Annotated in this window: 58 protein-coding genes (2 of these 58 cut by a window edge); 29 read left to right on the top strand and 29 right to left on the bottom strand. The window is 68.3% G+C overall.

Annotation, left to right across the window (positions count from 1 at the left end; genetic code table 11):
* Positions 1–1,166, top strand: the final stretch of a protein-coding gene (locus tag AC1DSC_RS27385) for a fimbria/pilus outer membrane usher protein (protein WP_436288169.1). 1,498 nt of this gene lie to the left of the window's left edge; the window shows 1,166 of its 2,664 coding nt (coding positions 1,499–2,664); the start codon falls outside the window, past its left edge; the stop codon is at positions 1,164–1,166.
* Positions 1,163–2,179 carry a fimbrial protein gene (locus AC1DSC_RS27380; RefSeq protein ID WP_436300946.1) on the top strand — a complete coding sequence of 339 codons (1,017 nt, stop codon included), beginning with the start codon at positions 1,163–1,165 and terminating at the stop codon, positions 2,177–2,179. Before AC1DSC_RS27385 ends, AC1DSC_RS27380 begins: the two co-directional genes overlap by 4 nt.
* 26 nt (positions 2,180–2,205) lie before the next feature.
* Here AC1DSC_RS27380 and AC1DSC_RS27375 read toward each other — a convergent pair whose 3' ends face one another.
* The 6 genes from AC1DSC_RS27375 to AC1DSC_RS27350 form a co-directional block, all read right to left on the bottom strand.
* Positions 2,206–2,529, bottom strand: coding sequence for a hypothetical protein (locus AC1DSC_RS27375; RefSeq protein ID WP_436288167.1), 324 nt, complete (start codon positions 2,527–2,529; stop codon positions 2,206–2,208).
* Between the two features lie 73 nt (positions 2,530–2,602).
* Positions 2,603–3,454 carry a DMT family transporter gene (locus tag AC1DSC_RS27370; protein WP_436288166.1) on the bottom strand — a complete coding sequence of 284 codons (852 nt, stop codon included), beginning with the start codon at positions 3,452–3,454 and terminating at the stop codon, positions 2,603–2,605.
* 71 nt (positions 3,455–3,525) lie between these two features.
* Positions 3,526–4,239: an AraC family transcriptional regulator gene (locus AC1DSC_RS27365; protein WP_436288165.1), complete on the bottom strand. Its 714-nt coding sequence runs from the start codon at positions 4,237–4,239 to the stop codon at positions 3,526–3,528.
* A 37-nt stretch (positions 4,240–4,276) separates the two neighbouring features.
* On the bottom strand, positions 4,277–5,413 hold the full coding sequence (locus AC1DSC_RS27360) for an SLC13 family permease (RefSeq protein ID WP_436288164.1): 1,137 nt from the start codon (positions 5,411–5,413) through the stop codon (positions 4,277–4,279).
* A complete protein-coding gene (locus AC1DSC_RS27355; RefSeq protein WP_436288312.1) occupies positions 5,394–6,926 on the bottom strand; it encodes a class I adenylate-forming enzyme family protein in 1,533 nt (510 codons plus the stop codon). The genes AC1DSC_RS27360 and AC1DSC_RS27355 overlap by 20 nt, the downstream gene beginning before the upstream one ends.
* Before the next feature lie 111 nt (positions 6,927–7,037).
* Positions 7,038–7,943 (bottom strand): LysR family transcriptional regulator, encoded by a 906-nt coding sequence (locus AC1DSC_RS27350; protein WP_436288163.1) that lies wholly within the window; start codon positions 7,941–7,943, stop codon positions 7,038–7,040.
* 112 nt (positions 7,944–8,055) lie between these two features.
* On the opposite strand from AC1DSC_RS27350, the gene AC1DSC_RS27345 reads away from it, so the two are divergent.
* Positions 8,056–9,612: an MFS transporter gene (locus AC1DSC_RS27345; protein ID WP_436288162.1), complete on the top strand. Its 1,557-nt coding sequence runs from the start codon at positions 8,056–8,058 to the stop codon at positions 9,610–9,612.
* A 20-nt stretch (positions 9,613–9,632) separates the two neighbouring features.
* On the opposite strand, the gene lipA is transcribed toward AC1DSC_RS27345, so the two are convergent.
* Genes lipA through AC1DSC_RS27325 form a run of 4 tightly spaced genes read right to left on the bottom strand, consistent with a single transcriptional unit; the run spans position 9,633 to position 12,528 of the window.
* Complete coding sequence (gene lipA, locus AC1DSC_RS27340; RefSeq protein WP_062364250.1) at positions 9,633–10,616, bottom strand: lipoyl synthase; 984 nt, start codon at positions 10,614–10,616, stop codon at positions 9,633–9,635.
* Between the two features lie 7 nt (positions 10,617–10,623).
* Positions 10,624–11,304: a lipoyl(octanoyl) transferase LipB gene (gene lipB / locus AC1DSC_RS27335; RefSeq protein WP_062364252.1), complete on the bottom strand. Its 681-nt coding sequence runs from the start codon at positions 11,302–11,304 to the stop codon at positions 10,624–10,626.
* A gap of 19 nt (positions 11,305–11,323) precedes the next feature.
* Complete coding sequence (locus AC1DSC_RS27330; protein ID WP_278874850.1) at positions 11,324–11,638, bottom strand: YbeD family protein; 315 nt, start codon at positions 11,636–11,638, stop codon at positions 11,324–11,326.
* On the bottom strand, positions 11,635–12,528 hold the full coding sequence (locus tag AC1DSC_RS27325) for a D-amino acid aminotransferase (protein WP_436288161.1): 894 nt from the start codon (positions 12,526–12,528) through the stop codon (positions 11,635–11,637). The genes AC1DSC_RS27330 and AC1DSC_RS27325 overlap by 4 nt, the downstream gene beginning before the upstream one ends.
* Before the next feature lie 157 nt (positions 12,529–12,685).
* Between AC1DSC_RS27325 and AC1DSC_RS27320 the strand changes: the two genes are divergently transcribed.
* From AC1DSC_RS27320 to AC1DSC_RS27225, 20 genes are all read left to right on the top strand, one after another.
* Positions 12,686–13,171 (top strand): ATP synthase subunit I, encoded by a 486-nt coding sequence (locus AC1DSC_RS27320; RefSeq protein WP_015867635.1) that lies wholly within the window; start codon positions 12,686–12,688, stop codon positions 13,169–13,171.
* A gap of 4 nt (positions 13,172–13,175) precedes the next feature.
* Positions 13,176–14,045, top strand: coding sequence for a F0F1 ATP synthase subunit A (atpB, locus tag AC1DSC_RS27315; RefSeq protein ID WP_015867634.1), 870 nt, complete (start codon positions 13,176–13,178; stop codon positions 14,043–14,045).
* A 61-nt stretch (positions 14,046–14,106) separates the two neighbouring features.
* Positions 14,107–14,370, top strand: coding sequence for a F0F1 ATP synthase subunit C (gene atpE / locus AC1DSC_RS27310; protein ID WP_007830191.1), 264 nt, complete (start codon positions 14,107–14,109; stop codon positions 14,368–14,370).
* Between the two features lie 77 nt (positions 14,371–14,447).
* The gene (locus AC1DSC_RS27305) at positions 14,448–14,918 is read left to right on the top strand and encodes a F0F1 ATP synthase subunit B (protein WP_007830193.1); all 471 of its coding nucleotides are present in this window, start codon (positions 14,448–14,450) and stop codon (positions 14,916–14,918) included.
* 8 nt (positions 14,919–14,926) lie between these two features.
* Positions 14,927–15,457, top strand: coding sequence for a F0F1 ATP synthase subunit delta (locus AC1DSC_RS27300; protein WP_436044954.1), 531 nt, complete (start codon positions 14,927–14,929; stop codon positions 15,455–15,457).
* Between the two features lie 48 nt (positions 15,458–15,505).
* Complete coding sequence (gene atpA, locus AC1DSC_RS27295) at positions 15,506–17,059, top strand: F0F1 ATP synthase subunit alpha (protein WP_015867632.1); 1,554 nt, start codon at positions 15,506–15,508, stop codon at positions 17,057–17,059.
* 21 nt (positions 17,060–17,080) lie between these two features.
* Positions 17,081–17,956: a F0F1 ATP synthase subunit gamma gene (atpG, locus tag AC1DSC_RS27290; RefSeq protein ID WP_018906553.1), complete on the top strand. Its 876-nt coding sequence runs from the start codon at positions 17,081–17,083 to the stop codon at positions 17,954–17,956.
* Positions 17,957–18,043: 87 nt separating this feature from the next.
* A complete protein-coding gene (locus AC1DSC_RS27285; RefSeq protein WP_436288160.1) occupies positions 18,044–18,424 on the top strand; it encodes a hypothetical protein in 381 nt (126 codons plus the stop codon).
* A 127-nt stretch (positions 18,425–18,551) separates the two neighbouring features.
* Positions 18,552–19,952 carry a F0F1 ATP synthase subunit beta gene (gene atpD / locus AC1DSC_RS27280; protein WP_015867629.1) on the top strand — a complete coding sequence of 467 codons (1,401 nt, stop codon included), beginning with the start codon at positions 18,552–18,554 and terminating at the stop codon, positions 19,950–19,952.
* Positions 19,953–19,964: 12 nt separating this feature from the next.
* Positions 19,965–20,384 carry a F0F1 ATP synthase subunit epsilon gene (locus AC1DSC_RS27275; protein ID WP_015867628.1) on the top strand — a complete coding sequence of 140 codons (420 nt, stop codon included), beginning with the start codon at positions 19,965–19,967 and terminating at the stop codon, positions 20,382–20,384.
* Positions 20,385–20,621: 237 nt separating this feature from the next.
* Positions 20,622–21,791, top strand: coding sequence for an ROK family protein (locus tag AC1DSC_RS27270; protein ID WP_436288311.1), 1,170 nt, complete (start codon positions 20,622–20,624; stop codon positions 21,789–21,791).
* Positions 21,788–23,326 carry a sugar ABC transporter ATP-binding protein gene (locus tag AC1DSC_RS27265; protein ID WP_436288159.1) on the top strand — a complete coding sequence of 513 codons (1,539 nt, stop codon included), beginning with the start codon at positions 21,788–21,790 and terminating at the stop codon, positions 23,324–23,326. The genes AC1DSC_RS27270 and AC1DSC_RS27265 overlap by 4 nt, the downstream gene beginning before the upstream one ends.
* A complete protein-coding gene (locus AC1DSC_RS27260) occupies positions 23,313–24,314 on the top strand; it encodes an ABC transporter permease (protein ID WP_015867625.1) in 1,002 nt (333 codons plus the stop codon). The genes AC1DSC_RS27265 and AC1DSC_RS27260 overlap by 14 nt, the downstream gene beginning before the upstream one ends.
* A 58-nt stretch (positions 24,315–24,372) precedes the next feature.
* Positions 24,373–25,338 carry a substrate-binding domain-containing protein gene (locus AC1DSC_RS27255; RefSeq protein WP_436288158.1) on the top strand — a complete coding sequence of 322 codons (966 nt, stop codon included), beginning with the start codon at positions 24,373–24,375 and terminating at the stop codon, positions 25,336–25,338.
* A 63-nt stretch (positions 25,339–25,401) separates the two neighbouring features.
* Entirely contained in the window at positions 25,402–26,565 is a 1,164-nt protein-coding gene (locus tag AC1DSC_RS27250) for a Gfo/Idh/MocA family protein (RefSeq protein ID WP_436288157.1), read from the top strand.
* A 49-nt stretch (positions 26,566–26,614) separates the two neighbouring features.
* Positions 26,615–27,322 carry a phosphatase PAP2 family protein gene (locus AC1DSC_RS27245; protein ID WP_436288156.1) on the top strand — a complete coding sequence of 236 codons (708 nt, stop codon included), beginning with the start codon at positions 26,615–26,617 and terminating at the stop codon, positions 27,320–27,322.
* Between the two features lie 80 nt (positions 27,323–27,402).
* Positions 27,403–27,927, top strand: a complete 525-nt coding sequence (locus tag AC1DSC_RS27240; RefSeq protein ID WP_436288155.1) for a DUF3617 domain-containing protein — start codon at positions 27,403–27,405, stop codon at positions 27,925–27,927.
* A 72-nt stretch (positions 27,928–27,999) separates the two neighbouring features.
* A complete protein-coding gene (locus tag AC1DSC_RS27235; RefSeq protein WP_436288154.1) occupies positions 28,000–29,130 on the top strand; it encodes a ligase-associated DNA damage response exonuclease in 1,131 nt (376 codons plus the stop codon).
* Entirely contained in the window at positions 29,127–30,782 is a 1,656-nt protein-coding gene (locus tag AC1DSC_RS27230; protein WP_436288153.1) for an ATP-dependent DNA ligase, read from the top strand. Before AC1DSC_RS27235 ends, AC1DSC_RS27230 begins: the two co-directional genes overlap by 4 nt.
* Positions 30,779–33,550 carry a ligase-associated DNA damage response DEXH box helicase gene (locus AC1DSC_RS27225; RefSeq protein WP_478131983.1) on the top strand — a complete coding sequence of 924 codons (2,772 nt, stop codon included), beginning with the start codon at positions 30,779–30,781 and terminating at the stop codon, positions 33,548–33,550. Before AC1DSC_RS27230 ends, AC1DSC_RS27225 begins: the two co-directional genes overlap by 4 nt.
* Positions 33,551–33,565: 15 nt before the next feature.
* On the opposite strand, the gene trxC is transcribed toward AC1DSC_RS27225, so the two are convergent.
* Positions 33,566–34,015 (bottom strand): thioredoxin TrxC, encoded by a 450-nt coding sequence (gene trxC / locus AC1DSC_RS27220; protein ID WP_015867617.1) that lies wholly within the window; start codon positions 34,013–34,015, stop codon positions 33,566–33,568.
* Positions 34,016–34,091: 76 nt separating this feature from the next.
* Here trxC and pdeM point away from each other — a divergent pair, with 76 nt between their 5' ends.
* Positions 34,092–34,775, top strand: coding sequence for a ligase-associated DNA damage response endonuclease PdeM (gene pdeM / locus AC1DSC_RS27215; protein WP_436288151.1), 684 nt, complete (start codon positions 34,092–34,094; stop codon positions 34,773–34,775).
* Positions 34,776–34,889: 114 nt separating this feature from the next.
* Here the strand turns inward: pdeM and AC1DSC_RS27210 are convergent, their stop codons facing one another.
* Genes AC1DSC_RS27210 through AC1DSC_RS27200 form a run of 3 tightly spaced genes read right to left on the bottom strand, consistent with a single transcriptional unit; the run spans position 34,890 to position 36,961 of the window.
* Positions 34,890–35,414: a TPM domain-containing protein gene (locus AC1DSC_RS27210; protein WP_436288150.1), complete on the bottom strand. Its 525-nt coding sequence runs from the start codon at positions 35,412–35,414 to the stop codon at positions 34,890–34,892.
* A 2-nt stretch (positions 35,415–35,416) separates the two neighbouring features.
* Entirely contained in the window at positions 35,417–36,355 is a 939-nt protein-coding gene (locus AC1DSC_RS27205) for a TPM domain-containing protein (RefSeq protein WP_436288149.1), read from the bottom strand.
* Positions 36,356–36,367: 12 nt separating this feature from the next.
* Positions 36,368–36,961 carry a LemA family protein gene (locus AC1DSC_RS27200; RefSeq protein ID WP_436288310.1) on the bottom strand — a complete coding sequence of 198 codons (594 nt, stop codon included), beginning with the start codon at positions 36,959–36,961 and terminating at the stop codon, positions 36,368–36,370.
* A gap of 56 nt (positions 36,962–37,017) precedes the next feature.
* On the opposite strand from AC1DSC_RS27200, the gene AC1DSC_RS27195 reads away from it, so the two are divergent.
* A complete protein-coding gene (locus AC1DSC_RS27195; RefSeq protein ID WP_436288148.1) occupies positions 37,018–37,779 on the top strand; it encodes a hypothetical protein in 762 nt (253 codons plus the stop codon).
* A 7-nt stretch (positions 37,780–37,786) separates the two neighbouring features.
* Here the strand turns inward: AC1DSC_RS27195 and AC1DSC_RS27190 are convergent, their stop codons facing one another.
* The 7 genes from AC1DSC_RS27190 to AC1DSC_RS27160 form a co-directional block, all read right to left on the bottom strand.
* Positions 37,787–38,461 carry a cysteine hydrolase family protein gene (locus tag AC1DSC_RS27190; RefSeq protein WP_436288147.1) on the bottom strand — a complete coding sequence of 225 codons (675 nt, stop codon included), beginning with the start codon at positions 38,459–38,461 and terminating at the stop codon, positions 37,787–37,789.
* Positions 38,458–39,390, bottom strand: a complete 933-nt coding sequence (locus AC1DSC_RS27185) for an ABC transporter permease (protein ID WP_436288146.1) — start codon at positions 39,388–39,390, stop codon at positions 38,458–38,460. Before AC1DSC_RS27185 ends, AC1DSC_RS27190 begins: the two co-directional genes overlap by 4 nt.
* The gene (locus AC1DSC_RS27180) at positions 39,387–40,538 is read right to left on the bottom strand and encodes an ABC transporter permease (protein ID WP_436288145.1); all 1,152 of its coding nucleotides are present in this window, start codon (positions 40,536–40,538) and stop codon (positions 39,387–39,389) included. Before AC1DSC_RS27180 ends, AC1DSC_RS27185 begins: the two co-directional genes overlap by 4 nt.
* Positions 40,531–42,063, bottom strand: coding sequence for an ABC transporter ATP-binding protein (locus AC1DSC_RS27175; protein ID WP_436288144.1), 1,533 nt, complete (start codon positions 42,061–42,063; stop codon positions 40,531–40,533). Before AC1DSC_RS27175 ends, AC1DSC_RS27180 begins: the two co-directional genes overlap by 8 nt.
* A 22-nt stretch (positions 42,064–42,085) precedes the next feature.
* Complete coding sequence (locus AC1DSC_RS27170) at positions 42,086–43,195, bottom strand: BMP family ABC transporter substrate-binding protein (RefSeq protein WP_436288143.1); 1,110 nt, start codon at positions 43,193–43,195, stop codon at positions 42,086–42,088.
* 67 nt (positions 43,196–43,262) lie between these two features.
* A complete protein-coding gene (locus AC1DSC_RS27165) occupies positions 43,263–43,649 on the bottom strand; it encodes a VOC family protein (RefSeq protein ID WP_436288142.1) in 387 nt (128 codons plus the stop codon).
* 337 nt (positions 43,650–43,986) lie between these two features.
* Positions 43,987–44,991, bottom strand: a complete 1,005-nt coding sequence (locus AC1DSC_RS27160) for an isopenicillin N synthase family dioxygenase (RefSeq protein WP_436288141.1) — start codon at positions 44,989–44,991, stop codon at positions 43,987–43,989.
* A 202-nt stretch (positions 44,992–45,193) separates the two neighbouring features.
* On the opposite strand from AC1DSC_RS27160, the gene rutR reads away from it, so the two are divergent.
* Positions 45,194–45,940, top strand: a complete 747-nt coding sequence (gene rutR, locus AC1DSC_RS27155) for an HTH-type transcriptional regulator RutR (RefSeq protein WP_436288140.1) — start codon at positions 45,194–45,196, stop codon at positions 45,938–45,940.
* Positions 45,941–46,088: 148 nt separating this feature from the next.
* On the opposite strand, the gene rutF is transcribed toward rutR, so the two are convergent.
* Genes rutF through rutA form a run of 6 tightly spaced genes read right to left on the bottom strand, consistent with a single transcriptional unit; the run spans position 46,089 to position 50,370 of the window.
* Positions 46,089–46,631 (bottom strand): NADH-dependent FMN reductase RutF, encoded by a 543-nt coding sequence (gene rutF, locus AC1DSC_RS27150; protein WP_436288139.1) that lies wholly within the window; start codon positions 46,629–46,631, stop codon positions 46,089–46,091.
* 29 nt (positions 46,632–46,660) lie between these two features.
* Positions 46,661–47,260 carry a malonic semialdehyde reductase gene (locus tag AC1DSC_RS27145; RefSeq protein WP_436288138.1) on the bottom strand — a complete coding sequence of 200 codons (600 nt, stop codon included), beginning with the start codon at positions 47,258–47,260 and terminating at the stop codon, positions 46,661–46,663.
* Complete coding sequence (gene rutD, locus AC1DSC_RS27140) at positions 47,257–48,057, bottom strand: pyrimidine utilization protein D (RefSeq protein WP_436288137.1); 801 nt, start codon at positions 48,055–48,057, stop codon at positions 47,257–47,259. The genes AC1DSC_RS27145 and rutD overlap by 4 nt, the downstream gene beginning before the upstream one ends.
* A 2-nt stretch (positions 48,058–48,059) precedes the next feature.
* Complete coding sequence (gene rutC, locus AC1DSC_RS27135; RefSeq protein WP_015867600.1) at positions 48,060–48,452, bottom strand: pyrimidine utilization protein C; 393 nt, start codon at positions 48,450–48,452, stop codon at positions 48,060–48,062.
* A 33-nt stretch (positions 48,453–48,485) separates the two neighbouring features.
* Positions 48,486–49,244: a pyrimidine utilization protein B gene (gene rutB / locus AC1DSC_RS27130; RefSeq protein ID WP_436288136.1), complete on the bottom strand. Its 759-nt coding sequence runs from the start codon at positions 49,242–49,244 to the stop codon at positions 48,486–48,488.
* A 13-nt stretch (positions 49,245–49,257) separates the two neighbouring features.
* Complete coding sequence (gene rutA, locus AC1DSC_RS27125) at positions 49,258–50,370, bottom strand: pyrimidine utilization protein A (RefSeq protein ID WP_478131982.1); 1,113 nt, start codon at positions 50,368–50,370, stop codon at positions 49,258–49,260.
* A gap of 218 nt (positions 50,371–50,588) precedes the next feature.
* Here rutA and AC1DSC_RS27120 point away from each other — a divergent pair, with 218 nt between their 5' ends.
* From AC1DSC_RS27120 to AC1DSC_RS27110, 3 genes are read left to right on the top strand one after another with little or no spacing between them, the layout of a single operon-like run.
* Positions 50,589–51,041 (top strand): YybH family protein, encoded by a 453-nt coding sequence (locus tag AC1DSC_RS27120; protein WP_015867597.1) that lies wholly within the window; start codon positions 50,589–50,591, stop codon positions 51,039–51,041.
* A gap of 52 nt (positions 51,042–51,093) precedes the next feature.
* Positions 51,094–52,104 (top strand): YheT family hydrolase, encoded by a 1,011-nt coding sequence (locus AC1DSC_RS27115; protein ID WP_436288309.1) that lies wholly within the window; start codon positions 51,094–51,096, stop codon positions 52,102–52,104.
* 4 nt (positions 52,105–52,108) lie between these two features.
* On the top strand, positions 52,109–52,660 hold the full coding sequence (locus AC1DSC_RS27110; protein ID WP_436288134.1) for a DUF2946 family protein: 552 nt from the start codon (positions 52,109–52,111) through the stop codon (positions 52,658–52,660).
* Between the two features lie 67 nt (positions 52,661–52,727).
* On the opposite strand, the gene AC1DSC_RS27105 is transcribed toward AC1DSC_RS27110, so the two are convergent.
* Both AC1DSC_RS27105 and AC1DSC_RS27100 read right to left on the bottom strand, forming a co-directional pair.
* Positions 52,728–53,336: a c-type cytochrome gene (locus AC1DSC_RS27105; protein WP_015867594.1), complete on the bottom strand. Its 609-nt coding sequence runs from the start codon at positions 53,334–53,336 to the stop codon at positions 52,728–52,730.
* 115 nt (positions 53,337–53,451) lie between these two features.
* A protein-coding gene (locus AC1DSC_RS27100; RefSeq protein WP_436288133.1) for an efflux transporter outer membrane subunit crosses the window boundary here: on the bottom strand, positions 53,452–54,175 show its 3' portion. 701 nt of this gene lie beyond the right edge of the window; 724 of the gene's 1,425 nt are visible here — the last part of the coding sequence; its start codon lies beyond the right edge, outside the window; it ends in the stop codon at positions 53,452–53,454.

The raw sequence follows: 54,175 nt of genomic DNA, 5'->3' as shown, positions 1-54,175 counted from the left end.
TCCGCGTGGCCGGCTACCGCTACTCGACCAGCGGCTACCGCACCTTCCAGGAGGCGGTGCAGATGCAGGACCTGCGGTCTTTCGAGTCGTTCCACAGCCGCCGCAACGAAGTGCGCTTCGAGCTTTCGCAGCAGATCGGCGACTGGGGCAGCGTGTTCGCGTCCGCACGCCAGCAGAGCTACTGGGGCACCAGCGCGAAGGACCGGCTGGTGCAGGTGGGCTACTCGGGCAACTACAAGCAGTTCGGCTACAGCGCCTTCTACAACCACACCACCAGCCTGAACCGCGCGCCGGTGCGCCAGGTGATGTTCACACTGAGCATTCCGCTCGGCGACACCCGCGCCAGCGCGCAGTACGCCCTCACCCGCGACAGCACCGGCCGCGTCAACCAGCAGGCCAGCGTCTACGGCTCGGCCTTCGACGACAGCCGCCTCAGCTACAACCTGACGGCCGGCGGCGCCAACCAAGGCGGCGGCAGCAGCGGCAGTGCGAGCGCGAGCTACCTGTCGCCCGTGGGCCGCTTCGATGCCGGCCACTCGCAGGGCCGCGGCTATGGCCAGAGCACCTTCGGCGTGTCGGGCGGCGTGCTGGTCCACGGCGGCGGTGTCACGCTGTCGCAGCCGCTCGGCGAGACCATCGGGCTGGTGCAGGCGCCCAAGGCGGGCGGCGTGGGCTTTGAATCGCAGCCCGGCGTGGCGACCGACTGGGCCGGCAACGCGGTCATCCCCAACCTCACGCCCTACCGCCTGAACCGCCTGGCCATCCGCACCGCCGACCTGGGCGACACGGTGGAAGTGAAGAACGCCGCCACCGAGGTGGTGCCCACGCGCGGCGCCGTGGTGGCCGCGAAGTTCGAGACCTCGGTGGGCTTCCGCCTGCTGATGGTGCTGAGCGACGCAAAGGGCCGCCCGCTGCCGCTGGGTTCCAAGATCGAGAACGAGGCCGGCCAGGAGGTCGGCATCGTCGGCCCCGATGGGCAGGCCTTCGTGACCGGCGCGGGCAACAGCGGACAGCTGACCGTGCGATGGGGTTTGGACAAGGCCGACCAGTGCGTGGTGCCCTACAGCCTGCCCGACGAAAAGAACCCGCCGCCGATCCGCGAGCTCAACGGCCAATGCGCCGCCGCAGCCGCACCGGTCACAGCACAACCGAAGGGAGCGGAATGAGCCGCAGCCAACCAATGCGCGCAATGAAGGCCGTGCGCAGTTCCATGCGCTTCGCCGTGCCGGCCTTTGCGTTGATGCTCGGCGTACAGGGCGCGTGGGCGGAGTGCTTCGTCACACCGGGCTACGTTGAAAAGACAGTCAACATGACGATGGGCCGCATCATCATTCCCAACGATGCGGCGATCGGCACGATGTTCAAGTCGCAGCTTTTCCCGCTGCCCTCGGCTGCCATCAACAAGCCCTGGACCTGCGTGGGCGGAGGTCTCGTGAAGGGCGTGATGCTGCAGGGCGCCGAGGTGCCGGGCTACGACCATGTGTTCACCACCGCGGTGCCCGGCATAGGCATCCGTCTGTCGCGCTACTTCAGCGACACCGCGGTCACCTATTACCCGCACGACCTTTCGACCCCCAACGACTTCGGCAACTTCGACCCGGCGTCGCGCTTCCAGGTCGAGCTGTTCAAGATCGGGACCATCACGGGCAGCGGTCCGCTCGCACGGGGCACCTACACCCGGTACTACAGCGTGGCGGACAACAAGTCGGTGCTCACCACCTACCTGCTGGGCGAAGGCATCACCATCATCACGCCCTCATGCTCGGTGGACCTCGGCTCGCGCAACATCCTGGTGGAATTCGGCAAGGTGCCGCTGAGAAACTTCAAGGGCAGAGGCACAACCACGGGCGACCGCAGGTTCAACATCAAGCTCAATTGCAAGGCCGGGCAGAACGCGCAGAGCACCGTCTACCTGCGCATGGACGCGACACCGGACCCCTCGAACGAGCAGGGGGTACTGAAGGTCACGCAGGCCGGCCCGAGCACCGCGACCGGCGTGGGCATCCAGTTGGTCGACGACCAGGCCGTGCCTGTGAAGTTCGGCGAAAACGCGCTGGTGGGGCCGTCGAAGAACGGCGATTACGTGCTGACCTACACGGCGCGCTACTTCCAGACCGGCGCCACCGTGACGCCCGGCCGCGCCGACGGCACGGCCACCTTCACGCTCGATTACAAGTAACCGGCGCGGGGCACTCGCCGCTCAGTTCACTCGTCGGTCGGCCGCATCGGAATGTCGCCCATTGCGTCGTCCTCGCGCAGGCTGCGCGCGGCCTTCAGCAGCTCGATCGACAGGCCGCCGCCCTGGCCGGCAAAACCCTTGGCGACGCCCTCCAGCGCCGTGGCAAGGCCGGTCTCGCCGTCGGCGCGCGCATCCATGCTGATGTTGAGCACCCGGGCCGCCATCTGGCGGTAGGTGATGGCGCCCGCGCCCTCCAAGGCGGCCACCAGGTCGAGGTACAGCGCCAGGTTCAGGTCGAACACCAGCTTGGGCGTGATCTCGAAATCTTCGTTCTTGTTCTTGTTTTCCATGAGTGGGGGCTCCTTTATTCCTGAGCCTCCACTCTAGCCATAAAAACGTGCGCTTCCGTCGGACGAACGCCATTCAGCGTGCGCGTGTGCCCATGACGGCTGCCGAAATGATGAGCAGGGCGGCCAGCGCGACGGTCCAGGTCAGCGGTCGGCCGGTCACGAGCAGCAGCAGCGCCGTCGAGCCCAGGGGGGTGAGATAGCTCAGGATGCCGATGCGCCGCGGGTCGCCGCGCTTGAGCGCCATGTCCCACACGAAGAAGGCCGCGCCCAGCGGGCCGAGGCCGCACAGCACGAGCAGCAGCCAGTCCTTGCCGGACAGCGCGGCCGGCGCTTCGAGCAGCGCGTGGCAGGCCAGCGAGAGCACGCCCGAGACCAGCCCGAACAGGCCGATGGCCGAGGTCGGAAAGGCTTCGACACGCTTGGTCCACAGCGAATAGCTGGCCCAGATGAAGGCCGAGCCCAGCGCCGGCAGGAAGCCCCAGTAGCCTTGGATTGCGCTGGCGCCTGCGCCGCTGCCCCCGCGCGTGCCGAGGATCGCGACCGCCGCGCCCGCAAAGCCCAGCAGCGCCGCCGCCAGGTGCAGCGGCCTGAGCGACAGGCCCGGCAGCAGCACCGGCGCGAGCACCACCATGAACAGCGGCCACAGGTAGTTGACGAGGTTGGCCTCGACCGGCGGCGCGTGCCGCAGCGCGATGAACAGCAGGAAGTGAAAGCCGAACAGCCCGTAGACGCCCAGCGCCAGCGTGCGCGCCGGCACGCGCCAGGCCGCGCGGTCCCGCAGCACCAGCGGCCAGCTCGGCAGGCTGCCGATGATCAGCGCGAGCCCGGTCAGAAGGAACGGCGGCAAGTGCGAGAGGGCGGTCCCGAGCGAGGCGAGCGTGGCCCAGAGCGCGATCGCGAACAAGGCAAGGAAGGTGGGCGACATGGAGGGCAAGGCTAACCCGGCCGGCCGTCGCGCAGCGCCGGTGCGTCGTCGCGCAACGACGGTGTGGCCGGTCAGCAGCGATCGCGCCGGCGCAGCGCGGCGGTGAGCGCCGAGGGCGAGCGGTAGCCGGTGCGGCGCGCGGTTTCGGCCACGCCCATGCCTTCGAGCCGCAGTTCGCGCGCATGCGCCAGCCGAAGGCCGCGCAGCCAGTGCATCGCGCTCAGGCCCTGTTCCTCGCGGCAACGCTGCGCGAGCTGGCTGGGGCTCAGGCAGGCGACTTCGGCCAGGTCGGCGACCGTGAGCGGCTCGTGCCACCGCGCCCGGGCCCAGGCCGCGAGCGCCGGCCAGTCGATGCGGCGGCGGCGCGTGTGCGGCATCGAAGAAGAAGGCGCGGGGCTCCAGGCTTCCAGCAGCAGCGCGGGGCCGTGCTGCAGCGCGAGCGCGAACTGCTGCGGCTGCGCCGTGCAATGCGCGAGATAGCGCGCCAGCGCATGCAGCTGAAGCGGGTCGGCCGGCGCGCGCTCGGCACACCGGGCCCACGGCGCATGCGCGGTGTCGAGCACGAGGCAACTGCTGCCGCCGCTGCCGCGTGCTTCGAAGTCGTGCCGGTCGCCGGGCGCGACCACCTGCGCCTGGCCAGCGCCGATGCCGGTGCCGCGGCCTTCGACCTCGATCTCCAGCACGCCTTCCAGGCCGACCAGCACCTGGAAGTGGTCGTGCGCATGGCTGCCGCGCGAGCTGCCGTAGTGGCGCAGCGAAAGGATGGGCGTGGCGGGCTGGTGCATGGCGAAGGGCTGATTGTCTTGCGGCGCTCCCCGCCTGTCACCCGAGCCGCAGCAGCAGCGCCGAGGCCGCGCACACCAGCAGGAACGGAATGCTGATGCGATGGAACTCGCGCAGCCCGTGCGGCAGCCTGGCCAGGCGCAGCGCGATCAGGTTGGCCAGCGAGCCCAGCACGCAGCCGAAGCCGCCCACGCTCACGCCGGCCGCGAGCGCCGGCAGGTCGCGCACATGGCCGTCGAGCAGGATCGCGGCCGGCACGTTGCTGATGAACTGCGAGGCGACGATGGCGGCAAGGTAGGCGCGCCATCCTTCGGTGATGGGCCAGTGGTTCAGCAGCGACCCGATCGCCTGCAGCTCGGCCAGCTGGCGCAGGTCCACGAACATCAGCGCAATGATCGCGAGCAGCGCCCAGTCGATGTCTTTCAGCACGCGCGGATAGCTCAGCAGGAACACCGCGAACACCACGCCCAGGCCCGCGAGCAGCCAGTGCCGGTCGAGCGCGACCACGAAGCCGACGAACAGGACGCCCGCCAATGCCAGGAGGCGCGGCTGCACCGGCGCGGCCTCGGTCTCGGGCTTGAGCGCGATGGGCGTGCGCGGCACCAGCAGCCAGGCCGCCGCGAAGAGCCAGAACAGCATCACGGCCACGGTCGGCAGCATCATGCCCATGAAGCCGACGAAGCTCTCGCCCGAGCGGTGCCAGAGGTAAAGGTTCTGCGGATTGCCGATGGGCGTGAGGGCCGAACCCGCATTGACCGCCAGCGCCTCGAGCACCACGAGCCGCGCGAGCGGCAGGTGCGCCTGGCTGGCGAGCACGCGCGTGAGCGGCACCAGCAGGAACAGGCTCACGTCGTTGGTCACCAGCGCGGACAGGAACGCCGCGCTGGCGGTCAGCAGCAGCGCCAGGCTGCGCTGGCTGTGCGTGCGCGCGAGCAGGCGCTGGGCGGCGGCCTGCAGCATGCCGCTTTTCTCAACCCCTTGCGTGATCGCGAGCAGCCCCGCGAGCGCCCCCACGGTCTGCCAGTCGACCAGCTTCAGCCAGTCCATGGGCGCGCGCGGGCGCAGGAAGGCGAACAGGAGCGCGACGGCGGCCAGCAGCCACAGCAGGCCGTTGCCGCCGCCGTGTTCGGAGGGCGCGGCTGCCCGCGCCTGCGTTTCAGCGGCCGGCGAGTTCACGCAGTTCGCGCTTGAGCACTTTGCCGATTGCGCTGCGCGGCAACTCGTCGATGAACTGCAGCCGCGCCAGGCGCTGGGTCTTGCCGAGCTGCGCGTTGGCCCATTGCAGCAGCGCGTCCTCGGACGTGCCGTCGCCCTCGCGGCGCACCACGAAGGCCACCGGGGTCTCGCCCCATTGCTCCGACGGCACGCCGGCCACCGCCACGTCGGCCACGGCGGCATGGCCGCGCAGCACGGCTTCGAGATCGCTCGGGTAGATGTTGAAGCCGCCGCTGATGATCATGTCCTTCTTGCGGTCGAACAGCGTGAGGAAGCCATCGGCATCGAAGCGGCCGATGTCGCCGGTGCGGATGAAGCGCTTGCCGGCGGCGTCGAACCACTCGGCCTCGCGCGTCTTCTCGGGCTGGCCGTGGTAGCCGGTCATCATGCCGCCCGAATGGCCCACCACCTCGCCGGCCAGCTCGATGTTGGCGCGCGGGATCTCGCGGCCCTCCTCGTCGATCAGGCGGATGTCGCTGCCTTCGGCCGGCTGGCCGACGGTGTGCAGCTTGTCCGGATGCAGGTGGGCTTCGAGGATGCAGGTGCCGCCGCCTTCGGTCATGCCGTAGAACTCGATCAGCCCGCCGGGCCAGCGCTTGAGCACATCGGCCTTGAGCGCGGCGTTGAAGGGCGCGCTGGTGCTGAACTTGAAGCGGAAGGACGAAAGGTCGTGCGCATCGAAGCGCGGATGCGCCATCAGGCGCTGGTACTGCACCGGCACCAGCATCGTGTGCGTCACGCGGCGCTGCTCGGCCAGCTGCAAATAACCGAGCGCGTCGAACTTGGGCATCAGCACCACGCAGCCGCCGAAGGCGATGGTCGGGAAGAACACCACCAGCGTGGTGTTCGAATAGAGCGGCGTCGACAGCAGCGTGACGGTGTCCGGGCCGTAGCCGTACCTGGCGCCGCGCTGCACATGGGCCCAGCGCATGCCGTGGCCCTGCACGATGCCCTTGGGCTCGCCGGTGGTGCCCGACGAATAGATGATGTTGAAGGGCCAGGAGGGCTGCGTCTCGACGGCGCGCGGCTGCGTGCCCACGGGAGCCAGCCAGCGCTCGAGGGCCTGCCCGGCGGCGGAGCTGTCGAGCGCCACGGGCGGGATGCCGCCTTCCTTCGCGGGGCCGACGACCTCGGCCGCCGAGGCATCGGTGAAGAGAATGCGCGCATCGGCGTCCTCGATCATGCGGGCCAGGCTGGCCGGCGTGGAGCCCGGCGCCAGCGGCGCGACCGCGACGCCCGCGCGCAAGGCGCCGAGGAACACCGTCGCGTAGTTCACCGAGGATGCCGCGCAGACCGCGATGGCATCGCCCGGCCCGAGGCCGTCGCGCTGCAGGGCGGCCGCGACGCGGTCCATCAGCGCGTCGAGCGCGCCGTAGTCCAGTGCCTGTTGCGCGTCCGCGAGCGCGACGTGGCCGGGCGTGTGTTGCGCGTGGAGGCGAACCAGGTCGGCGATGGCGCCGAAGCCGCGCTCCATGGCGGCTTGAATGGCAGGGTGCGTTTGCAAAATTCGATCCTTCGTCTTGGCCAGACGGCAGGATAGCGAAGACCCCGGCCCGGCGCTGAGCCGCACGCGACGGACGTGCGCCTACGCCGCGCGCAGCGTGCGGCGCGGCCGCCGCGCGGCCTTGTCCCGGTGCGCCCACTCGGCCTGCTCGATCAGTCGGCCGAGCTCGGCCACGGCCGGGCTGCGTTCCCCCGCATCGCCTTCGCCGTAGGCCAAGGTGAAGTCCAGCATCGGCAGCGCCGGCAGGCCATGGCGCTCGTCCAGCGCCGCCATGCCGGGGCGCAGGTTGTCGCGCGTGAAGGTGGCCACCGCCAGGCCGCTCAGCGCGGCCGTGCGCAGGTCCTGCAGGCTGTGCGAGCTGAAGGCGCCGTGCCAGGGGATGCCGGCGGTGTTGAGCGCGTCGATGCTGACCTGGCGGCACACGCAGGGCGGCGGCGAATAGGCCAGCGGCAGCGAGGCGCCGTCCGTGCGCTCGAAGCCCTCGGCCGCGGCCCACACCATCGGCAGGCGCCGCAGCAGCGTGCCCTCGACCTCGCCCGAGACCGACACCACCACCGCCAGGTCGAGCTCGCGCTCGCGCACCATCGTGGCCAGGTCGAGCGTCAGGCCCACGCTCACTTCCAGCCTCACGTTGGGGCAGCTGCGCGCGAACTGTTGCAGGAGCTGCGGCAGGCCCTCGCTCATGAAGCTCTCGGGCACGCCGAAGCGCACCGTGCCTTCGATCGGCGAGCAGCGGAAGTGCCGCGCCAGCGCGTCCTGCGCCTGCAGGATGCGCTCGGCATGGCGCAGGAAGTCTTCGCCGTCGGCGGTCAGGCGCAGGCGCCGCGTGGTGCGGTGGAACAGCGGGCGCCCGACCAGTTCCTCGAGCCGGCGGATCTGGTGGCTGACCGCCGATTGCGTCAGGTGCAGCTGCTCGGCGGCGCGCGTGAAGCCGTTGGCGCGGTGGACGGCGGTGAAGGCTTGCAGGAGGCCGGTATCGAAGTTCATGGCCGCCAGATTAATGAAGTCGCTTCCTGAGTGGAAGTAAATTTAATCATTTGCCTAATGAAATCGGGGTCTTGAGAATGCCCCGGACCACCTACTTTCCCTTCACGTCCCCATGTCCTCTTCCCCCCGCCATCCCTCTCTGGCGCTGGCCGCCATCTGCCTGGCGGCGCTGATGTTCGGCCTGGAGATTTCCAGCGTGCCGATCATCCTGCCGGTGCTCGAAGCGCGGCTGCACGCCGGCTTCCGCGACCTGCAATGGATCATGAACGCCTACACCATCGCCTGCACCACGGTGCTGATGGCCACCGGCACCCTGGCCGACCGCTACGGACGGCGCCGCATGTTCGCGCTCACGGTGCTGGCCTTCGGCCTGGCCTCGCTGCTGTGCGGCCTGGCGCCCAGCACGCCGGCGCTGATTGCCGCGCGCTTCCTGCAGGGCATGGCGGGCGGCGCGATGTTCATCTGCTCGATTGCGATCCTGTCGCACCAGTTTCCGGACGGCCGGGCGCGCGGCCGCGCCTTCGCGATCTGGGGCGTGGTGGCCGGCATCGGCCTGGGGTTCGGGCCGGTGGTGGGCGGCGCGATCATTGCGCTGGCCAGCTGGCACTGGGTCTTCCTTGCGCACGTGCCGCTGGCGCTGCTGGGGCTGGCGCTGATCATGGCCGGCGTGGCGGAGTCGCGCGATCCGCTGGCCCGCCAGCAGAAGCTGGACCTGGCGGGCATCGTCACGCTGACCACCGCGGTGCTCGGGCTCACCTGGCTGATCACGCAGGGCGACAGCCTGGGCTGGACCAGCCCGGCCGCGCTGGGCCTGATGGCCGCCACCGCGGCGGGCCTTGCGGCCTTCGTCGCGGTCGAGCGCTTCCATCCGCACCCGATGTTCGACTTCTCGGTGTTCCGCATCCGCGACTTCTCGGGCGCCATCGTCGGCTGCATCGGCATGAACTGCAGCTACTGGCCGTTCATGATCTACCTGCCGCTGTATTTCTCCGCCGGCCTGGGCTACGGCACGACCGCCGCCGGCCTGGCGCTGCTGGTCTACACGGTGCCCTTCCTGGTGATGCCGCCGGTCGCGCAGTGGCTGCTGCTGCGCTACCAGGCGCGCTTCGTGATTCCCACAGGCCTGTTCCTGATCGGCCTGGGCTTCATGGCGATGAAGTGGGGCAGCGGCCTCGCGCACCTGGGCGGCTGGACGGTGCTGCCCGGCGCGCTGGTCGCCGGCATCGGCCTGGGCCTGACCACCACGCCCGCGACCAACATGACCACCGCCTCGGTGCCCGCGCACCGCGCCGGCATGGCCTCGGGCATGGACGTCAGCGCGCGCCTCATCTCGCTGGCCATCAACATCGCGGTGATGGGCCTGGTGCTGGTGGCGGGCATCCTGGCCGCGCTGCGGGGCTCGCTGGGGACGGCGCTCGATGCGGCGCGGCTGCGCGCATTGGCCGAGCAGCTCGCGGGCGGGGACATGGCGGGCGCGCAGCAGGCGCTGGCCCTGCCGGATGTTTCCGGTGCGGTGCTGCAGGCCGCCGTGACCCACGGCTTCGGATGGGTCATGCTGTACGGCGCGCTCGGCGCCTGGTTGACCGCGGCGCTCAGCTTCGCGGTGTTCGGCGGCCGGCAGGCTGCGTCCGTGCGGGACGCGTCACCGGGGGTGGCCGGCGGGCGATAAGGCGCGCCGGCGGCCGTTTGTCAGACGCCCGCGGCGTGCGCCTGCTGGTCCGCGTGGTAGCTCGAACGCACCATCGCGCCGACGGCCGCGTGGCTGAAGCCCATCTTGTAGGCCTCTTCCTCGAACATCTTGAAGGTGTCGGGGTGCACGTAGCGGCGCACCGGCAGGTGCGAGCCCGACGGCGACAGGTACTGGCCGATGGTCAGCATGTCGATGTCGTGTGCGCGCATGTCGCGCATCACCTGCAGGATCTCTTCGTCGGTTTCGCCCAGGCCCACCATGATGCCGCTCTTGGTCGGAACCTGCGGGTGCAGCGCCTTGAACTTCTTCAGCAGGTTGAGGCTGAACTGGTAGTCGCTGCCGGGGCGCGCTTCCTTGTAGAGGCGCGGCGCGGTCTCGAGGTTGTGGTTCATCACGTCGGGCGGCGCGGCCTTGAGGATCTCGAGGGCCCGGTCGTCGCGGCCGCGGAAGTCGGGCACCAGGATCTCGATCTGCGTCATCGGCGAGAGCTCGCGGATGTTCGTGATGCAGTCGACGAAATGCTGGCTGCCGCCGTCGCGCAGGTCGTCGCGGTCGACGCTGGTGATCACCACGTACTTCAGGCGCAGCTTGGCGATGGTCTTGGCGAGGTTGAGCGGCTCGTCCTTGTCGAGCGGATCCGGGCGGCCGTGGCCCACGTCGCAGAACGGGCAGCGGCGCGTGCACTTGTCGCCCATGATCATGAAGGTGGCCGTGCCGTTGCCGAAGCATTCGCCGATGTTCGGGCACGAGGCTTCTTCGCAGACCGTGTGCAGGTTGCTCTCGCGCAGGATCTGCTTGATCTCGTAGAAGCGCGTGGTGGGGCTGCCGGCCTTCACGCGGATCCATTCGGGCTTCTTGAGCACCTCGCCCTGCTGCACCACCTTGACGGGAATGCGCGAGAGCTTGGCCGCGGCCTTCTGCTTGGCGAGCGGGTTGTAGGTTTCGGCGCTCTGGGCGTCGCGGACGACTTCTGTGGTGCTCATTGGATTGCTAAGGCGCCAGGTAGGTGCCGAGCTTCTGGCTCAGGACCCGGGCAGCTTCTTCCCATGTGGTTTGGACCCCGATTGTAGAAAGATCGACCGTTTGCAGCCCCGCATAGCCGCAAGGGTTGATGCGCGAGAAGGGTTCGAGGTCCATCGCGACGTTGAGCGCCACGCCGTGGTAGGTGGCATGGCGGCTCACCTTGATGCCGAGCGCGGCGATCTTGCCGAGGCCGCGGAACGGGTCGCCGGCGGGCAGCGGGCCGGTCAGCGCGGCATGCGAGAAAGGGTCGTCGAGCCGCACGTAGATGCCGGGTGCGCCCGCCACGCGGTGGCCCGTCACGCCGAAGTGGGCCAGCGTGCGCAGCACCGATTCCTCGATGCGGTAGACGTATTCCTTCACGAAGTAGCCCGCGCGCCGAAGGTCGATCAGCGGATAGGCCACCACCTGGCCCGGGCCGTGGAAGGTGACCTGGCCGCCGCGGTCGGTCTGCACGACCGGGATCGCGCCAGGGTTCAGGATGTGGTCCTGCTTGCCCGCGATCCCCTGCGTGAAGACCGGCGCATGCTCGCAGATCCACAGCGCATCGGGCGTCTCGGGCTGGCGTTCGAGCGTGAACTGCTTCATTGCGCCGTAGGTGGCGGCGTAGTCGGCGGCGCCCAGCCATGTCGCTTCGATGCCCGTGCTCATCGCGCGCCCGGCGCTTTCTTCAGAGAACGACCTTGACCATCGGATGGGCCGACAGTGCGCGGTAGAGATCGTCGAGCTGCTCGCGGCTGGTGGCGGTGACGGTGATCGTCACGCCCAGGTAGTTGCCCGCCTTGCTGTCGCGCAGCTCGACCGTGGCGGCGTCGAAGGCCGGATCGAAGCGCTCGGCAATCTGAGTGATCGCGTGCACGAAGCCATCGGCCTTGACGCCCATGACCTTGATCGGGAACTGCGAGGGGTACTCGATCAGCGATTCCTTGCGCGGATCGGGGACGTGAACGGTGGCGGTTTCGATCTTTTCGTTGGTGTCGGTCATGCGGGAACTCCTTGCGCTTGCGCGTTGCTCAGCTTGGCCTGCTGGTAGGCGGCGTACAAGGCTTGGTAGATGGGGCCGGGACGGCCATTTCCAATCGCCTGGCCATCGAGCGTCACGACCGGCAGCACTTCCTTGCTGGCCGACGAGAGCAGCAGCTCGTCGGCGCCGAACACCTCGTCGCGAGAGATGCGGCGCAGCGCAAACGGGATGCCGCACTCGGCGCACAGGCGTTCGAGCAGGCCGTAGCGGATGCCGGTCAGCACCAGGTTGTCCTTGGGCGGCCCCACGAGGCCGCCGTCCTTCACGATCCACACGTTGCTCGACGAGGCCTCGCTGAGCCATTCGCCGCGGAACATGATGGTCTCGGCCGCGCCGGCCTCGACGCTGATCTGCCGCGCCAGCACCGCGCCCAGCAGGCTGGTGCTCTTGATGTGCGCCTTCTGCCAGCGGAAGTCGGCCGCGCTCACGCAGGCCACGCCCTTGGCGCGCACGGCATCGGCCACCGGCGGCAGCGGGTTCACCATCACGAACACGGTCGGGTGCACGCCACGGGTCATGGCATGATCGCGCGGCGCGACACCGCGGGTAATTTGAAAGTACACGGCCTGGGGCGCATCGCCGCCCGCCTCGACGAGCCGCATCACGATGCCGCGCCACTGGGCGAGCGTGAGCGGATTGGCGATCTGCAGTTCGGCCAGCGAGCGATCGAGGCGCGCCATGTGCTCCTCGAAGCAGAAGGGCTGGCCGCCGTAGACGGGGACGACTTCATAGACGCCGTCGCCGAAGATGAAGCCGCGGTCGAGCACGCTGATGCGTGCGTCCTTGAGCGCGGTGTACTCGCCGTCGAGATAGCAGAGCGTGGAGGGGAGTGCGGCGGTAAGAGGGTGCATGCTGGAATTATGGTTGCGCGCGGCAGGTCGGGTTCTCGTCAGCCGATGAAGCCTCGATTTGCAAACGCGACAGCTCGGGTGGTCGGATGGGCTGGGTTTTTACTTATAATCAATGGCTTTGTAGAAATTCTGGGTCGTCATCCGGGCTTCATTCGAAATGAAAACAATCGCCCGAAAAGATGAACAAGTCGCGGAAGACCTCGACGCAGAATACAAGCCGTTGACCGCCGATGAGGCGCGTGAACTGCGAGCAAGGCATCCCTCGATCTCCCCTTGGTGGGTCATCGCGGGGCAGTTGGTTGTCGGTCTGCTGGTGGCTTTGGCCGCCTGGGGACTGACGGGGAGGCAAAATCTGGGGTGGTCCGCCGGCTACGGCGCGATTGCGGTGGTCATTCCTGCTGCGGTGTTCGCGCGGGGGCTGACCGGCCGGTTTTCTTCCCTGAATCCGGGCACTGCGGTGGTTGGGTTCTTCCTGTGGGAAATGGTCAAGATGGCCTTGTCGATTGCGATGTTGTTCGCAGCGCCAAGGCTGATAACGGCGCTGAGCTGGCCAGCAATGCTGATCGGCCTGGTGGTGACAATGAAGGCGGCCTGGTTGGCGGTGATGTTCTCGCCCCGGCGCCGGCAACATAGAGACGAGTAACTGAATGGCTGCTGAAAACGCTGCGGAACATGGTCAGACCGCGGGTGAATACATCATTCACCACTTGACGCACCTGCAAAGCTCCAAGCCTGGGGGTGTTGCGGACTTTTCGGTTTTCAATTTCGACTCGCTCTTCTTCTCGATAGCACTGGGCATCCTGGGTTGCTGGCTGCTCTGGCTGGCTGCCCGCAAGGCTACTTCGGGCGTTCCCGGCCGTTTTCAAGCGGCCGTCGAACTGCTGGTGGAAATGGTCGACCAGCAGGCCAAGGGCATCGTCCACAACGCCACCAGCCGCAAGTTCGTTGCCCCGCTGGCGCTCACGATCTTCGTCTGGATCTTCCTGCTCAATGCAATGGACCTGTTCCCGGTCGATTTGTTCCCGGCGATCTGGGCCAAGATCTTCCACATCGCCGGCGAAGACCCGCACCATGCCTACCTGCGCGTCGTGCCCACGGCCGACCTCTCGGTGACAATGGGCCTGTCGGTGGGCGTGCTGCTGGTTTGCCTCTACTACAACATCAAGATCAAGGGCCTGGGCGGCTGGGTGCACGAGCTCTTCACGGCGCCGTTCGGCAACCACTGGGCGCTGTATCCGTTCAACTTCGCCATGCAGATGATCGAGTTTGTCGCCAAGACCGTCTCGCACGGCATGCGGCTGTTCGGCAACATGTATGCCGGCGAGCTGATCTTCCTGCTGATCGCGCTGATGGGCGGCGCCTGGACGCTGTCGACCACCGGCGTGCTGCTGGCACTCGGCCACATCGTTGCGGGTACCGCATGGGCCATCTTCCACATCCTGATCATCACGCTGCAGGCGTTCGTGTTCATGATGCTGGCGCTGGTCTACATCGGCCAGGCCCACGATCACCACTGATCATCCGGTTTCGTTTTCGTTTTTTTGTTTTCTCTTCAACCAAAGTCCTCTAGGAGTCATCATGGAAGTTATTAGCTTTGTTGCACTGGCCGCCGGCCTGATCATCGGTCTGGGCGCTGTGGGCGCATGTATCGGCATCGGCATCATGGGCAGCAAGTACCTCGAGTCGGCCGCACGTCAGCCTGAACTCATGGGTGAACTTCAAACCAAGATGTTCCTGCTGGCCGGTCTGATCGACGCTGCTTTCATTATCGGCACCGGTATCGCCCTGTGGTTCGCAACGGCCAACCCGTTCCTGGCTCAGATCGCCAACCTGCCGAAGTAAGTCTTTCTCGTCGGACCCGTGTCGTCGTTCCCCTCTGTGGAATGGCTTCGCATTCAATCCCAAAGAGAGGGTGAAAAGTGAGCATTACCGGTACCCTGATCGTTCAGATGATCGTGTTCCTGATCCTGGTCGGGTTCACGATGAAGTTCGTGTGGCCGCCGATCGCGAAGGCGCTGGACGACCGCGCTGCGAAGATCGCCGAAGGCCTCGCTGCCGCCGACAAGGCCAAGTCCGAACTCTCCGCCGCCAACAAGCGCGTGGAAGCCGAACTGGGCCAGGCACGCAACGAGTCCGCACAACGTCTTGCCGACGCCGAACGTCGCGCCCAGGCCATCGTTGAAGAGGCCAAGGCCCGCGCGACCGAGGAAGGCAACAAGATCGTTGCAGCCGCACGCGTCGAAGCCGACCAGCAGGCACTGAAGGCGCGCGAAGCACTGCGCGAGCAAGTCGCGGCCCTGGCTGTCAAAGGCGCAGAGCAGATCCTGCGCAAGGAAGTGAATGCAGGCGTTCACGCCGATTTGCTCGCCCGCCTGCAGACCGAACTCTGATAGAAGCCATGGCAGAACTCGCCACCATTGCACGCCCCTACGCCGAGGCGCTCTTCAAGGCCTCGTCGTCCGACGTTGCCGGCACCAGCGCCTGGCTCGAAAAGATGGCCGCCATCGCGGCCAGTCCGGAGCTCCAGCAGTTCGCCGACAACCCCAAGGCCACGGCCGAGCAGGTTCTCGGCGTGGTCGCCGGCGCCTTCGGTGCGCCGCTGCCCGCCCATGCCCAGAACTTCCTGGGTGCGCTCCTCGAGAACGGGCGCTTCTCGGTGCTGCCGGAAATTGCGAAGCAATTCCGGGCACTGGCCAACGCGAAGAGCGGTTCGTCCGACGCCGTGGTCTACAGCGCCTTCCCGATCGACGCATCGGCCCTGGCCAATGTGGCGGCCGCGCTCGAAAAGCGCTTCGGCCGCAAGCTGCAGGTCACGGTCCAGCAAGAGCCGGAACTGATCGGCGGCATTCGTGTGGTGGTCGGCGACGAGGTGCTCGACACCTCCGTCAAAGCGCGCCTTGAACAAATGAAAGTTGCGCTGGCGGCCTGACGGTCTTCAGCCCTCTACTTGTAGCCTCAAAGAAAGAAGGAAAGAGTCATGCAACTCAATCCCGCAGAAATTTCCGAACTGATCAAGAGCCGCATCGAGGGCCTCGGAGTCAGCGCGAACATCCGCAACGAGGGCACCGTGGTTTCGGTGACCGACGGCATCGTGCGCGTGCACGGCCTGTCCGACGCGATGCAGGGCGAAATGCTCGAGTTCCCGCCCACGGCCGACGGTACGCCGTCGTTCGGCCTCGCGCTGAACCTCGAGCGCGACTCGGTCGGCGCCGTGATCCTGGGCGAGTACGAGCACATCTCCGAAGGCGACACCGTCAAGTGCACGGGCCGCATCCTGGAAGTGCCCGTCGGCCCCGAACTCATCGGCCGCGTGGTGAACGCCCTGGGCCAGCCGATCGACGGCAAGGGCCCCATCAACGCCAAGATGACCGACGTGATCGAGAAGGTCGCACCGGGCGTGATCGCCCGCAAGTCGGTCGACCAGCCGATGCAGACCGGCCTCAAGTCGATCGACTCGATGGTGCCGATCGGCCGTGGCCAGCGCGAGCTGATCATCGGCGACCGCCAGACCGGCAAGACCGCCGTGGCAATCGACGCGATCATCAACCAGAAGGGTCAGAACATGACCTGCGTCTACGTTGCGATCGGCCAGAAGGCTTCGTCGATCAAGAACGTGGTGCGCGCACTGGAACAAGCCGGCGCGATGGACTACACCATCGTGGTGGCCGCATCGGCCTCCGAATCGGCCGCCATGCAGTACGTGTCGGCCTACTCGGGCTGCACCATGGGCGAATACTTCCGCGACCGCGGCGAAGACGCGCTCATCGTCTATGACGACCTCTCCAAGCAAGCCGTGGCCTACCGCCAGGTTTCGCTGCTGCTGCGCCGCCCGCCAGGCCGCGAAGCCTACCCCGGCGACGTGTTCTATCTCCACTCGCGTCTGCTCGAGCGCGCAGCCCGCGTGAACGCCGACTACGTCGAAGCCTTCACCAAGGGTGAAGTCAAGGGCAAGACCGGTTCGCTGACGGCACTGCCGATCATCGAAACGCAGGCCGGCGACGTGTCCGCCTTCGTTCCGACCAACGTGATCTCGATCACCGACGGCCAGATCTTCCTGGAAACCAACCTGTTCAACGCCGGTATCCGCCCCGCCATCAACGCCGGTATCTCGGTGTCGCGCGTGGGTTCGTCGGCGCAGACCAAGGTCATCAAGGGCCTGTCGGGCGGTATCCGTACCGACCTCGCCCAGTACCGTGAGCTGGCTGCGTTCGCGCAGTTCGCCTCCGACCTGGACGAAGCCACCCGCAAGCAGCTGGACCGCGGTGCCCGCGTGACCGAACTGCTCAAGCAGGCCCAGTACAGCCCGCTGCCGATCTCGCTGATGGGCGCCACGCTGTTCGCGGTGAACAAGGGCTTCATGGACGACCTGGAGATCAAGAAGGTGCTGCCGTTCGAACACGGCCTGCACCAGTTCCTGAAGTCCAGCCATGCTGCGCTGCTCGACAAGATCGAAAAGGCCAAGGCGCTCGACAAGGACGCCGAGGCCGAGCTGACCGCCGCCATCACGTCGTTCAAGAAGTCGTTCGCCTGATCGGCCGGACAAGGAGCACTCATGGCAGCTGGTAAGGAAATCCGCGGCAAGATCAAATCGGTGGAAAACACCAAGAAGATCACCAAGGCCATGGAAATGGTCTCGGTTTCCAAGATGCGCAAGGCGCAAGAGCGCATGCGTGCCGCCCGCCCCTACAGCGAAAAGATCCGCAACATCGCGGCCAACCTGGGCAAGGCGAATCCCGAGTACACGCACGCGTTCATGAAGAAGAACGAGGCCAAAGCCATCGGCTTCATCATCGTCACGAGCGACAAGGGCCTGTGCGGCGGCTTGAACACCAACCTGCTGCGCGCCGTCACCGGCAAGCTGCGGGAAGCCCAGGGCGCGGGCATCGCGATCGAGTCGGTGGCCATCGGCAGCAAGGGCCTGGGCTTCCTGAACCGCATCGGTGCGCGCGTGGTGGCCCACGTCACCCACCTGGGCGACACGCCGCATCTCGACAAGCTCATCGGCCCGGTCAAGACGCTGCTCGACGCCTACGCAGAAGGCAAGCTCTCGGCCGTGTACCTGTGCTACACGAAGTTCATCAACACGATCAAGCAGGAGCCGCTCGTCGAGCAGCTGCTGCCGCTGGCCGCAGACTCGCTGCAGGTCGAGGCCGGCCAGCATTCGTGGGACTACATCTACGAGCCCGATGCGCAGAGCGTGATCGACGAGCTGCTGGTGCGCTATGTGGAGTCGCTGGTCTACCAGGCCGTGGCCGAGAACATGGCGTCCGAGCACTCGGCCCGGATGGTTGCAATGAAGGCGGCGACGGACAACGCCGGCAACGTGATCAACGAGCTCAAGCTGGTCTACAACAAGACCCGCCAGGCAGGCATCACCAAGGAGCTTTCGGAAATCGTGTCCGGCGCCGCTGCGGCCGCCGGTGTTTGATTGCGGCAATGGACCGGGCCACATTGCCATTCGCGCTTCGCACTGCGAACCGATAACCGAAGGCCTTTTTCTGGGGACTCTGCACAAATGAAGAAACTTCTCGTTCTGGTGGCCATGGCCGCCGCGCTGACTGCCTGCTCCAAGAAGGAAGAGGCGCCTGCTGCACCGCCGGCACCTGCCGCTGCACCGGCGCCCGCTCCCGCGGCGCCGGCTGCACCGGCCGCGCCCGCAGCTGCCGCTCCCACGGCATCGGCCGCGGACCTGCCGCAGGAGTGCAACGACTACCTGGCCAAGGCCCAGGCGTGCGTGTCGGCGCAAAGCGGCGCTGCCGCCGATGCGATGAAGGCAAGCGTCGAGCAGACCAAGGCAGCCTGGGCTTCGATGGGCACCGACAAGGCCGCGCTGGGCCAGGCCTGCAAGGCTGCCAGCGATGCCTTTGCCGCACAGGCCGCGGCGCTGAAGTGCTGATCGGAAGCAACTGAAGAAATCAAGGGTGCCGGCCCGTCCGGCATTCTTGCAAAAGCGGCCCGCGATGGCACAAGGACGCTTCTGCAAGAACCTGTCGCAACATTATTGAGATCCAGAAGGAAACGCCATGGCTGAAGGAAAAATTGTCCAATGTATCGGCGCCGTGGTCGACGTGGAGTTCCCGCGTGACCAGATGCCCAAGGTCTATGACGCCTTGAAATTCGAAGGCGGCGGGCTGACCCTCGAAGTCCAGCAGCAGCTCGGCGACGGCGTGGTGCGCACCATTGCGCTCGGCTCGTCCGACGGCCTGCGCCGCGGCCTGATCGTCACCAACACCGGCGCACCCATCACGGTGCCCGTCGGCAAGGCCACGCTCGGCCGCATCATGGACGTGCTCGGCCGTCCGATCGACGAGCGCGGCGACGTGAGCCAGGACCTCACCGCATCGATCCACCGCAAGGCCCCCGCATACGACGAACTGTCGCCTTCGCAGGACCTGCTGGAAACCGGCATCAAGGTGATCGACCTCGTGTGCCCGTTCGCCAAGGGCGGCAAGGTGGGCCTGTTCGGTGGTGCCGGCGTGGGCAAGACCGTGAACATGATGGAACTCATCAACAACATCGCCAAGGCTCACTCGGGCCTGTCGGTGTTCGCCGGTGTGGGTGAACGTACCCGCGAAGGCAACGACTTCTATCACGAGATGGCCGACTCCGGCGTCGTGAACCTCGAGAAGCTCGAAGACTCGAAGGTCGCCATGGTCTACGGCCAGATGAACGAGCCCCCGGGCAACCGCCTGCGCGTGGCCCTGACCGGCCTGACCATTGCCGAGTCGTTCCGCGACGAAGGCCGCGACGTGCTGTTCTTCGTGGACAACATCTACCGCTACACGCTGGCCGGTACCGAAGTGTCGGCTCTGCTGGGCCGCATGCCTTCCGCCGTGGGCTACCAGCCGACGCTGGCCGAGGAAATGGGCCGCCTGCAGGAGCGGATCACGTCGACCAAGGTCGGCTCGATCACCTCGATCCAGGCCGTGTACGTGCCGGCCGACGACTTGACCGACCCGTCGCCCGCCACCACCTTCGCCCACCTGGACTCCACCGTGGTGCTGTCGCGCGACATCGCTTCGCTCGGTATCTACCCCGCCGTGGACCCGCTCGACTCGACCTCGCGCCAGCTCGACCCGAACGTGGTCGGCGAAGAGCACTACAACGTGGCCCGCGCCGTGCAAGGCACGCTGCAGCGCTACAAGGAACTGCGCGACATCATCGCGATTCTGGGCATGGACGAACTGGCACCGGAAGACAAGCTGGCCGTGGCCCGCGCCCGCAAGATCCAGCGCTTCCTGTCGCAGCCGTTCCACGTGGCCGAAGTGTTCACGGGTTCGCCCGGCAAGTACGTGCCGCTGGCCGAAACCATCCGCGGTTTCAAGATGATCGTGAACGGCGAAGCCGACCACCTGCCGGAACAAGCGTTCTACATGGTGGGCGGCATCGACGAAGCGTTCGAAAAGGCCAAGAAGGTCGCTTAACAAGGAATCACCATGGCAGGCACCATTCATGTGGACGTGGTCAGCGCGGAAGAGTCGATCTTCTCGGGCGAAGCCAAGTTCGTCGCGCTGCCCGGTGAAGCCGGTGAGCTCGGCATCTACCCGCGCCACACGCCGCTGATCACGCGCATCCGCCCCGGCGCCGTGCGCATCGAAACGGCCGACGGCGGCGAGGAATTCGTCTTCGTGGCCGGCGGCATTCTCGAAGTGCAGCCCAACGCCGTCACCGTGCTGTCCGACACCGCAATCCGCGGCAAGGACCTCGACGACGAGAAGGCCAACCAGGCCAAGGCGGCCGCCGAGGAAGCGCTCAAGAACGCCAAGAGCGACATCGACATTGCGATGGCGCAGTCGGAACTGGCCGTGATGGCTGCGCAGATCGCTGCGCTGCGCAAGTACCGCCAGAAGAAGTAAGCAGGAGCGAAGAAAAGCGCTCCACGAAAAAGCCGCCTCCGGGCGGCTTTTTTGCGTCCGCCGCTCCTGCAAAAAACCTCACTTTGGTCTGAACATGGTCGAAGTTTGGCCTTGTCCGGCTGAAGCTGCGCCCCTAGTATTCGCCTTCGCCCCGGACTGCGGTTGCTGCAGCCGGCGGCCAAAAGAATATTGGAGACAAAGCGCGTGGCACCCTGGAGTGGCATCACTGCAGACGAGATGCGGTTGCTGGAGACCACCTTCTGGTCGGCCGGCGGCTCGCGCCATGCCATGGCCGAACAGCTCGGCTTCTCCAAGAGCAAGGCCAATGCGCTGATCGCCGGCCTGGTCGAGCAGGGCCTCTTGGCCGAAGCAGGCCTGCAGCGCTCCTCGGGCGGGCGCCGCGCCGAAAACCTGCAGCTGCATGCCGGGCTCGGTGTGCTGGTCGGCATCGACATCGGCGCCACCAGCCTCGACGTTGCGGTGCTGCGGCCCGATCTCACCGTGCTCGCGCAGCACGACGAGCCGGCCGATGTGCGCGAAGGCCCGGCCGTGGTGCTGGCGCGGGTGCGTGTGCTGATGCGCGAACTGCTCGCGCGCTGCGGCCACGGCGCGAAGGACGTGCTGGGCATCGGCATCGGCGTGCCGGGCCCCGTCAACTTCGAGATCGGCCAGCTCGTGAATCCACCGCTGATGCCGGCCTGGGACAGCTTCTCGATCCGCGACTACCTGCGCGAGGACTACGCGGCGCCTGTCTTCGTCGACAACGACGTGAACCTGATGGCCCTCGGCGAGCTATGGCGGCTGAATCGCTCGCTCAACAACTTCCTCGTGATCAAGATCGGCACCGGCATCGGCTGCGGCATCGTCTGCCATGGCGAGGTCTATCGCGGCGCGGCCGGGTCGGCCGGCGACGTGGGCCACATCTGCGTGGACCAGGACGGCCCGCGCTGCCATTGCGGCAACGTCGGCTGCGTCGAGGCCATGGCGGCGGGGCCGGCCATCACGCGCATGGCGGTGCAGGCGGCCGAGGCTGGTGAAAGCGCCATGCTGGCCGAGTGCCTGCGCCTGCACGGGCGCATCGATGCCGTCGACGTGGGCCAGGCGAGCCGCGCCGGCGATACCGCGGCCAACGGCATCATCCAGCGCGCCGGCAACCTCATCGGCCAGATGCTGGCGTCGGTGGTGAACTTCTTCAATCCCTCGCATGTGTTCATCGGCGGCGGCATCACGCGCATCGGGCCGCTGTTCCTGGCGGCCGTGCGGCAGAGCGTGTACCAGCGCTCGCTCGCGCTCTCGACGCGGCACCTGGAAATCCAGTACACGCCGCTGGGCGTGCAGGGCGGCCTGGTCGGTGCCGGCGTGCTCGCGATGCACGAAACACTGAAGGTCCGCGGAGTGGCGCCATGACGGCAGAAGCAGAAACCAAGGGAAGCGTGGCGGTCGAATTCGACGGCGTGGTGAAGGCCTTCGGCCCGGTGCAGGTGCTGCACGGCGTGAGCTTTTCGCTGGCGCCCGGACGCGTGTACGGCCTGCTCGGCGAGAACGGCGCGGGCAAGTCCACGCTGATGAAGATCCTGTCGGGCTACGAGCCGCTCACCGGCGGCACGCTGCGCATCAACGGCCAGCCGCAGCAGTTCACGAGCTCGCGCGACGCCGAGGCGCTGGGCATCGTGCTGATCCACCAGGAGTTCAATCTCGCCGAAGACCTGAGCGTGGCGCAGAACATCTTCCTGGGTCACGAGAAGAAAAAAGGCTGGCTGCTCGACGACGCCGCGATGGAACGCGACGCTGCTGCAGCCCTTGCTGCAGTGGGCCTGCAGGTCGACCCGCGTACCAAGGTGCGAAGGCTCATCGTCGCCGAGAAGCAGCTCGTCGAGATCGCCAAGGCCATCGCACGCCGCGCGCGCCTGCTGGTCATGGACGAGCCGACCGCCACGCTGACCCCGGGCGAGACCGAACGCCTCTTCAAGCTCATCGCGCAGCTGCGCGCCGATGGCGTGACCATCGTCTACATCTCGCACAAGCTCGACGAAGTGGAGCAGGTGACCGACGAGGTGATCGTGATGCGCGACGGCCGCTTCGTGGCGCGCGCACCCACCCCCGAGCTCACGCGCCAGCAGATGGCCAACCTCATGGTGGGCCGCGAGCTGGCCGACCTGTACCCGCCGCGCGACCTGGTGGTGGCCGCCGATGCGCCCGCCATGCGCGTGCGCAGCTTCAGCGTGCCCGGCTGGGCGCAGGACGCGAGCTTCGAGGTGCGCCCCGGCGAGATCCTCGGCTTCGCGGGGCTGGTGGGCGCGGGCCGCACCGAGCTGTTCGAAGGCCTGCTGGGCCTCAGGCCCGCGAGCGGCGAGGTCGAGATGCTCGGCAAACCCGTGCCGAACCACAAGGGCTGGCGCAGCCCGCGCGACGCCGCGAAGCACGGTCTCACCTACCTGAGCGAAGACCGCAAGGGCAAGGGCCTGCACGTGAACTTCGGCCTGCGCCAGAACCTGACGCTGATGGCGCTCGAACGCTATGCGCAGCCCTGGCTGCAGCCCGAGGCCGAACGCGGCGCGCTGGCCGAAGCGGTGAAGGACTACGGCATCCGCACCGGCTCGCTCGACGTGCGCGCCTCGTCGCTCTCGGGCGGCAACCAGCAGAAGCTCGCGCTCGCCAAGGTGCTGCAGCCCAAACCCAAGGTGGTGGTGCTCGACGAGCCCACGCGCGGCGTCGACGTCGGTGCCAAGCGCGACATCTACTTTCTGATCCAGCGACTCGCCCGCGAAGGGCTCGCGGTGATCGTCGTCTCGTCGGAGCTGATGGAACTCATCGGCCTGTGCCACCGCGTCGCGGTGATGCGCGCGGGCCGCCTGGTTGCCACGCTCAACGCCGACCACTTGACTGAAGAGGAGCTCATCGCTCATGCCACCGGAACAGCAGACACCCATGCCGCAGCCTGAAGCCGCGCAACACCGCAGCGAGGGCAAGCCGCGCTGGACCGAGCACCTGCACGGGCTCGGCCCGGTCATCGGCCTGGTGCTGCTGTGCATCGGCGGCACGCTGCTCAACAGCGACTTCGCGACCGTCGACAACGCGATGAACGTGCTCACGCGCACGGCCTTCATCGGCATCATCGCGGTGGGCATGTGCTTCGTGATCATCTCGGGCGGCATCGACCTGTCGGTGGGCTCGATGGCGGCACTCATTGCGGGCAGCGTGATCATGTTCATCAACTGGGCCGGTCCGGCCTCGGGCTCGCCATTGATGGCGGTGGTGATGGGCGCGGTGCTTGCGGTGGTGCTGGGCGCGCTGTTCGGCCTGGCGCACGGGCTCCTGATCACCAAGGGGCGCATCGAGCCCTTCATCGTCACGCTGGGCACGCTCGGCATCTTCCGCGCCTACCTCACGTACTTTGCCGATGGCGGCGCGCTCACGCTCGACAACGACCTGTCGGACCTCTATGCGCCCGTGTACTACGCAAGCCTCGCGGGCATTCCGGTGCCGGTGTGGGTGTTCGTGATCGTCGCGATCATCGGCGGCGTCATCTTGAACCGCACGGCCTACGGGCGCTATGTGCAGGCCATCGGCTCCAACGAGCAGGTCGCGCGCTATGCGGCGGTGGACGTGGACCGCGTGAAGATCCTTACCTACGTGCTGCTGGGCGTGTGCGTGGGCATTGCCACGCTGCTGTACGTGCCGCGCCTGGGCTCCGCATCGCCGACCACGGGCCTCTTGTGGGAGCTCGAGGCGATTGCCGCGGTGATCGTCGGCGGCACCGCGCTCAAGGGCGGCGCGGGCAGCATCACGGGCACCGTGGTGGGCGCGATCCTGCTCTCGGTCATCAGCAACATCCTGAACCTCACCAGCATCATCAGCGTGTACCTCAACGCCGCGGTGCAGGGCTTCGTGATCATCATCGTCGCGTTCCTGCAAAGAGGGCGCCGCTAGTGCGCTCGTGTTTCGTTCCTTCTCTTCATCACTCATCAACCACAAGGAGACATCCAGCATGACAAGCTTCTTCACACGTCGCATCGCACTCACGGCCGTGGCGGCCGCGGCGCTCGCGAGCCTGCCCGCATTCGCCGCCGAGAAAGTGAACCTCGGCGTCTCGATTCCGGCGGCCACGCACAGCTTCATGGGCGGCATCAACTACTGGGCCAACCAGGCGAAGAAGGACCTGGAGAAGGAACACAAGGACCTGAAGATCACGATCAAGACCGCGGCCAACGCGCCCGAGCAGGCGAACCAGCTGCAAGACCTGTCGACGGTCACCAAGATCAATGCGCTGGTGGTGTTTCCGTTCGAGTCGGCCGCGCTGACCAAGCCGGTGGCGCAGGTCAAGGCCAAGGGCGCCTACGTGACCGTGGTCGACCGCGGCCTCACCGACACCAGCGCGCAGGACGCCTACGTGGCCGGCGACAACACCGCCTTCGGCCGCATTCCGGCCGAGTACATCGCCAAGCAGCTCGGCGGCAAGGGCAACGTGGTGGCGCTGCGCGGCATTGCCACCACGCTGGACAACGAGCGCATGGACGCCTTCAACGCGGTGCTCAAGAACCATCCCGACATCAAGCTGCTCGACGCCAAGTACGCCAACTGGAACCGCGACGACGCCTTCAAGGTCACGCAGGACTACCTCACGCGCTTCAAGAACATCGACGCCATCTGGGCCGCCGACGACGACATGGCCGTGGGCGTGCTCAAGGCCATCGAGCAGGCCAAGCGCGACGACATCAAGATCATCTTCGGCGGCGCGGGCGCCAAGGGCATGGTCAAGACCATCATGGACGGCAAGGACAAGCGCATCGGCGCCGACGTGAGCTACTCGCCCAAGTTCATCTACGACGCGATCAAGCTCACGGCCGAGGCGCGGCTCAAGGGCGAGAAGCTGCCTGCGACCACGATCATTCCTTCGGTGCTGATCACCAAGGAAAACGCCAAGGACTTCTACCACCCGAACTCGCCGTTCTGAGTTCGCCTTGCTCCCTCTCCCGGAGGGAGAGGGGACAGTGACCCAGGACCATCGAGGATATTGATGAGCGATACACCTCCCCGCAAGCTCCGCTGCGCCATGGTCGGCGGCGGCCGCGACGCCTTCATCGGCGCCGTGCACCGCAACGCCATGGCGCTCGACGGGCAGATCGAGCTCGTGGCCGGCGCGCTGTCGTCGAGTCCGGACAAGGCGCGCGCCTCGGGCCGCGACCTGCACCTGGCCGACGGCCGCAACCACGGCGACTGGCAGTCGCTGCTGGCCGACGAGCTCAAGCGCCCGCCCGAGGAGCGCATCGACTTCGTCTCGATCGTCACGCCCAACCATGTGCACTTCCCGGTCGCGCAGGCTTTCGTCGAAGCCGGCTTCCACGTGGTGTGCGACAAGCCGCTGGTGCACACGCGCGCGCAGGCCGATGCGCTGGTCGCGGCCGTGAAGAAGCAGGGCACGCTGTTCGGCGTGACCTACAACTACACCGGCTATCCGATGGTGCGGCAGGCGCGAGAGATGGTCCGCTCTGGCCGGCTCGGCGAGCTGCGCAAGGTGGTGGTCGAATACAACCAGGGCTGGCTCGCGAGCCAGCTCGAAGGCGCCGGCAACAAGCAGGCCGACTGGCGCACCGACCCCGCGCGGAGCGGCGCGGCCGGCGCCATCGGCGACATCGGCTCGCACGCCGAGAACCTGGTCGCGAGCGTCACCGGCCTGGAGATCGAGAGCCTGTGCGCCGACCTGAGCGCGCTGGTGCCGGGCCGCATGCTCGACGACGACGGCAGCCTGCTGCTGCGCTTCAAGGGCGGCGCGCGCGGCGTGCTGATTGCCTCGCAGATCAACACCGGCCTGGAGAACGACCTGCGGCTGCGCGTCTCGGGCACGCTCGGCACGCTCGAATGGCGGCAGGAGCAGCCGAGCCAGCTGGTGCACCTGCCGCACGACGGCCCGAAGCAGATCTTCACGCGCGGCTCGCCCTGGCTGTGCGAGGCGGCGCAGCGCGCCAGCCGCCTGCCTGCCGGCCATCCCGAAGGCTTCATCGAGGCCTTTGCCAACATCTACGCCGGCGTGGTGGCGGACATCCGCGCGCGGAACGCAGGCCAGCCGGCCGATCCCATCGCGGCCGACTACCCGCGCGTGGAAGACGGCGCGCGCGGCGTGCGCTTCATCGAGCGCACGGTGGCCTCGGCCCAAAGCGAATCAAAATGGACGCCCTGGTAGGGCCGCGGGCTCGCATGCGCGAGTTCCAGGCGCACCGCATCGGGCGTTCATGACACCTTCTTCTTTCGAGCATCCGCCGCCTTCGAACCCGCAGCCCTGGCTTCGCGCCCTGGGCCGGCGGTGCCGTGCGCTCTGGCCGCTGAAGCTGGTCGGCAACACGGTCGCGACCGCGGGGTTCTTCCCGCTGTATTTCTGGATCATGAAGAACGCCGGCCCGCCCTGGACGCTGCCGCTCACCGCGTTCGACCGGCTGATCGCCTTCTGGCCGGCGCTGCTGCCGGTCTATCTTTCGCTGTGGCTCTACATCGCGCTGCCGGTGTTCCTGGCCAAGGACAGGCGGGAGCTCTGGAGCTTTGCGCTCGGCTGCGCCTTCATGACCGGCATCGCGCTGGTGGTGTTCTGGTTCGTGCCGACGGCCATCCCTAACTTCGGCATCGACACCCGCCCGGGCACCTCGCTGCATCTGCTGAAAACCGTCGATGCGGCCGGCAACGCGTTTCCGTCGCTGCATGTGTCGTTCTCCGTGTTCGCCTGCGTGGTGCTCGCGCGGCAGCTGCGCGAGGTGGCGGCGCCCGCGTGGGCTCGCGCGCTCAACATCGCGTGGGCCGTGGCCATCGTCTATTCGACGATGGCGGTGCGCCAGCACGTGCTGGTCGACGTGCTCGGCGGGCTGGCGCTGGGCATCGGCTTCGGGCTGGCCTCGCGTCCCCGCAAGGCCGTGGCGGCGGCAGCGGCGGTGCAGGCACGGCCGGCGTAGGCCGATTGCGCTATTCCACCCGCGCGCCGCGCGCGGTAGAACCCAGGCATCCTTTTCTTCGAACCGATGCGGAGCCCGCCATGAAGATTCGCCTGTCCACCATTGCCCTCTTCATGCTGGCCTGCAGCACGGCCTTGCCCGCGCTGGCCGTCGACTATCCGGCGCGCAAGCCCGGCCTCTGGGAAATACAGACCGGCGACGGCACCGGCGCCAAGGGCGCGAGCCAGACCGTCCAGCAGTGCATCGACGCGGCCAGCGACAAGGCCTTGCGCGACATGGGGCAGGGCATGGGCAAGGACAGCTGCTCGAAGCAGGAGCTGCGCAACGAAGGCGGCAAGCTGGTGGTCGATTCGGTCTGCAAGGTCGGCCCCACCACCGCCACCACGCACGCGGTGATGAGCGGCGACTTCAGCTCGGCCTACCGCATGGAAAGCAAGTCGAGCTACAGCCCGCCGCTGATGGGGCGCGCCGAGGGCTCGGCCGTCATGGAAGCCCGTTGGATCGGCCCCTGCAAGGCGGACCAGAAGCCCGGCGACATGGTGATGTCCAACGGCATGAAGATGAACGTGCTCGAGATGATGGGCGGGCACAAGAAGCAGAAGTAGGCGCCGGCCCACAGCGCTTCGCGGCCCGTGTTCGGCGCCGCAGCGGCCCGCCAGCGCCTACCATGGCGGGCCATGGCCGCGAAGGAAGAAGACCATCTCGTCGTTGCTCGCCCCGAGGGGCTCTACTGCCCGCCCGGCGATTTCTACATCGACCCCTGGCGGCCGGTGGCGCGCGCCGTCATCACCCACGCGCATTCCGACCACGCGCGCGCCGGCCACGGCCACTACCTCGCGCACACCGACAGCGCCGGCACGCTGCGCACCCGCCTTGGCGGCGACATCGCGCTGCAGACGCTGCCGTATGGCGAGGCGATCGCGCACCACGGCGTGCGCATCTCGCTGCATCCGGCCGGCCACGTGCTGGGCTCGGCGCAGGTGCGGCTCGAACACGGCGGCCGCGTGTGGGTGGCCTCGGGCGACTACAAGACCGAGCCCGACGGCACCTGCGCGCCCTTCGAGCCCGTGCCCTGCGACACCTTCATCACCGAGTCGACCTTCGGCCTGCCGATCTACCGCTGGCCCACGCAGGCCGTGCTGTTCGCCGAGATCGACGGCTGGTGGCGCGCCAACGCCGAGGCCGGCCGCGCATCGGTGCTGTTCTGCTATGCCTTCGGCAAGGCGCAGCGCATCCTGCATGGCGTGGATGCTTCCATCGGGCCGATCGTGGTGCATGGCGCCGTGGAGCCGCTCAATGCCGTGTACCGCGCCGCGGGCGTGGCCTTGCCCCAGACGCTGCGCGTGACCGATGCGGGCGTCGATGCCGCGCTGCTCAAGCGCGCGCTGGTGCTGGCGCCGCCCTCGGCCCAGGGAACGCCGTGGATGCGCCGCTTCGGCCACCATGCCGACGCCTTCGCAAGCGGCTGGATGCAGCTGCGCGGCACGCGCCGCCGGCGCGGCGTGGACCGCGGCTTCGTGATGTCGGACCACGCCGACTGGCCCGGCCTGCAGCAGGCCATCGCGGGCACGGGGGCCGAGCGGGTGTTCGTCACCCACGGCAGCGTGGCGGTGATGGTGCGCTGGCTCAGCGAGAACGGGTTGGAGGCGCAGGGCTTCAGGACCGAGTACGGCGATGAAGACGACGAGCGGGAAACTCCCTCCCCTTCCGGGGGAGGGCCGGGGAGGGGGCAAGCGGCGCCCGATGCGGACGCTGCCGGCCCCCATCCCGACCTTCCCCCGGAAGGGGAAGGAGCAACAGGGCCATGAAGGACTTCGCGGCGCTCTACCGCGAGCTCGACGCCAGCACCTCGAGCCTTGCCAAGCAGGCCGCGCTGCAGCGCTACCTGCGCGAGGCCGATCCAGCCGATGCCGCCTGGGCCGTGTACTTCCTGGCCGGCGGCAAGCCGCGCCAGCTCGTGCCCACCAAGCTGCTGCGGCTGCTCGCGCAGGAAGCGGCGGGCCTGCCCGAGTGGCTGTTCGACGAAAGCTACGAGGCGGTCGGCGACCTGGCCGAGACCATTGCGCTGCTGCTGCCGCCGCCCACCGAGGCGCACGACCTCGGCCTGGCGCGCTGGGTCGAAGAGCACCTGCTGCCGCTGCGCGAAGCCGGCAAGGCGGCGCCGGACGAACTGCCCGCGCGGCTGCGCGCGCAGTGGCGCCAGCTCGCGGCCGAAGAGCGGCTGGTGTACTTCAAGCTCATCACCGGCGCCTTCCGCGTGGGCGTGTCGAAGCTGCAGGTCACGCAGGCGCTCGCGGGCGTGGGCGGCATCGATCCCAAGCGCGTGGCGCAGCGCCTCATGGGCTACACCCACATCGGCGGCCGGCCGCGCGCGGAAGACTACCGCGCGCTGATCGCGCCGGAGTCGGGCGCGGAGCAGGTGCAAAAAACCAGCGGGCAGCCCTACCCGTTCTTTCTTGCGCATGCCTTCAACCTGCCGCTCGAACAATTCGATGCCGCGCTCGGCCCGCCGGCCGGCTGGATCGTCGAATGGAAGTGGGACGGCATCCGCGCGCAGCTGGTCAAGCGCGCGGGCGCCAGCTGGCTGTGGTCGCGCGGCGAGGAACTGGTGACCGAGCGCTTTCCCGAGCTGGCCGTGCTGGGCGATGCGCTGCCCGACGGCACGGTGCTCGACGGCGAGATTGCCGTCTGGCGCGACGACCGCGTGCAGCCCTTCGCGGAGCTGCAGAAACGCATCGGCCGCAAGACGCTGGGCGCGAAGCTGCTGCGCGAGATCCCGGTGGTGCTGCTGGCCTACGACATCCTCGAATGGGAAGGGCGCGACCTGCGCGCGCTGCCTCAATCGGAGCGCCGGCTCTTGCTCGACGAACTCGTCACGCGCATGCAGCACCCGTCGCTGCTGCCGAGCCCGATGCTCACCGGCATCGCGTGGAGCGACTTCGCACGCCAGCGCGAAGCCGCGCGCAGCCTGGGCGTGGAGGGCATGATGCTCAAGCGCCGCGACGCGCAGTACGGCGTGGGCCGCACCAAGGACGTGGGCGTGTGGTGGAAGTGGAAGATCGATCCGCTCAGCATCGACGCCGTGCTCGTCTACGCGCAGCGCGGCCACGGCCGGCGCGCGAGCCTCTACAGCGACTACACCTTCGCCGTCTGGGACGGCCCGCCCGAACAGGGGGACCGCAAGCTCGTGCCCTTTGCCAAGGCCTATTCGGGCCTGACCGACGCCGAGATGGCGCGCGTGGACGCGATCATCCGCAAGACCACCGTCGAGAGCTTCGGCCCGGTGAAGAGCGTCAAGCCCACGCTGGTGTTCGAACTGGGCTTCGAAGGCATTGCGCGCAGCACGCGCCACAAGAGCGGCATCGCGGTGCGCTTTCCGCGCATGCTGCGCTGGCGCGAGGACAAGCCGGTGGCGGAGGCCGATACCTTGCAGACGCTCGCTGCATTGCTGCCGTCATGACCGCGCCCGTGGACCCCGAATTTCTCCCTCCCCTTCCGGGGGAGGGCAGGGGTGGGGGCAAGCGGCGCATCAAGAACCCGCCGCCTGTCGTCGAAGGCCGCGAGCCCCCATCCCCGCCTTCCCCCGGAAGGGGAAGGAGCAAGGCAGCGGCCGTCAAGGCGGCGCTCGACGCCTGGTTTGCAGCGCGCGGCTGGAAGCCCTTCAAGTTCCAGCGCGACGTATGGAAGGCCGTGGCCGCGGGCCGCTCCGGGCTGCTGCACGCGACCACCGGCGCAGGCAAGACCTACGCGGTGTGGCTCGGCGCGCTGCAGGCGTTCTCGTCCGCGGCGCCACCGCCTTCGCGCAGCGCAAAGGCCACGCCGCCGCCGCCGCTCACCGTGCTGTGGATCACGCCCATGCGCGCGCTCGCGGCCGACACGCTGCGCGCGCTGCAGCAGCCGCTCGAAGCCATGGATGCCCAGGGCATCGACGTGCACCGCTGGAGCGCCGGTGCGCGCAGCGGCGACACCTCGTCGGCCGAGCGCAGCGCGCAGAACGAGCGCCTGCCCACGGTGCTCGTCACCACGCCCGAGAGCCTTTCGCTGCTGCTCGCGCGCGCCGATGCGAGCGAGGGGCTGGGCCGCGTGAAGATGGTGGTGGTCGACGAATGGCACGAGCTGCTCGGCAACAAGCGCGGCGTGCAGGTGCAGCTGGCGCTCGCGCGGCTCAGGCGCTGGAATGCGGGGCTCGCGGTGTGGGGCATGTCGGCCACGCTCGGCAACCTGCAGGAGGCCATGCACGCCTTGCTCGGTGAACAAGAAGGCGTGCTGGTGCAGGGCGCGGTGCCCAAGAAGCTGGTGGTCGATTCGCTGCTGCCCGGCCGCGCCGAGCGCTTTCCGTGGGGCGGGCACCTGGGCCTCACGATGCTGCCGCAGGTGCTCGACGAGATTGCCGCCAGCAGCACCACGCTGGTGTTCACCAACACGCGCTCGCAATCGGAGATCTGGTACCAGGCCATGCTCGAGGCGCGGCCCGAATGGGCCGGCCTCATCGCGCTGCACCACGGCTCGCTCGACCGCGCGGTGCGCGAGTGGGTCGAGCTGGGCCTGAAGAACGGCGAGCTCAAGGCCGTGGTCTGCACCTCGAGCCTGGACCTGGGCGTGGACTTCCTGCCGGTCGAGCGCGTGCTGCAGATCGGTTCGCCCAAGGGCGTGGCGCGGCTGCTGCAGCGCGCGGGGCGCTCGGGCCATGCGCCGGGCCGGCCCTCGCGCATCACGCTCGTGCCCACGCACAGCATCGAGATGGTCGAAGGCGCCGCGGCGCGCGCGGCCATTGCGGCCGGCCACATCGAGGCGCGCCACACGCCGGTGCAGCCGCTCGACGTGCTGGTGCAGCACCTGGTGACGGTGGCGCTCGGCGGCGGCTTCGTGCCCGACGACCTGTATGCCGAAGTGCGCGGCACCGCCGCCTATGCGGATCTGTCGCGCGAGAGTTGGGCGTGGTGCCTGTCCTTCGTGTCGCAGGGCGGGCCATCGCTGGCCGCGTATCCCGACTACCGCCGCGCGGTGCCTGATGCGGAGGGCGTCTGGCGCGTACCGGATGCGCGGCTCGCGCGGCGCCACCGCATGAACATCGGCACCATTGTGAGCGATGCGAGCATGGCGGTGCAGTACATGGGCGGCGCCCGGATCGGCAGCGTCGAGGAAGGCTTTGTGGCGCGCATGAAGCCCGGCGACTGCTTTCTGTTTGGCGGCCGGCTGCTCGAGCTCGTGCGCATCCACGACATGACGGCCTGGGTGCGGCGCGCCACCGGCAAGCGCGCCGCGGTGCCGCGCTGGAACGGCGGGCGCATGCCGCTGTCGACCACGCTGGCCGATGCGGTGGTGCAGCAGCTCGCGCTGGCCGGCGAGGGGCGCTATCCATCGCCCGAGCTGCAGTGCGTGCGGCCGCTGCTCGAGATCCAGCAGCAATGGTCGGCCCTGCCCACGCCCGAGACGCTGCTGGCCGAAACGCTGGCCACGCGCGAAGGCTCGCACCTGTTCCTCTATCCCTTCGCGGGACGCCACGTGCACATGGGGCTTGCGAGCCTCCTGGCCTGGCGCGTGGCGCAGCACGAGGCGCGCACTTTCTCCATTGCGGTGAACGACTACGGCTTCGAGCTGCTGAGCGCCACGCCGGTCGACTGGCCCGCGCTGCTGCCCCAGGTGCTGCGCCTGCCGCAGGGCGAGGATGCGCATGCCACGCTGCTGCACGAGGTGCTGGCCTCGCTCAACGCGGGCGAACTCGCGCAGCGCCGCTTCCGCGAGATTGCGCGCGTCTCGGGGCTGATCTTCCAGGGCTATCCGGGCGAGAAGCGCAGCAGCCGGCAGCTGCAGGCCTCGTCCTCGCTGTTCTGGGAGGTGTTCCGCAAGTACGACCCGGCGAACAAGCTGCTGCTGCAGGCCGAGCAGGAACTGCTCGCGCAGGAGCTTGAAATCGGCCGCCTGGCAGCCAGCCTCGCACGCATGGCGACCCAGCAGCTGGTGCTGAAGCCGCTCGAGCGGCCCACGCCTTTTTCGTTTCCGCTCATGGTCGAGCTGTTCCGCGAGAAGCTGTCGAACGAGAACGTGGCTGACCGCATTGCGCGCATGGTCGAGCAGCTCGAAAAGGCCGCGGGCGGCGTGGTCACGGCCGGCGGCGTGGAGCGCGTGAAAAGCACGCTCGCGTTCGGCCAGGAAGGGCCGGGCAAGCCGCCGGCTGCGCCGCGCCGCGAGCGCAGGCGGCCCTCACGGCCCTTGCCGCCGCTCTGAGCCGCCCGATGCAGCTCAGCCCGCGCCGTGCGCCTTGACCCAGCGCACGATGTCCGCCGCGCCCATGGCGCCGGCCTGGCGTGCCACTTCGCGGCCGCCGCGGAACAGCGCCAGCGTCGGGATGCTGCGGATATTGAAGCGCGCGCCCAGTGCCGGCACGGCTTCCGTGTCGACCTTGGCGAGCCGCACCTGCGGTTCGAGCTGCGCCGCGGCCTGTTCGTAGCCCGGCGCCATCTGGCGGCAGGGGCCGCACCAGGGCGCCCAGAAGTCCACCAGCACCGGGATTTCATTGCGTGCGATGTGGCGGTCGAAGGTCTTTTCGTCCGGCAGCGCGGTGGAATGGCCGGTGAACAGTGCGCGGTGGCAGTTGCCGCAGTCGGGCGCGCTGCCCAGCTGCGCCGCGCGCACGCGGTTGGTCGTGTGGCAATGCGGGCAGACGATGTGCAGCGAAGGCGTGTCGGTCATTCTGAAGAACTGGGGCTCGCGGGGTGAATTGCAAGAAGGCCGCCGGCCCGCGCGTCTTTTGCGACACTCGTGGCCCGTGACCGCTTCGAATCTCCCAGCATCGGCGCTCCCGGTCCAGTGGGCCGGCGAACTGTTGCACCTGTTGCCCGAGCACGCCATCTGGTGGCCCGAAGGCCGCGTGCTGTTCATTGCCGACCTGCACATCGGCAAGGCCGCGACCTACCGCGCGCTCGGCCAGCCGGTGCCGGGCGGCACCACGCAGGAGAACCTGGCGCGGCTCGATGCGCTCGTGGCGGCCCATGCGCCGCAGCGCATCGTGTTCCTTGGCGATTTCCTGCATGCGGCGCAGGCGCGCACGCCGCAGGTGCTGGCGGCGCTGGCCGCCTGGCGCGCGGCGCATGCGTCCATCGGCATGACGCTGGTGCGGGGCAACCACGACAGCCGCGCGGGCGATCCGCCCGCCGAGCTCGGCATCGAGGTGGTCGACGAGCCTTATCTGCTCGGGCCTTTTGCCTGCTGCCACCATCCGCAGCCGCATGCGACGCACTTCGTGCTCGCGGGGCACCTGCATCCGGTGTGCAGGCTGCATGGCCCGGGGCGCGACAGCGTGCGGCTGCCGTGTTTTGCAAGCGATGCGCAGCAGGCCGTGCTGCCGGCCTTCGGCGAGTTCACGGGCGGCTGGTTGATGGAGCGCGCGCCGGGGCGGCGCTTCTATGCGGTGGGTGGAGAAAGCGTGTGGGCGCTGCCCGTATCGGAGTAGGGTATGAGCTCCTTCCCCTCCCGGGGGAAGGCTGGGATGGGGGCAGGCAGAGCGTGCCCATGCCAACGCCGCTTGCCCCCACCCCGGCCCTCCCCCGGGAGGGGAGGGAGAAATTCAAAGAACGACGGGCTGGTCGGGCAGCTCGTTGGTGTCAGGCTCGTTCTCGGCCAGCGGAAAGTGCGCCACCAGCAAGGCCGACATTTCTTCCAGCGCCTGCGTGAGCCCGTCCTCGAAGCGGCCTTCGCGGAAGGCCGCGCCCATGCGCTGCGCCATCGCGGCCCATTCGGCATCGTCGACGTGCGCATCGATGCCGCGGTCGGCCACGATCTCGATCGCATGCTCGGCCAGCAGCAGGTAGATGAGCACGCCGTTGTTGTGCGCGGTGTCCCACACGCGCAGCTTGCCGAACAGCGTGACGGCACGCTCGCGCGCCGAGGCATGGCGCCGCAGGTAGGACCATGGCAGGCCCGCTTCCACGCAGATGCGGATCTCGCCGCTGTGGCGGCGCTCGCTCGCGGCCACGCGTGCCGCCAGGCGCTCCATGGCGGCATCGGGCAGCACGCGCCGCACATCGGCCTCGTCTATCCACTGGTGGCGCCAGATGCGGGCCAGCTTCGAAAAAAGCGTTGCCGATGCCATGCCTACCAGTCCCCCGAGGCGCCGCCGCCCCCGAAATCGCCGCCGCCGCCGGAGCTGAAACCACCGCCTCCGCCTCCGCTGCTGCCACCGCTGCTCCAGCCGCCGCCACCACCGCCGCCGCCCCAGCCGCCGAACCCGCCGCCACCACCGCCGCGCCGCGCCGGGCTCGTCGCCGCCACGGCCGAGAACAGCGACACCATGAGCGCCGCCAGGCCCGCCAGCACCGCGATGACGATGCTGGTCGTGATGAGGAAGGCAATCACGCCGATGCCGCCGCCCATGACCACCGAGCCCAGCTTCTTGCCGACGATCGAGCGCACGATCGGCGCCGCAATGAAGACGCCGATGAACAGGAAGATCGCGAGGTTCTCCCAGTCGATGCCTTCGCTGGAGTCCTTGCCGTCGCCGCCGCTGGAAGGCGCGGGCAGCGCCTCGCCGTCGACCAGCCCGATGAGCCGGGCCACGGCCGCGTTCAGGCCGCCCGCGAAGTCGTTGTTGCGAAAGCGCGGCTTCATCTCCTCGTCGATGATGCGGATGGCCGCAAGGTCGGGCACCGCGCCCTCGAGCGCCTTGGCCACTTCGATGCGCATCTTGCGGTCGTTCTTGGCCACGATCACCAGGATGCCGTCGCCGACCTCCTTGCGTCCGATCTTCCAGGCGTTGCCCACGCGGTTGGCGTAGCTCGCAATGTCTTCGGGCGCGGTGGTGGGCACCATCAGCACCACCATCTGCGAGCCCTTGCGCTGCTCGAATGCGGCCAGCTTGGCTTCGAGATCGGTGCGCTCGGATTCGGCCAGTGTCTGCGTCTGGTCGATCACGCGTGCCGTGAGCGCCGGCACCGGCAGCAGGCCCTGCGCCCACGCCGCTGCCGCAAGGCCGCCCCATGCGGCCGCGGCCAGCAGGACGGTGGCCAGCGTGCGGCGGATCAGGGCAAGGGCCATCGCGTGGATGTCTTACTTTTTGGGAGCGCTGAAGTCGACGGTTGGCGGAGTGGAGATCTGCGCTTCGTTCTGCACCGAGAAGTTGGGCTTGGGCTGGTAGCTGAAGATCTTGGCCGTGATGTTGGTCGGGAAGCTGCGCGCCAGCACGTTGTACTCCTGCACCGTCTGGATGTAGCGGTTGCGCGCCACGGTGATGCGGTTCTCGGTGCCTTCGAGCGTCACGCGCAGGTCGCGGAAGGCCTGATTGGCCTTGAGCTCCGGATAGCGCTCGACCGTCACCATCAGCCGCGACAGCGCGCTCGACAGCTCGCCTTGCGCCTGCTGGAACTTGTTGAAGGTCTCGGGGTTGTTGAGCGTCTCGGGCGAGACCTGGATCGAGGTGGCCTTGGCGCGCGCCTCGATCACCTTGGTGAGCGTGTCCTGCTCGAAGCTGGCTTCGCCCTTCACGGTGGCCACGATGTTGGGCACCAGGTCGGAGCGCCGCTGGTACTGGTTGAGCACCTCGCTCCAGGCCGACTTGCTGGCCTCGTCGAGCGACTGGAACTGGTTGTAGCCGCAGCCGCTCAGGGACAGGGCGGCCGCAAGAATCAGGAGCCAGCGTTTCATCATCGTCATTTGCATTACCTCCGCAGAAGGAAGCCGAAGTTAGCATAGAAGGCTCCATGGCCCTTGATCCCCTCCATGCCCTGCGGGGCGCCAACCGCGCAGCACCAGCGCCCGCCGCCGCGGCAGGCGCCGGCACGCTGCTGGTGGCCGGTGCGACCGGCGCCCTGGGCCAGGAGCTGCTGCGCCGGCTCGCGGGCAGCCACCGCTTCGCCCATGCGCGCGTGCTGGCGCGCGAACCGATCCGCGACGGGCTGCGCGGCGTCGAAACCTACCTCGCCCCCGGCCTGCCGATCGCGCAATGGCCGCTGACCTCGGCCGACAGCGCCGTCATCGCCTTCGACCCGCCGCGGCTCTACCACGATCGCGAACGCGCGCTCTGGGTGCCGCAGCCTTCGGACCTGCCCGAGCTCGCGCGCTGGCTGCGCGCCTGCGGCGTGCGCACGCTGGCCATCGTGCAGCCGCACGACCAGGGCAAGCTGCCCGAGGCGCTCAAGCGCGGGCTCGCGAGCCTCGACGAGCAGGCCGTGGTCGCCAACGGCTTCGACCGCGTGATCCTCGTGCGTTCGGCGCGCAAGCCGCTCCATGCGAAGTTCACCAACCCCGCCGAAAGGCTCGCGGCCTGGATGCTCTCGATCGTGCGCTTCATGGTGCCGAGCAGCGAGCAGCCGGTGCGCGCGTCGAAGGTGGCCGAGCTGGTCGACCTGGCGCTGCGCATCGCGCCACCGGGCGTGCACGTGGCGGCGCCCGAGCTGGTGTGGGAGTCCGCGCAGGGCGACATGCAGGCCGTGGCGCGGCGCTGGCTGGGACTGGCGGACTGACGGACTTTCAGCCGCGCCACTGGCGCAGCAGTTCGGCCGAGTCGAGCACCAGCCCCAGGTGCAGCGACACCATCGCAAGCGCCGCGTCTTCCAGGTGCGCATCGGTGCCGCGCACCAGGTCGCGCAGCACGATCACGCGGTAGTTGCGGTTGCTGGCGTCGAAGGCCGTGTTGAGCACGCAGCAGTCGGTGAAGCCGCCGTTGAGCACCACCGTCTCGATGCGCTGGTTGCGCAGCAGGAAGTCGAGGTCGGTCGGGTAGAAGGCCGAGAGGCGCCGCTTGCTGTCCACGCGCATGTCGCCGGGCGCCACGCGCGTGACCCACTCGGTCCACTTCGAGCCTTCGATGGCGTGCGCGTCGGCATTCGGAATTTCGCCCACGTGCAGCGGAAAGGTGCGGCGCCAGGCGGACGGAATGCCGTGGACGTCGTCCACGCCGCCGGGCCGCAGCACCGACCGGATGTGCACGATGCGCACGCCCAGCGCACGCACCGCGTCGTGGAAGCCGTCGATGGGCGCCACCACGTCGCGCGCCCGCGGGGCGGGGCAGGGGCAGTCGGGGCCGTCGTCCAGGTGGCCGCGGTGCATGTCGATGGACACGACCGCGGTGCTGGCCGGGTCCAGGTAGTCGGCGAACTGCGCCGCGTCGAGCTCGCGCTCCTGGTTGTAGATCCAGGCCTTCATCGGCGTTCTTCCCGCACGTAGGGTTGGCCCAGCGCACCGGGCTCTTCGTCGGCGCCGCGCCGCGAGAGCGCGACCCACACCATCACCCCGAGCGTCACCGCATAGGGCGTCATCATCACGAAGTACTGCGGCAGCTGCACGCCGGCCGCGGCCAGTTGGGGGATCAGCGCCTCGATGCAGCCGAACAGCAGCGCGCCCACGAGCGCCTTCCACGGCGACCAGCGCGCGAAGATCACCAGCCCCACCGCGATCCAGCCGCGCCCGCCGGTCATGCCCGCGATCCACAGCTTGGTGCTGACCACCGAGATGTACGCTCCCGCGAGGCCCACCAGCGCCGAGCCCGCGAGCACCGCGGCCAGCCGCCACAGGGCAACGCGGATGCCGGCCGCATCGGCCGCCTGCGGGTTCTCGCCCACCGCGCGCAGCCGGAGCCCCGCCGAGGTGCGCGAGAGAAACCACGCCACGGCAAGGAAGATCGGCAGCGTGAGCCAGACCATGGCGTTCTGCTCGAACAGCCGGCCGGCGCCGGGCAGGAGCGACAGCGGCCACAGCGCCATCGCGCCGATGCCTCCGGTGGCATGGTTGGTCCATTCGGCGAGCGAGCCGACCAGCGCCGTGAGGCCCTGGCAGAAGAACACCAGCGCGAGCCCCGCGATCACCTGGTTCACGCGCAGCCAGATCACCATCACCGCGAACAGCAGCGACACCGCACTGGCCGCGAGCATCGCCAGCACCAGCGACACGGCCGGCTGTCCCATGGCGATCTGCGCGCCGATGCCCGCGAGCGCGCCGACCAACATCAGCCCTTCGGCGCCGAGCGACAGCACGCCCGCGCGCTCGCTGATGATCAGGCCCAGCGCCGCGAGCGCATAGGGCACCGCGAAGTCGGGCGTGCTTGCGAGCCAGTTGAGAACGATGCCGCCGCTCATTGCACCGCCTCCGCACCCACGCGGCGCAAGCGATGGCGAATGAAGAAATCGCTCGATGCCACGCACACCACGATGATGGCCTGGATCAGCTGCACCATCGAGAACGGCACCTGGTAGAACACCTGCAGGCTGCGGCCGGTGACGAACAGGGCCGCCACCAGCAGCGCCACCACCGTGGCCGCGAGCGGGTTGTTGCGCGCAAGAAAGGCAATCAGGATGCCCGAGAAGCCGTACCCCTGGTAGAAGGCCTGCGTGAGCCGCCCTTCCTGCCCGGAAGCCACCGCCAGGCCCGCGAGCCCGGCCATCGCGCCCGACAGCAGCACGGCGCCGTAGATGGTGCGGCGCACCGGCACCCCATTGGCATGCGCCACGCGCGGATTGGCATCGACGAAGCGCAGGTACAGCCCGGCGCGGCTCAGGCCCACCAGCCACCATGCAAGGAGCGCCACCACGGCCGCGAGCACGATCGCGCTGCTCACGCCGGCCCCCAGTTCGGGCAGCCGCTCGAAAGCGCGGAACTGCGGCGAATAGGGGAAGTTGTCCTTCGGGTCCTTCCAGCTGCCATAGACCAGGTGCAGCAGGAAGTTGGCCGCCATGTAGTTGAGCATCAGCGTGGAAATGATCTCGTTCACGCCGAGCCTGATCTTCAGCCACGCCGGCCCCAGCACCCAGAGCAGCCCGCAGCCGATGGCAGCCGCGAACATCAGCGGCAGGCGCAGCGGCTCGGGCCCGAGCTGCCACATCGAGACGGCCGTCGCGCCGATGGCGCCCCAGATCATCTGGCCCTCGAGCCCCAGGTTCCAGAAGCGCGCGCGAAACGCCAGCGCGCCAGCCAGGCCCACGAGGATCATGGGAGCGGCCTGGAACAGCACGGCGCGAAAGTTCTGGCCGTCGAAGAAGGTCTGCATCACGAACTCGTTGGCGAGTTCGTTGGCGGGAACGCCGGCCGCCACCAGGATGGCGGCGGAGATCGCCAAGCCCGCAAGGAGCGCCGCCGCAAGGATCAGCGCCTGCCGCCGCCATCCCATGTGCTGGCGGATCTCCAGCGCGTAACGCCGGCGCGCCAGCGGCTGGCGCCGTGCGCGCTGCGCGGCCTCCGGATCGGTCTGCGCCGGCTGCGCGATGGCCGCGAGCGTGGCGTCAACCATGGTCCACCATCGCCTGTCCGATGGCCTGCCGGTCGGCCGGCTGCGCGAATTCGCCGGCGATGCGCCCGCGCGCCATCACGCCCACGCGGTCGGCCAGCTGCAGCACCTCGTCGAGGTCCTCGCTGATCAAGAGCACCGCGGCGCCGCCGTCGCGCGCGGCGCGCAGGCGCGCATGCACCTCGGCGCTCGCGCGCACGTCGAGCCCGCGGCTCGGGCTGTGCGCGAGCACCAGCGAGGGCGCCTTGCCGAACTCGCGCGCGAGCACCAGCTTCTGCGCGTTGCCGCCCGACAGCAGCGCGGCCTTCTGCGCCACCGAGCGCACGCCCTGCACATCGAAGTCGCGCACCGCTTGCTGCGTGTCGTCTTGCATGCGGCCGCGCCGCAGATGCCAGGCCGGGCCGTAGCGGCCGGTGTGCACGCGGCCGATGGCGTAGTTCTCGGCCACCGAAAGGCCGCCAGCCAGCGCGAGCCCGTAGCGGTCGGCCGGGATCGCGGCAATGCCCACGTTGCGGCGCTCCGGTGCACTCATGGCCTTGAGGTCGCCGTGGCCGTTCAGGTGGATCTCGCCTTCGAGTGCACCACCGGCATCCGGCAGGCCCATGATGGCGCCGGCCAGCTCGCCCTGTCCGTTGCCGCCGACACCGGCCAGGCCGTAGATCTCTCCCGCATGCAGTTCGAGCTCGACGCCGTCGAGCACGCGGCGGCCCTCGGGCGATGCCGCCGAGCGCAAGCCGCGCACCGTGAGCCGCACCGGGCCGCGCGGCGACTTCGCCGCCTGGAAACCCTGCGTGGCAATCGATTCGCCCACGGTAAGTTTCACGAGCTTGGCCACCGAGGTGGCGCCCGGCGCCAGCGTGGCCACCGTGCGGCCGCCGCGCATCACCGTCACGCGGTCGGCATAGGTCTTCACGTCGGCCATCTTGTGCGTGACCAGCACCACGGCCGAGCCGCCGCGTGCGAGGCCCTGCACCGTCTGCAAGAGGCGCGCGGCCTCCTGGTCGGTGAGCACCGCGGTGGGCTCGTCGAGGATCAGGATGCGCGCGCCCGCCAGCAGCACCTTGAGAATCTCGACGCGCTGCTGCTCGGCAATCGACAGCGCATCGACGCGCTTCGATGGATCGATCTCGAAGCCCAGCTCCGAGGCCTTGTTGCGGATGTCGCGAGAGATTTCGCGCAGGCGCTCCCCGTGGCTCTGGAACTCGGCCGGCGCCCGCGCGGTGAGCAGAATGTTCTCTGCCACCGTGAACGGCCGCACCAGCTTGAAATGCTGGTGGACCATGCCGATGCGGTGCCTGGCCGCATCGCGCGGTCCGGCAAAACGCACCGGGTTGTCGTCGACCAGCAGCTGGCCCGCCTCCGGCGCATAGAGCCCGGCCGCGATGTTCATCAGCGACGACTTGCCCGCGCCGTTCTCGCCCAGCAGCGCATGCACTTCGCCCCAGCGCGCTTCAAAGTGCGCGTCGGTCAGCGCCGCAAAGCCGTCGAAGGACTTGCGGATGCCGGTGAGCTGGAGCGCGTTGGGCATGGGCGGTGCTCTTTTTTTTTGCTTACTTCTGCGTCACCACGCCCTTGACGAACCAGTCCATCTTCCAGAGGTCGGCATCCGACAGCACCGCGCCCTTGGCCACGCGCTCCTTGCCGTCGCGGTCGGCGAGCGGGCCGGCGTAGACCTGCTTGCCCTTCATGATGGCGTCGCGCTCGGCCGTGATCTGCGACGCCTTGTCCTTGGGCACCGCGGGGCCGAAGCCCGCGATGTCGGTGCCGCCGTCCTTCATCTCGATGAAGGCGCCGTACTGGCCGGGCTTCCAGTTGCCGGCCATGATCTTCTTGAGCTCGGGCGAAAGGAAGCGGTCCCACACCCACACCGACGAGCACAGCGTGGCCTTGGGCGCGAACTGGCGCAGGTCGCGGTGGTGGCCGGTGCCGTACACGCCGCGCTCCTGCGCCACGATCTGCGGCGTGGGCGAGTCGACATGCTGGCCGATCACGTCGGCGCCCTGGTCGATCAGCGCGGCCGCGGCGGCGCGCTCCTTCACCGGGTCGTTCCAGGCGCCGGTGTAGATCACGTTGACCGTGGCGTTGGGGTTCATCTTCTGCGCGCCGAGCGCGAAGGCGTTGATGGTCCAGTTCACCACGCCAAAGGGGTTGGCCGCGACGAAGCCGAGCTTGCCGGTCTTGGAGGCCGCGCCCGCGGCCATGCCGCAGAGGTACTGGCTCTCGTAGGTGCGGCCGTAGAACGATTCGAGGTTGCTGCCGTTGGTGGTGCCAGAGCCGTTGAGAAAAGCCACCTCCGGGTACTTGGCGGCCAGGTCCTTGAAGCTGTCGGAGTAGCCGAAGGCGGTGCCGATCACGATGTTGGCGCCGCGCTGGATGAACTTCTCGGCCGCGGGCTTGATGGCCGATGCGTCTTCGGGCACGTTCTCGACGAACTGGATCTTCTGGCCGATCTCCTTCTCGATCTTCACGCGCGCCTCGTCGAAGGCCTGCGTCCAGCCGCCGTCGTTCTTCGGGCCGAAGTAGAGCATGGCGATCTTCGGCTTGTCCTTGAGCGTGAAGCCGTCGGCCGCCACGGCGGGAAGCGTGAACAACGCGCCGCCGGCCGCGAGCGCCGATGCAAGGCCGAAGGCGAAGCCGTGGGTGGGAGTGCGCAACAGCATGGAGCAACCTTTCGTGGGGAGCGTGTCGAAGAACGGGGAGAAAGAAGAAGAGGGCGTGCCGCGTGCGTCACATCATGAAGTTGATGCGAAACACATTGCCCTCGGGGTCGAGCAGCACCGACTGGTACCAGTTGTAGTAGGTGACGTAGGGCGGCTTGACCAGCGTGGCGCCGGCCTCGAGCGCAATGGGCACCATGCGGTCGACGTCGTCCTTGCTGTCGACGTCGATGTTCAGCAGAAACTTCACGCCGCGCGTGTCGGAAAATTCGGCCAGGTGCAGCAGTTCGTAGGCATCGAGCGCGTTGAAGCCGAGGCTCGATTTGCCGGTGTCGAGTCCGCGAAAGATCGGCGAGCGAATGGCCTCGATCTCCGGGAAGCCGAACACGCGCTGGTAGAAGCCGCTGAGCGCGGCCACGTCTTTGGCGAAGACGTTGACGTAGGAGAGATGGGGCATGTCAGTTTTTCTTGGCGCCGTTGTTCGGGGCGCTCTTGTTCAGGGCGCGTGCACAGGCCACCGGGTACTCCCCTCCGCGAATGTCCCCCGGCCTTCGGCCTCCTCCTTTATTTCGCTGCGGGGAGCACCCGATGCCCTGGGCACTTGGGCACGCCGCTGGTGAACAGCTGATCAACAGCCGCTCTGTCCAACGCTCCCGTCGATGGGGTGCCTTGCGCAGCGAAATTAAGGGGGAGGCCGAAGGCCGGAGGACATTCGCGGAGCAAGGTACCCCGTCGGCGGGAGCGCGCCCTGAACAACGAACCTCAAAGCGACGCAAAAAGCTGCGAGGTTTCATCTAGACCGCGACCTTGGTCCCACCAAAGGTCGTCTGCTTGACGAACTTCGACGTGAGATGGTCGCCCGAAGAAATCGGTGCGTACTTCGGCTGCTCGCCCGGTGCCAGGCAGCTTGGCAGGCACTCGACCATCGCGTCGTAGTTGGGCTGGTGAAAGAACACCAGCGACTGGCGGCGGTTGGTGCTGGCCACCTCGAACGGCGGGTTGACCACGCGGTGCAGCGTCGACACCCACTGGTCGTTGGTCCACTGCATCATCAGGTCGGCAATGTTGACCACCAGGCCGCCTTCCACCTGCGGCACGTCGACCCACTGGTCCGCCTTGTTGAACACCTGCAGGCCCTTGTCGTCGGGCAGCACGATCGTGAGGCTGCCGTAGTCGCTGTGCGCGCCCGCGCGCAGCTGGCCCGGCAGCGGCGCTTCGCGCTGCGGCGGATAGCTCAGCACGCGGAACATGCTGATGTGCCTGTCGATCTTGTCGTCGAAGAAAGTCTCGGGCAACGCAAGCCCGAGCGCGAAGATGCGCATCAGCGAGCGCGAGAGATCGCTCATGGCCTCGAAGTAGCTTTCGTACGCCTCGCGGAAACCGTCGATCGGCGGCCAGCTGTTGGGCTCGAAGTGCGGGCCGGCGGCAGGGCCGCGGTGGTAGTCGTCGTCCGGCACGTTCGAGGGGCCGACGGAAAACGATTCCTTCAGATCGCCGGGCGCGGCCTCTTCCAGGCTGTACGAAAGCCCCTCTTCGCCCACCGCGCTGTAGCCGCGCACCGCGTCTTCGCGTGGCCGGTCGACCTTGCGCTTCTCGGCCAGCGGCATGTCGAAGAAGCGGCGCGAGAGCTGCGACACGCGCGCGATCAGCTCGGCCGGAATGCCATGGTTGGTGATGACCAGAAAGCCGATGCTGCGGCAGGCCTCGTCGACCTTGGCCGCAACCTGCGCCTTGCCTTCGGCCGTGCCGGCGAAGTAGGGCGCGAGATCGATGATGGGTACGGACAGCAGCGTTGTCATGTGTCGGTCCTCGTGCTTGGCATGCCTTTCGCCATGCAACGTCTGTGCCAGTTGGACCAAATGGACAAAACGCGTTGGCCGCGTCAGCATGGTGCGTGCCGGCGGCGCGCGAAGGCCGCGCTGGCGCAACGCGATGCATCGCGGCCTTACAGTGGTGCGCGTTGAAAGAAGAACCAGCAAGCAATCGATGAAGCGAGGGAAGATGCCGAAGACCAAGGCGCTGGCCGCAGCCAGCAGCACGAAGAAGATCCCGGCCAAGAAAAGCCCGGTGAAGATCCCGGTGAAGGCTCCGGCGCGCAAGCGTGCGAAGCCCGCCGTGCGCAGCGCATCCGCGGTGAGCCGCAGGCTGCGCCAGGTCGAGGACAAGCGCAGCGCCATCCTGGGCGCCGCGCTGGGTTTGTTCTCGCGCTTCGGCCTGCATGGCACGTCCATCGACCAGGTGGCGGCGCGCGCCGATGTGTCCAAGAGCAACCTGCTCTACTACTTTGCGAACAAGGAGGAGCTGTACGTCAACGTGCTGCGCGACCTGCTCGCGCTGTGGCTCGAACCGCTGCGCGGCTTCAGCGCCGAGCAGGACCCGGCCGAAGCCATCGGCGGCTACATCCGCCGCAAGCTCGTGGTCTCGCGCGACCGGCCCGATGCATCGCGCCTGTTCTGCCTCGAGATGATCCAGGGCGCGCCGCTCCTGCGCGACGAGCTCGACCGCGAGCTGCGCACGCTGGTGGAGCGCAAGTCGGAGGTCATCCGTTCATGGATCGCAGCCGGCAAGCTCGCAGCGGTCGATCCGCACCACCTGATCTTCACGCTCTGGGCCGTGACGCAGCACTATGCGGATTTCGGCGTGCAGGTGCAGGCGCTGACGGGGCATACGCTGGAGGATCCGGCGTTCTTCGAGCAGACGGTGGAGAACGTGCAGCGGATCGTGCTGCAGGGCATTGCGCCGCGGTAGGGGGATTTACTCCCTCTCCCTCCGGGAGAGGGTGGGGGTGAGGGCCGGCGGCGTTGGAAGATGCGCTGCGATTGCAAGCGCCGCTGCCCTCACCCTGGCCCTCTCCCGGAGGGAGAGGGAAGAAGACAGGGAGAGGGAAAAAGAGGAGTCAGTGCGGCGGCGCCGCGATCTCGTGATACCGCCGATCGAAGTAGATGAGACTCTGCGCCGCCCCGCCAATCGCAATCGCCAACGCCTCGCAAAACAGCACGTCATGCGTCCCCGCACTCGTGGCCTGCACCACGCGGCAGTCGAACGAGGCCGCGGCATCTTCGAGCACCGGCGAGCCCGTGGCCTTGCGGCCCCATCGGCCCGCGGCAAAGCGCTCGTCCATCGGCGTCTTGCCGCCGAACAGGCCCGACAGCGCCTGGTGCCCCGCGGCCAGCACGTTCACGCACAGCACGCCGTTGGCCGTGAACGCGGGGTACACCGAGGCCGAGCGGTTCAGGCACACCAGCAGCATCGGCGGCTCGTCGGTCACGCTGCACACGGCCGAGGCCGTGAAGCCGGCGCGGCCTGCAGGGCCATCGGTGGTGATGATGTTGACCGCTGCGCCCAGCCGCGCCATGGCGTTGCGGTAGTCGGCCTTGGGCAGCGCGGGCGGCGCACCGCTCGGCATGACGTGGTGGGAGGCCATTGCGTTGGGCAGCATGAGAAAAGTCTCCGTTGTGAAGACGGGCTTCAGGCGAGGACGCAGGCTTCGTCGAAGCCGAGCCGCGGCAGGCGGCCGAACACCTTGGCCGGATCGCCATGGCCGAGATTGATCAGGAAGTTGGCGCTCCAGTCGGTGCCCTCGAAGAACGCGGCATCGACCTTCGCCTTGTCGAAGCCCGACATCGGCCCGGCGTCGAGCCCCACCGCGCGCGCGGCCAGCAGCAGGTAGGCCGCCTGCAGGCTGGCGTTGCGAAAGGCGGTTTCGTGCGCGGCCTCGGGGCTGCCGGTGAACCAGCTGCGCGCATCGGCATGCGGAAACAGCGTGGGCAGCTTGTCGTAGAACTTGCGGTCCCACGCGGCAATCACCGTGACGGGCGCCGTCATGGTCTTGTCGAGGTTGCCCTTGGAAAGCGCGGGCGCGAGGCGCTGCTTGCCTTCGGGCGTGCGAACGAACACGAAGCGCGCGGGCGAGCAGTTGGCCGAGGTCGGTCCCATGCAGGCCAGCGCGTAGACTTGGCGGATCTGCGCATCGGTCACGGGCTCGGCGGTCCAGCCGTTGTGGCTGCGCGCCTCGGTAAAAAGAAGGGCCAGTGCGGCGTCGTCGAGGGCGGGTTTCATCATGGTCATGCGGGAACGCCGGGTGCGCTGACCCGGGCGATAAAGTCGAGCAGGCTGCGGTTGAAGGCGGCGGCCTCGGTCACGCTGTGCGCGTGGCCGCCGTGCGGCAGGAAGTGGAGCGTCACGTCCTTGAGGCCATCGGCCAGGCGCTGTGAGCAGGTCCACGGCACCAGCGCATCGTCCATGGCGGCGGCCACCAGCGTGGGCGCGGTGATGGCGCCAAGGCGTGCATCGATGTCGAAGGCGCGCAGCGCACCGATGCGCGCGCGCATGTTCGCTTCTCCGGGGAAGTGCGCAAACGCGTGGTCGACCTCGTCGGCCACGCGCTGCGCATGTTCCACGCACCAGGCGGCGGGGTACAAAAAGATCGGCTGCGCTTCCACATACGCGCGCGGGCCGCAGGCATCGAGCAGCGCGAGCCGCGCATCGAAGCAGCGCGCCGAATGCGCGTTGGGCTTCGACCACGCATTGACCAGCACCAGGCTGGCCACGCGCGAGGGTTCGTCGAGCGCCAGCTGCAGGCCCACGAGTCCGCCCAGCGCATGGCCCACCAGGTGGCAGCGCGGCGTGGCCGTGGCATCGAGAATCTGCACCACGTCGCGCGCCATGTCGGCAATGGCGTAGCCCGCATCCAGCGCGGCGGGGCTGCGGCCCGTGCCGCGCTGGTCGTACGCAATCACGCGGTGGCCCGCTTCGACCAGCGCGCCAAGCTGCGGTTGCCAGAAGGCGGCCGAACCGCCCAGGCCCGACGACAGCAGCACCGCCTCGCCATCGGCCGGCCCATGCACTTCGTAGTGCAGCGGCATGCTCAGGCCTTGTTGCCGACGTGGGCGATCGAGGCAATCTCGACCAGCGCATCGGGCTTCACCAGGCCGCACTGGATGCAGTAGCGCGCGGGCTTGGTGCCCGGAAAGAACTCGGCATACACCGCGTTGACCTTCGCGTAGTCGGCCCAGTCCTTGATCATGATCATGTTGAAGGTCACGTCGTCCATGGTGCCGCCGGCCGTTGCGATCACGTTCTGGATCGTCTCGAGCACGTGGCGCGTCTGCGCCGAGGCGTCGCCCACGTGGACCACGTTGTTGTCCTTGTCGAAGGGCAGCGTGCCCGACACGTAGACGATGCCGTCGGCCATGGTGCCGGGCACGAAGGGGGCGATCGGCGTGGTGGTTCCGGCCGGGATGATGGCTTGCTTGGGCATGGGAGTTCCTTGCTGTGGGTTGAACGATGGGAATCAGGCCGTGGCCGGCGCGAAGCTGCGCACGAAGTCGTCGACGGTGGAGACCCAGCCGAAGAAGGTCTCGACGTTGTAGACCGATGCCTTCTGGATGGCCGCGCCGCCCAGCTCGTGCGTCGCGTCTTCCAGCATCACGGCGAAGTATTCGAGGTGGAAGGCATCGCGCAGGGTCGACTCCACGCACACGTTGGTCGCGATGCCGGTGAACACCAGGTGGCGGATGCCGCGCGCGCGCAGCGTGCTGTCGAGCGTGCTGTTGAAGAAGCCGCTGTAGCGCGTCTTGGGCACCACGATGTCGCCGGGCTGCGGCTTCATCTCTGCAATGAGCTCGTAGTCCCAGCCGCCCTTGGCGAGGAACTTGCCCGCGAGCTCGGGCCTGGCGCGCATGGTCTTGAGCGCGTTCGACTTGTGCCAGTTGGGCGAGCCCGGCCCGCCGGCCTCGACGTAGGCGGCGTCCCAGCCGTTCTGCAAAAACACCACCAGCATGCCGGCCGCGCGCGCCGCCGCAATGGTGCGCGCGATGTTGGCAATGGTGCCCTGCGCGCCCGAAATATCGAAGCCGGCCGAATCGACATAGCCGCCGATCGACGCATAGGCGTTCTGCATGTCGACCACGATCAGGGCCGAGTCGCTGGCATGCAGCGCAAGCGGTTCGGGCCGCGCGGGCAGCACCTGCGGCGCCGGTGCGCCGGGCAGGCGCGGCGCGCCGACGGGAGTGTCCGATGTCAGGGTGGTGTTACGTGCTGGCGTGCTCACGTGGCGCTCCTGCTCAGGCCGCAAGGCGCTCAGCTTCGGCCTGCGAGGGCACGGGGCTCTGCACGTGCACGCGGCTCTTCATGAGCGGCTGGATGCGTTCGCCGAAGGCCGCGACGCCCTGCACGAAATCGTCGAAGGTCAGCAGCACGCCCTCGGTGCCCGGCACCTCGGCCATCTCGTCGAGCAGGCGCGCGACGGTGGCGTAGGAGCCGACCAGCGTTCCCATGTTGATGTTGACGGCCGAGGTCGGGTCGGCCATCTGGCGCACGTTGGTGTCGGCGCCCGACTTGGTGTCGGCCGCGCCCTGCTGGCCCAGCCAGGCGATGGCCTCGTGGTCGGCGCCGGCCTTGTAGCGCTCCCACTTGGCGCGCGCGGCCTCGTCGGTCTCGTCGGCAATCACCATCATCAGCACGTAGGTGGTGACGTGGCGGCCGGTCTTGCGCGTGGCCTCGATGAGCTTCTCGGCCGCGGGCGCAAAGGCCTTGGGCGTGTTCACGCCCTTGCCGAAGCAGAAGTTGTAGTCGGCGTACTTTGCGGAGAAGTCCATGCCCGCATCGCTCTGGCCCGCGCAGATCACCTTCATGTCGGCCTGCGGCCGGGGGCTCAGGCGGCAGTCGTCCATCTGGAAGTGGTCGCCCTTGAAGTCGGACTGGCCGGTGCCCCAGAGCTCGCGCAGCACCTGGATGTATTCGGACAGGTACTGGTAGCGCGTGCCGAAGAACTGGTCGCCGGGCCACATGCCCATCTGCGAATACTCGGGCCGCTGCCAGCCGGTGACGAGGTTCAGCCCGAAGCGGCCGTTGGAGATGGAGTCGATGGTCGACGCCATGCGCGCCACGATGGCCGGCGGCATCACCAGCGAGGCGGCGGTGGCAAAGAGCTTGATCTTCGTGGTCACGGCCGCGAGCCCGGCCATCAGCGTGAACGACTCGAGGTTGTGGTCCCAGAACTCCGTCTTGCCGCCGAAGCCGCGCAGCTTGATCATCGAAAGCACGAAGTCCACGCCGTAGCGTTCGGCCGCCAGCGTGATCTCCTTGTTGAGCTCGAAGCTGGGCTTGTACTGCGGCGCGTTCTCCGAGAGCAGCCAGCCGTTGTTGCCGATGGGAATGAAGATGCCGACGTTCATGCAAAAAGCTCCTGTTGCGGGGTCGCAAAGCCCTATGCATGGCCCGTGCCAATTGGAAAAGCCGTTTGAAATCAACGGTTTGAGTGCTTTTGAATGTTGTGTTTTGACCATTTGGTCCAAAGTGGAGCGGACGAACGGCCCGCGCTGCGGCAAGGCGGTGCGCCGCAAGGCCAAAGCGGTGCAGCCCCATGTCATCGATCGCGCGGCAAAATCACCCCATGCCCAAGACCCCACTCCGCGCCGCCGCGGCTATCGGCGGCACTGCCGACGACGTCGAAGCCGCCTTCTACGAAGCGCTGCAGCGCGGCGACATCGATGCCCTGATGGCGTGCTGGGCCGACGAGGACGAGGTGTTCTGCGTGCACCCCGGCGGCCCGCGGCTGGTGGGCGCCACCGCGATCCGCGCCGCCTTCGAGCAGATGTTCGGCAACGGCGCCATCCACGCGACGCCAGCGCGCGTGCGCAAGATCGAGTCATTGGCAAGCGCCGTGCACAACGTGCTCGAGCGCATCGAGGTGCTCACGTCGGAAGGCCCCAAGCATGCCTTCGTGCTGGCCACCAACGTCTATCACAAGACCGTCGAAGGGTGGCGCCTGGTGGCGCACCACGCGAGCCCCGGCAGCGCGCGCGAGCCCAGCGACGTGAACGAGCTGCCCCAGACCCTGCACTGAAGCGATGCCCGCCGCCGAGCCGAATTCTTCTTCCTCTTCCCTGCACGCGGCCATGGGCTACATGGCGCCGCGCTGGCTGCCCGGCGGCAACCTGCAGACCATCTGGCCGGCGCTCTATGCGCGCCGCTTCGAGGGCTCTGCGCCGGCCTACCGCCGAGAGCGCTGGACCACGCCCGACGGAGACTTCATCGACGTCGACTTCATCGATGCGGCCTTGCCCGGCCCGCAGCCGCTGCTGGTGCTGTTCCACGGGCTGGAGGGATCGTCCCGCAGCCACTACGCGGAAGCCTTCGCGGCTTTTGCCGCCGCGCAGGGCATGGCCTTTGCCGTGCCGCATTTCCGCGGCTGCAGCGGCGAGCTCAACCTCGCGCCGCGCGCCTATCACTCGGGCGACTACGAAGAGATCGGCTGGATCCTGCAGCGCATGCGCGAGCAGCATGCGCAGCGCGGCGGCGGCCCGGTGCTGGCCGCGGGGGTCTCGCTCGGCGGCAATGCGCTGCTGCGCTGGGCCTGCGAGGCCGGCGACACGGCCCGCGCCTCGGTGAATGCGGTGGCTTCGGTGTCCGCGCCGCTCGACCTGGCGGCCGGCGGCGCGGCCATTGGCCGCGGCTTCAACCGGCTGGTCTACACGCGCATGTTCCTTGCCACCATGAAGCCCAAGGCACTGGCCAAGCTCGCGCAGTTTCCGGGTCTGTTCGACCGCGAGCGGCTGCTTGCGGCGCGCGACCTTTATGCCTTCGACGACGTGTTCACCGCGCCGCTGCACGGCTTTCGCAACACCGACGACTACTGGGCCCGCGGCTCGTCCAAGCCGCACCTGAGGGCGATCCGCGTGCCCACGCTGGTGGTCAATGCGCGGAACGACCCGTTCATTCCGGCGCAGAGCCTGCCCGGCCCCGGCGAGGTCGGCCCGCATGTCACGCTGTGGCAGCCCGCGCACGGCGGCCACGTGGGCTTTCCGCTCGGGCCGCCGCCCGGCCATGTGCGCGGCATGCCCGAGCGCGTGGGCGGCTGGCTGGCCGGGTTTGCACCCTCCACGGCGGCGCAGGCGCGCGCAAAATAACGCCATGGACGACATCGTCAAACAGGCGCTTGCCAAGTGGCCCAACGTGCCGCACTGCTACGGCTGGCTCGGCCTGGACGCGCGCGGCAACTGGTACATGCGCGACGACCGCACGCAGGCCGAAGGCGCCTTCCCCGCGGCCAAGGGCTCGATGCTGCGGCACGAGAAGCTGATCGACTTCATCCAGCGCAACTACGACCACGATGAAGAAGGCCAGTGGTTCTTCCAGAACGGCCCGCAGCGCGTGTACGTCGAACTGGAGGCCGCGCCCTTCGTCTGGCGCATTGCCGATAGCGCGGGCTTTGCCGTCACGGCCCACACCGGGCAGGCGGCGGGCGCCATCTCGGCCTGCCTGCTCGACGAGCACGGACGCCTTTTCCTGGCGGCACCCCTCGGGCTCGGGCTGGTCCATACGCAGGACGTGGGCCTGGCCGCCGACGCGGTGGAGCAAGGCCTGTGGACCCCCGAGCCGGTGCACGCGGCCGACCTGCCGCAGCGCTTCGGCCATGTGCTGAGCCCCTCGGCGCGCCGGCTCGTCTTGCTATCAAATGAGTAGCTGCAGCTTGCAGCGGACATGAAAAAGCCGGCTCGAAGCCGGCTTTCTCTTTGGGGCCTGGGCCCGGTTACTTGCTGGCAGCCGCCGCGGGCGCCGAAGCCGCGCCATCGGCGGGAGCTGCCGCCGCCGCGGGGCGGTCGGGCACCGCGAACTTGGCGCCCCCGGCATTGGCCATGTAGACCACGGCACGGCCGATTTCGAGGTCTTCGAAGTCGCCGCCGCCCTGGGGCGGCATCGCGCCCTTGCCATGCAGCGCATGGTCGAGCAGCGTTTCGTAGCCCTGGCCGATGCGCGGACCCCAGGCTGCGGCGTCGCCGTAGTGCGGAGCGCCGGGAATGCCGGGCGCGCCGTGGCAGGCTGCGCACTGCGCCTTGAAGACGGCCTCGCCGGCTGCCAGCGGACGGTTGGCATCGCGGATCTCGATGGCGCCGACCTTCTTGAGCCGTTCGGCCACTTCGCGGTCGCGCGCATCCTGCGACACGCCGTACAGCGACATGTTGTCGCCCTCGGCCGTGCCCGCGGGCTTGTTGCCCGAAACCACGTAGGCCACAAGGCCCACGATGATCAGGATGGGTGCTACGAAGGAGAAAAATACCGCCAGCAGCAGTTGCTTCGGGTTCTTGATCGGGCCGGTGTGGGCGTCTTCTGTGGCCTGGTAGTGCGGGTCTGCGCTCATTGGCGTCCTCAATAACGGGGGCTCGTCGGGGGGCTTTTTCGAATCAACCGGCGATTATAGAGAGGCCCTCCGCCCAAAGGACGCAAGGCCGCTCACCGTCCGTCGCGCGAAAGCCTCAGCCCTTGCTGCCGGGCGTGGCCCAGCCGCCGCCCAAGGTCTTGTAGAGCGTGACCTGGTTCTGCAGCTGCAAGAGGCGCGTGGTGACCGCCGATTGCTGCGCCGTGTACAGCGAGCGCTGCGCATCGAGCAGGTCCAGCGCGCTGGCAATGCCGTTGCGGTAGCGCATGTCCGAGAGCCTGAAGCGCACCGCCTCGGCATCGGCCTGCGCGCGCTGCGCACGCACCTGCTCGCCCAGCGTCGCGCGGCCGGCCAGCGCGTCGGCCACTTCGCGGAACGCGGTCTGGATCGACTTCTCGTACTGCGCCACGGCAATCTCGCGCCCGGCCTTGGCCGAATCGAGCGTGGCCCGGTTGCGGCCCGCGTCGAAGATCGGCAGCGTGACCGAGGGCGCGAACGACCAGGCCCTGGAGCCGCGGTCGAACAGGCCCGAGAACTCGCTGCTCGCGGTGCCCAGCGTGGTGGTGAGCGACACGCGCGGGAAGAAGTTGGCGCGCGCCGCGCCGATGTTGGCGTTGGCCGCAATCAGCTGCTGCTCGGCGGCGCGGATGTCGGGCCGCTCGGCCAGCAGGTCGGAGGGCAGGCCCGCCGGCACGTCGGGCATCGGCTTGACGCTGTCCAGCCCCTTGATGCCGCCCGCGGTGGCATCGGCCGGCACCGGCGCGCCCAGCAGCAGGGCGAGCGCGTTCTCGTCCTGCATGCGCGTGCGCTGCTGCTGCGCA

The sequence above is a fragment of the Variovorax sp. 01N425 genome (assembly GCF_056399465.1).
This window is presented reverse-complemented; position numbering and strand designations above follow the sequence as displayed.

Coding starts and splice junctions, on each gene's coding strand:
- AC1DSC_RS27380 (WP_436300946.1), top strand. CDS start 1,163: ATGAGCCGCAGCCAACCAATGCGCGCAATGAAGGCCGTGCGCAGTTCC.
- AC1DSC_RS27375 (WP_436288167.1), bottom strand. CDS start 2,529: ATGGAAAACAAGAACAAGAACGAAGATTTCGAGATCACGCCCAAGCTG.
- AC1DSC_RS27370 (WP_436288166.1), bottom strand. CDS start 3,454: ATGTCGCCCACCTTCCTTGCCTTGTTCGCGATCGCGCTCTGGGCCACG.
- AC1DSC_RS27365 (WP_436288165.1), bottom strand. CDS start 4,239: ATGCACCAGCCCGCCACGCCCATCCTTTCGCTGCGCCACTACGGCAGC.
- AC1DSC_RS27355 (WP_436288312.1), bottom strand. CDS start 6,926: ATGGAGCGCGGCTTCGGCGCCATCGCCGACCTGGTTCGCCTCCACGCG.
- AC1DSC_RS27350 (WP_436288163.1), bottom strand. CDS start 7,943: ATGAACTTCGATACCGGCCTCCTGCAAGCCTTCACCGCCGTCCACCGC.
- AC1DSC_RS27345 (WP_436288162.1), top strand. CDS start 8,056: ATGTCCTCTTCCCCCCGCCATCCCTCTCTGGCGCTGGCCGCCATCTGC.
- lipA (WP_062364250.1), bottom strand. CDS start 10,616: ATGAGCACCACAGAAGTCGTCCGCGACGCCCAGAGCGCCGAAACCTAC.
- lipB (WP_062364252.1), bottom strand. CDS start 11,304: ATGAGCACGGGCATCGAAGCGACATGGCTGGGCGCCGCCGACTACGCC.
- AC1DSC_RS27330 (WP_278874850.1), bottom strand. CDS start 11,638: ATGACCGACACCAACGAAAAGATCGAAACCGCCACCGTTCACGTCCCC.
- AC1DSC_RS27325 (WP_436288161.1), bottom strand. CDS start 12,528: ATGCACCCTCTTACCGCCGCACTCCCCTCCACGCTCTGCTATCTCGAC.
- AC1DSC_RS27320 (WP_015867635.1), top strand. CDS start 12,686: ATGAAAACAATCGCCCGAAAAGATGAACAAGTCGCGGAAGACCTCGAC.
- atpB (WP_015867634.1), top strand. CDS start 13,176: ATGGCTGCTGAAAACGCTGCGGAACATGGTCAGACCGCGGGTGAATAC.
- atpE (WP_007830191.1), top strand. CDS start 14,107: ATGGAAGTTATTAGCTTTGTTGCACTGGCCGCCGGCCTGATCATCGGT.
- AC1DSC_RS27300 (WP_436044954.1), top strand. CDS start 14,927: ATGGCAGAACTCGCCACCATTGCACGCCCCTACGCCGAGGCGCTCTTC.
- atpA (WP_015867632.1), top strand. CDS start 15,506: ATGCAACTCAATCCCGCAGAAATTTCCGAACTGATCAAGAGCCGCATC.
- atpG (WP_018906553.1), top strand. CDS start 17,081: ATGGCAGCTGGTAAGGAAATCCGCGGCAAGATCAAATCGGTGGAAAAC.
- AC1DSC_RS27285 (WP_436288160.1), top strand. CDS start 18,044: ATGAAGAAACTTCTCGTTCTGGTGGCCATGGCCGCCGCGCTGACTGCC.
- atpD (WP_015867629.1), top strand. CDS start 18,552: ATGGCTGAAGGAAAAATTGTCCAATGTATCGGCGCCGTGGTCGACGTG.
- AC1DSC_RS27275 (WP_015867628.1), top strand. CDS start 19,965: ATGGCAGGCACCATTCATGTGGACGTGGTCAGCGCGGAAGAGTCGATC.
- AC1DSC_RS27270 (WP_436288311.1), top strand. CDS start 20,622: ATGCGGTTGCTGGAGACCACCTTCTGGTCGGCCGGCGGCTCGCGCCAT.
- AC1DSC_RS27265 (WP_436288159.1), top strand. CDS start 21,788: ATGACGGCAGAAGCAGAAACCAAGGGAAGCGTGGCGGTCGAATTCGAC.
- AC1DSC_RS27260 (WP_015867625.1), top strand. CDS start 23,313: ATGCCGCAGCCTGAAGCCGCGCAACACCGCAGCGAGGGCAAGCCGCGC.
- AC1DSC_RS27255 (WP_436288158.1), top strand. CDS start 24,373: ATGACAAGCTTCTTCACACGTCGCATCGCACTCACGGCCGTGGCGGCC.
- AC1DSC_RS27250 (WP_436288157.1), top strand. CDS start 25,402: ATGAGCGATACACCTCCCCGCAAGCTCCGCTGCGCCATGGTCGGCGGC.
- AC1DSC_RS27245 (WP_436288156.1), top strand. CDS start 26,615: ATGACACCTTCTTCTTTCGAGCATCCGCCGCCTTCGAACCCGCAGCCC.
- AC1DSC_RS27240 (WP_436288155.1), top strand. CDS start 27,403: ATGAAGATTCGCCTGTCCACCATTGCCCTCTTCATGCTGGCCTGCAGC.
- AC1DSC_RS27235 (WP_436288154.1), top strand. CDS start 28,000: ATGGCCGCGAAGGAAGAAGACCATCTCGTCGTTGCTCGCCCCGAGGGG.
- AC1DSC_RS27230 (WP_436288153.1), top strand. CDS start 29,127: ATGAAGGACTTCGCGGCGCTCTACCGCGAGCTCGACGCCAGCACCTCG.
- AC1DSC_RS27225 (WP_478131983.1), top strand. CDS start 30,779: ATGACCGCGCCCGTGGACCCCGAATTTCTCCCTCCCCTTCCGGGGGAG.
- trxC (WP_015867617.1), bottom strand. CDS start 34,015: ATGACCGACACGCCTTCGCTGCACATCGTCTGCCCGCATTGCCACACG.
- AC1DSC_RS27210 (WP_436288150.1), bottom strand. CDS start 35,414: ATGGCATCGGCAACGCTTTTTTCGAAGCTGGCCCGCATCTGGCGCCAC.
- AC1DSC_RS27205 (WP_436288149.1), bottom strand. CDS start 36,355: ATGGCCCTTGCCCTGATCCGCCGCACGCTGGCCACCGTCCTGCTGGCC.
- AC1DSC_RS27200 (WP_436288310.1), bottom strand. CDS start 36,961: ATGAAACGCTGGCTCCTGATTCTTGCGGCCGCCCTGTCCCTGAGCGGC.
- AC1DSC_RS27195 (WP_436288148.1), top strand. CDS start 37,018: ATGGCCCTTGATCCCCTCCATGCCCTGCGGGGCGCCAACCGCGCAGCA.
- AC1DSC_RS27190 (WP_436288147.1), bottom strand. CDS start 38,461: ATGAAGGCCTGGATCTACAACCAGGAGCGCGAGCTCGACGCGGCGCAG.
- AC1DSC_RS27185 (WP_436288146.1), bottom strand. CDS start 39,390: ATGAGCGGCGGCATCGTTCTCAACTGGCTCGCAAGCACGCCCGACTTC.
- AC1DSC_RS27180 (WP_436288145.1), bottom strand. CDS start 40,538: ATGGTTGACGCCACGCTCGCGGCCATCGCGCAGCCGGCGCAGACCGAT.
- AC1DSC_RS27175 (WP_436288144.1), bottom strand. CDS start 42,063: ATGCCCAACGCGCTCCAGCTCACCGGCATCCGCAAGTCCTTCGACGGC.
- AC1DSC_RS27170 (WP_436288143.1), bottom strand. CDS start 43,195: ATGCTGTTGCGCACTCCCACCCACGGCTTCGCCTTCGGCCTTGCATCG.
- AC1DSC_RS27165 (WP_436288142.1), bottom strand. CDS start 43,649: ATGCCCCATCTCTCCTACGTCAACGTCTTCGCCAAAGACGTGGCCGCG.
- AC1DSC_RS27160 (WP_436288141.1), bottom strand. CDS start 44,991: ATGACAACGCTGCTGTCCGTACCCATCATCGATCTCGCGCCCTACTTC.
- rutR (WP_436288140.1), top strand. CDS start 45,194: ATGCCGAAGACCAAGGCGCTGGCCGCAGCCAGCAGCACGAAGAAGATC.
- rutF (WP_436288139.1), bottom strand. CDS start 46,631: ATGCTGCCCAACGCAATGGCCTCCCACCACGTCATGCCGAGCGGTGCG.
- AC1DSC_RS27145 (WP_436288138.1), bottom strand. CDS start 47,260: ATGACCATGATGAAACCCGCCCTCGACGACGCCGCACTGGCCCTTCTT.
- rutD (WP_436288137.1), bottom strand. CDS start 48,057: ATGCCGCTGCACTACGAAGTGCATGGGCCGGCCGATGGCGAGGCGGTG.
- rutC (WP_015867600.1), bottom strand. CDS start 48,452: ATGCCCAAGCAAGCCATCATCCCGGCCGGAACCACCACGCCGATCGCC.
- rutA (WP_478131982.1), bottom strand. CDS start 50,370: ATGAACGTCGGCATCTTCATTCCCATCGGCAACAACGGCTGGCTGCTC.
- AC1DSC_RS27120 (WP_015867597.1), top strand. CDS start 50,589: ATGCCCAAGACCCCACTCCGCGCCGCCGCGGCTATCGGCGGCACTGCC.
- AC1DSC_RS27115 (WP_436288309.1), top strand. CDS start 51,094: ATGGGCTACATGGCGCCGCGCTGGCTGCCCGGCGGCAACCTGCAGACC.
- AC1DSC_RS27110 (WP_436288134.1), top strand. CDS start 52,109: ATGGACGACATCGTCAAACAGGCGCTTGCCAAGTGGCCCAACGTGCCG.
- AC1DSC_RS27105 (WP_015867594.1), bottom strand. CDS start 53,336: ATGAGCGCAGACCCGCACTACCAGGCCACAGAAGACGCCCACACCGGC.